The organism is Pseudochelatococcus sp. B33 (genome assembly GCF_053570585.1).
The window spans coordinates 115,343-173,013 of the sequence record NZ_JBSEFH010000002.1 but is presented as its reverse complement, the minus strand read 5'-3'; the positions used below and the strand labels follow the sequence as shown (position 1 = coordinate 173,013).

General features: G+C 68.4%; 46 protein-coding genes and 1 pseudogene (2 of these 47 running past the window's edge). 30 read left to right on the top strand and 17 right to left on the bottom strand.

The window, feature by feature from the left end:
- The 8 genes from rbfA to ACUSIJ_RS02605 all read left to right on the top strand — a co-directional run.
- Positions 1-116: the end of a 30S ribosome-binding factor RbfA gene (rbfA, locus tag ACUSIJ_RS02640; RefSeq protein ID WP_449306808.1), read on the top strand. It extends 325 nt beyond the left edge of the window; the window shows 116 of its 441 coding nt (coding positions 326-441); its start codon lies off the left edge, out of view; the stop codon is at positions 114-116.
- Positions 70-1,170 (top strand): tRNA pseudouridine(55) synthase TruB, encoded by a 1,101-nt coding sequence (gene truB, locus ACUSIJ_RS02635; RefSeq protein WP_449306986.1) that lies wholly within the window; start codon positions 70-72, stop codon positions 1,168-1,170. Before rbfA ends, truB begins: the two co-directional genes overlap by 47 nt.
- A 27-nt stretch (positions 1,171-1,197) precedes the next feature.
- Positions 1,198-1,467 (top strand): 30S ribosomal protein S15, encoded by a 270-nt coding sequence (rpsO, locus tag ACUSIJ_RS02630; RefSeq protein ID WP_449306807.1) that lies wholly within the window; start codon positions 1,198-1,200, stop codon positions 1,465-1,467.
- A 343-nt stretch (positions 1,468-1,810) separates the two neighbouring features.
- Complete coding sequence (gene pnp / locus ACUSIJ_RS02625; RefSeq protein WP_449306806.1) at positions 1,811-3,970, top strand: polyribonucleotide nucleotidyltransferase; 2,160 nt, start codon at positions 1,811-1,813, stop codon at positions 3,968-3,970.
- Between the two features lie 150 nt (positions 3,971-4,120).
- Positions 4,121-4,528: a VOC family protein gene (locus tag ACUSIJ_RS02620; protein ID WP_449306805.1), complete on the top strand. Its 408-nt coding sequence runs from the start codon at positions 4,121-4,123 to the stop codon at positions 4,526-4,528.
- Between the two features lie 93 nt (positions 4,529-4,621).
- Positions 4,622-4,930: a hypothetical protein gene (locus tag ACUSIJ_RS02615; RefSeq protein ID WP_449306804.1), complete on the top strand. Its 309-nt coding sequence runs from the start codon at positions 4,622-4,624 to the stop codon at positions 4,928-4,930.
- Positions 4,927-5,145: a hypothetical protein gene (locus ACUSIJ_RS02610; RefSeq protein WP_449306803.1), complete on the top strand. Its 219-nt coding sequence runs from the start codon at positions 4,927-4,929 to the stop codon at positions 5,143-5,145. Before ACUSIJ_RS02615 ends, ACUSIJ_RS02610 begins: the two co-directional genes overlap by 4 nt.
- Positions 5,146-5,466: 321 nt before the next feature.
- Entirely contained in the window at positions 5,467-6,498 is a 1,032-nt protein-coding gene (locus ACUSIJ_RS02605) for a lysylphosphatidylglycerol synthase domain-containing protein (protein ID WP_449306802.1), read from the top strand.
- 3 nt (positions 6,499-6,501) lie between these two features.
- On the opposite strand, the gene ACUSIJ_RS02600 is transcribed toward ACUSIJ_RS02605, so the two are convergent.
- Positions 6,502-7,476: a quinone oxidoreductase family protein gene (locus ACUSIJ_RS02600; protein ID WP_449306801.1), complete on the bottom strand. Its 975-nt coding sequence runs from the start codon at positions 7,474-7,476 to the stop codon at positions 6,502-6,504.
- Between the two features lie 228 nt (positions 7,477-7,704).
- On the opposite strand from ACUSIJ_RS02600, the gene ACUSIJ_RS02595 reads away from it, so the two are divergent.
- The 6 genes from ACUSIJ_RS02595 to murJ all read left to right on the top strand — a co-directional run bounded on the left by ACUSIJ_RS02595 (position 7,705) and on the right by murJ (position 13,500).
- The gene (locus tag ACUSIJ_RS02595) at positions 7,705-8,997 is read left to right on the top strand and encodes a UbiH/UbiF family hydroxylase (protein WP_449306800.1); all 1,293 of its coding nucleotides are present in this window, start codon (positions 7,705-7,707) and stop codon (positions 8,995-8,997) included.
- Positions 8,994-9,536, top strand: a complete 543-nt coding sequence (hpt, locus tag ACUSIJ_RS02590) for a hypoxanthine phosphoribosyltransferase (RefSeq protein WP_449306799.1) — start codon at positions 8,994-8,996, stop codon at positions 9,534-9,536. The genes ACUSIJ_RS02595 and hpt overlap by 4 nt, the downstream gene beginning before the upstream one ends.
- A 3-nt stretch (positions 9,537-9,539) precedes the next feature.
- Positions 9,540-9,899, top strand: a complete 360-nt coding sequence (locus ACUSIJ_RS02585; RefSeq protein WP_449306798.1) for a response regulator — start codon at positions 9,540-9,542, stop codon at positions 9,897-9,899.
- 262 nt (positions 9,900-10,161) lie between these two features.
- Positions 10,162-10,989 (top strand): hypothetical protein, encoded by an 828-nt coding sequence (locus tag ACUSIJ_RS02580; protein WP_449306797.1) that lies wholly within the window; start codon positions 10,162-10,164, stop codon positions 10,987-10,989.
- A gap of 209 nt (positions 10,990-11,198) precedes the next feature.
- Positions 11,199-11,951, top strand: a complete 753-nt coding sequence (locus ACUSIJ_RS02575; protein WP_449306796.1) for a peptidoglycan-binding domain-containing protein — start codon at positions 11,199-11,201, stop codon at positions 11,949-11,951.
- 7 nt (positions 11,952-11,958) lie between these two features.
- Positions 11,959-13,500, top strand: coding sequence for a murein biosynthesis integral membrane protein MurJ (gene murJ / locus ACUSIJ_RS02570; protein WP_449306795.1), 1,542 nt, complete (start codon positions 11,959-11,961; stop codon positions 13,498-13,500).
- A 148-nt stretch (positions 13,501-13,648) separates the two neighbouring features.
- Here the strand turns inward: murJ and ACUSIJ_RS02565 are convergent, their stop codons facing one another.
- From ACUSIJ_RS02565 to mutS, 4 genes are all read right to left on the bottom strand, one after another.
- Positions 13,649-15,007: an esterase-like activity of phytase family protein gene (locus tag ACUSIJ_RS02565; RefSeq protein ID WP_449306794.1), complete on the bottom strand. Its 1,359-nt coding sequence runs from the start codon at positions 15,005-15,007 to the stop codon at positions 13,649-13,651.
- 114 nt (positions 15,008-15,121) lie between these two features.
- Positions 15,122-16,504, bottom strand: a complete 1,383-nt coding sequence (locus tag ACUSIJ_RS02560) for a dipeptidase (protein WP_449306793.1) — start codon at positions 16,502-16,504, stop codon at positions 15,122-15,124.
- A gap of 41 nt (positions 16,505-16,545) precedes the next feature.
- On the bottom strand, positions 16,546-18,123 hold the full coding sequence (locus ACUSIJ_RS02555; protein WP_449306792.1) for a helicase HerA-like domain-containing protein: 1,578 nt from the start codon (positions 18,121-18,123) through the stop codon (positions 16,546-16,548).
- Positions 18,124-18,150: 27 nt separating this feature from the next.
- The gene (mutS, locus tag ACUSIJ_RS02550) at positions 18,151-20,955 is read right to left on the bottom strand and encodes a DNA mismatch repair protein MutS (RefSeq protein WP_449306791.1); all 2,805 of its coding nucleotides are present in this window, start codon (positions 20,953-20,955) and stop codon (positions 18,151-18,153) included.
- A gap of 172 nt (positions 20,956-21,127) precedes the next feature.
- Between mutS and ACUSIJ_RS02545 the strand changes: the two genes are divergently transcribed.
- Positions 21,128-23,410, top strand: a complete 2,283-nt coding sequence (locus ACUSIJ_RS02545) for an NADP-dependent malic enzyme (RefSeq protein ID WP_449306790.1) — start codon at positions 21,128-21,130, stop codon at positions 23,408-23,410.
- A gap of 128 nt (positions 23,411-23,538) precedes the next feature.
- Here ACUSIJ_RS02545 and ACUSIJ_RS02540 read toward each other — a convergent pair whose 3' ends face one another.
- Positions 23,539-25,041 carry a hypothetical protein gene (locus tag ACUSIJ_RS02540; protein ID WP_449306789.1) on the bottom strand — a complete coding sequence of 501 codons (1,503 nt, stop codon included), beginning with the start codon at positions 25,039-25,041 and terminating at the stop codon, positions 23,539-23,541.
- 558 nt (positions 25,042-25,599) lie between these two features.
- Between ACUSIJ_RS02540 and cckA the strand changes: the two genes are divergently transcribed.
- Positions 25,600-28,224, top strand: coding sequence for a cell cycle histidine kinase CckA (gene cckA, locus ACUSIJ_RS02535; protein WP_449306788.1), 2,625 nt, complete (start codon positions 25,600-25,602; stop codon positions 28,222-28,224).
- A gap of 28 nt (positions 28,225-28,252) precedes the next feature.
- Here cckA and ACUSIJ_RS02530 read toward each other — a convergent pair whose 3' ends face one another.
- The 3 genes and pseudogenes from ACUSIJ_RS02530 to ACUSIJ_RS02520 all read right to left on the bottom strand — a co-directional run bounded on the left by ACUSIJ_RS02530 (position 28,253) and on the right by ACUSIJ_RS02520 (position 30,075).
- On the bottom strand, positions 28,253-28,639 hold the full coding sequence (locus ACUSIJ_RS02530) for a type II toxin-antitoxin system VapC family toxin (protein ID WP_449306787.1): 387 nt from the start codon (positions 28,637-28,639) through the stop codon (positions 28,253-28,255).
- A gap of 22 nt (positions 28,640-28,661) precedes the next feature.
- Positions 28,662-28,880 (bottom strand): annotated as a pseudogene (locus tag ACUSIJ_RS02525) (type II toxin-antitoxin system Phd/YefM family antitoxin); the annotation flags it as partial.
- A gap of 100 nt (positions 28,881-28,980) precedes the next feature.
- Positions 28,981-30,075 (bottom strand): ATP-dependent DNA helicase, encoded by a 1,095-nt coding sequence (locus ACUSIJ_RS02520; protein WP_449306786.1) that lies wholly within the window; start codon positions 30,073-30,075, stop codon positions 28,981-28,983.
- 637 nt (positions 30,076-30,712) lie between these two features.
- Between ACUSIJ_RS02520 and ACUSIJ_RS02515 the strand changes: the two genes are divergently transcribed.
- The 4 genes from ACUSIJ_RS02515 (at position 30,713) to ACUSIJ_RS02500 (ending at position 36,895) form a co-directional block, all read left to right on the top strand.
- Positions 30,713-31,357, top strand: a complete 645-nt coding sequence (locus tag ACUSIJ_RS02515) for a methyltransferase domain-containing protein (RefSeq protein WP_449306785.1) — start codon at positions 30,713-30,715, stop codon at positions 31,355-31,357.
- A gap of 73 nt (positions 31,358-31,430) precedes the next feature.
- Positions 31,431-32,471 carry a GHMP family kinase ATP-binding protein gene (locus ACUSIJ_RS02510; RefSeq protein ID WP_449306784.1) on the top strand — a complete coding sequence of 347 codons (1,041 nt, stop codon included), beginning with the start codon at positions 31,431-31,433 and terminating at the stop codon, positions 32,469-32,471.
- A gap of 28 nt (positions 32,472-32,499) precedes the next feature.
- Positions 32,500-33,720 carry an HAD-IIIA family hydrolase gene (locus tag ACUSIJ_RS02505; RefSeq protein ID WP_449306783.1) on the top strand — a complete coding sequence of 407 codons (1,221 nt, stop codon included), beginning with the start codon at positions 32,500-32,502 and terminating at the stop codon, positions 33,718-33,720.
- 73 nt (positions 33,721-33,793) lie between these two features.
- Complete coding sequence (locus ACUSIJ_RS02500) at positions 33,794-36,895, top strand: AGE family epimerase/isomerase (protein ID WP_449306782.1); 3,102 nt, start codon at positions 33,794-33,796, stop codon at positions 36,893-36,895.
- Between the two features lie 7 nt (positions 36,896-36,902).
- Here ACUSIJ_RS02500 and rfbA read toward each other — a convergent pair whose 3' ends face one another.
- Positions 36,903-37,778, bottom strand: a complete 876-nt coding sequence (gene rfbA / locus ACUSIJ_RS02495; protein WP_449306781.1) for a glucose-1-phosphate thymidylyltransferase RfbA — start codon at positions 37,776-37,778, stop codon at positions 36,903-36,905.
- 439 nt (positions 37,779-38,217) lie between these two features.
- Here rfbA and rfbC point away from each other — a divergent pair, with 439 nt between their 5' ends.
- The 6 genes from rfbC (at position 38,218) to panC (ending at position 43,838) form a co-directional block, all read left to right on the top strand.
- Entirely contained in the window at positions 38,218-38,778 is a 561-nt protein-coding gene (rfbC, locus tag ACUSIJ_RS02490) for a dTDP-4-dehydrorhamnose 3,5-epimerase (protein ID WP_449306985.1), read from the top strand.
- Between the two features lie 40 nt (positions 38,779-38,818).
- A complete protein-coding gene (gene rfbB / locus ACUSIJ_RS02485; RefSeq protein ID WP_449306780.1) occupies positions 38,819-39,916 on the top strand; it encodes a dTDP-glucose 4,6-dehydratase in 1,098 nt (365 codons plus the stop codon).
- Positions 39,916-40,824: a dTDP-4-dehydrorhamnose reductase gene (gene rfbD / locus ACUSIJ_RS02480; RefSeq protein ID WP_449306779.1), complete on the top strand. Its 909-nt coding sequence runs from the start codon at positions 39,916-39,918 to the stop codon at positions 40,822-40,824. Before rfbB ends, rfbD begins: the two co-directional genes overlap by 1 nt.
- Positions 40,825-40,826: 2 nt before the next feature.
- A complete protein-coding gene (locus ACUSIJ_RS02475) occupies positions 40,827-41,876 on the top strand; it encodes a rhamnan synthesis F family protein (protein WP_449306778.1) in 1,050 nt (349 codons plus the stop codon).
- A 217-nt stretch (positions 41,877-42,093) separates the two neighbouring features.
- A complete protein-coding gene (gene panB, locus ACUSIJ_RS02470; protein WP_449306777.1) occupies positions 42,094-42,984 on the top strand; it encodes a 3-methyl-2-oxobutanoate hydroxymethyltransferase in 891 nt (296 codons plus the stop codon).
- Entirely contained in the window at positions 42,981-43,838 is an 858-nt protein-coding gene (gene panC / locus ACUSIJ_RS02465; RefSeq protein WP_449306776.1) for a pantoate--beta-alanine ligase, read from the top strand. Before panB ends, panC begins: the two co-directional genes overlap by 4 nt.
- A gap of 34 nt (positions 43,839-43,872) precedes the next feature.
- Here panC and ACUSIJ_RS02460 read toward each other — a convergent pair whose 3' ends face one another.
- Both ACUSIJ_RS02460 and trhO read right to left on the bottom strand, forming a co-directional pair.
- Positions 43,873-44,481, bottom strand: a complete 609-nt coding sequence (locus ACUSIJ_RS02460; protein WP_449306775.1) for a hypothetical protein — start codon at positions 44,479-44,481, stop codon at positions 43,873-43,875.
- Between the two features lie 288 nt (positions 44,482-44,769).
- Positions 44,770-45,783, bottom strand: coding sequence for an oxygen-dependent tRNA uridine(34) hydroxylase TrhO (gene trhO / locus ACUSIJ_RS02455; protein WP_449306774.1), 1,014 nt, complete (start codon positions 45,781-45,783; stop codon positions 44,770-44,772).
- A 223-nt stretch (positions 45,784-46,006) separates the two neighbouring features.
- On the opposite strand from trhO, the gene ACUSIJ_RS02450 reads away from it, so the two are divergent.
- From ACUSIJ_RS02450 to ACUSIJ_RS02440, 3 genes are all read left to right on the top strand, one after another.
- Complete coding sequence (locus ACUSIJ_RS02450; RefSeq protein WP_449306773.1) at positions 46,007-46,846, top strand: sulfite exporter TauE/SafE family protein; 840 nt, start codon at positions 46,007-46,009, stop codon at positions 46,844-46,846.
- 194 nt (positions 46,847-47,040) lie between these two features.
- The gene (locus ACUSIJ_RS02445) at positions 47,041-47,835 is read left to right on the top strand and encodes a CPBP family intramembrane glutamic endopeptidase (protein WP_449306772.1); all 795 of its coding nucleotides are present in this window, start codon (positions 47,041-47,043) and stop codon (positions 47,833-47,835) included.
- Positions 47,836-47,959: 124 nt separating this feature from the next.
- Complete coding sequence (locus ACUSIJ_RS02440) at positions 47,960-49,837, top strand: Na/Pi cotransporter family protein (protein ID WP_449306771.1); 1,878 nt, start codon at positions 47,960-47,962, stop codon at positions 49,835-49,837.
- A 24-nt stretch (positions 49,838-49,861) separates the two neighbouring features.
- On the opposite strand, the gene ACUSIJ_RS02435 is transcribed toward ACUSIJ_RS02440, so the two are convergent.
- Complete coding sequence (locus ACUSIJ_RS02435; RefSeq protein ID WP_449306770.1) at positions 49,862-50,284, bottom strand: MerR family transcriptional regulator; 423 nt, start codon at positions 50,282-50,284, stop codon at positions 49,862-49,864.
- A gap of 82 nt (positions 50,285-50,366) precedes the next feature.
- On the opposite strand from ACUSIJ_RS02435, the gene ACUSIJ_RS02430 reads away from it, so the two are divergent.
- Complete coding sequence (locus ACUSIJ_RS02430; RefSeq protein ID WP_449306769.1) at positions 50,367-52,562, top strand: heavy metal translocating P-type ATPase; 2,196 nt, start codon at positions 50,367-50,369, stop codon at positions 52,560-52,562.
- A gap of 152 nt (positions 52,563-52,714) precedes the next feature.
- On the opposite strand, the gene proX is transcribed toward ACUSIJ_RS02430, so the two are convergent.
- The 4 genes from proX to ACUSIJ_RS02410 form a co-directional block, all read right to left on the bottom strand.
- Positions 52,715-53,746: a glycine betaine/L-proline ABC transporter substrate-binding protein ProX gene (gene proX / locus ACUSIJ_RS02425; RefSeq protein ID WP_449306768.1), complete on the bottom strand. Its 1,032-nt coding sequence runs from the start codon at positions 53,744-53,746 to the stop codon at positions 52,715-52,717.
- A gap of 212 nt (positions 53,747-53,958) precedes the next feature.
- A complete protein-coding gene (locus ACUSIJ_RS02420) occupies positions 53,959-54,975 on the bottom strand; it encodes an ABC transporter permease (protein ID WP_449306767.1) in 1,017 nt (338 codons plus the stop codon).
- Positions 54,976-55,106: 131 nt separating this feature from the next.
- Positions 55,107-56,429, bottom strand: coding sequence for a quaternary amine ABC transporter ATP-binding protein (locus tag ACUSIJ_RS02415; protein ID WP_449306766.1), 1,323 nt, complete (start codon positions 56,427-56,429; stop codon positions 55,107-55,109).
- A gap of 698 nt (positions 56,430-57,127) precedes the next feature.
- Positions 57,128-57,671 carry the 3' portion of a MucR family transcriptional regulator gene (locus ACUSIJ_RS02410; RefSeq protein ID WP_449306765.1) on the bottom strand. Its footprint extends 146 nt past the window's final position, so only the last 544 of its 690 coding nucleotides appear in the window; the start codon falls outside the window, past its right edge; it ends in the stop codon at positions 57,128-57,130.

Sequence of the window (57,671 nt, the reverse complement as noted above, 5' to 3'; positions counted from 1 at the left end):
CGTTCGACGAGGCGGGCCATATCGACAGCCTGCTGCGCGCCAACCGGGTGAACGCGCATGGGCAGACAGATGAGGACGACGGCGCAGACGATGACGACGGCGATCATGACCGCTGAAAACGACCAGCCGGAACCCCCGGCAAACGACACCGCAACGGCGCCTCAGCCGGATGGGCGCGGTCCGAAAAAACGCCGCCCGCACGAGAACCGGTCGCGCAAGCAGGACATCAACGGGTGGCTCGTCCTCGACAAGCCGGTCGGGATGACATCCACCCACGCGGTCGCCGTCGCCAAGCGCCTGTTCAACGCCCGCAAGGCCGGCCACGCCGGCACGCTGGACCCGCTCGCCTCCGGCATCCTGCCGATCGCGCTCGGCGAGGCGACGAAGACCGTTCCCTACGTGATGGAGGGCCGCAAGGCCTATGCCTTCACCGTGAGCTGGGGCGCGGAGACGGATACCGACGACACCGAGGGCCAGGTGACGGCGCGCACCGGCAAGCACCCCTCGCGCGCGGAGGTGGAAGCGGCCCTGCCGCGCTTCACCGGCGACCTAATGCAGGTGCCGCCGCGCTTTTCCGCCATCAAGATCGACGGCGAGCGCGCCTACGATCTCGCCCGCGAGGGCGAGGAGGTGGAACTGGCGGCCCGGCCCGTGATCATCCACCGGCTGTCGCTCATCGAGCACACCGGCACGACGAGCACGCTCGAGGCCGAATGCGGCAAGGGCACCTATGTGCGCGCCATCGCCCGCGACCTCGGGCGGGCGCTCGGCTGCCTCGGCCACGTCTGCGCCCTGCGGCGCACGCGCGTGGGGCCGTTCCGGCTGGATCGGACGATTTCGCTGGCGACATTGCAGGAATTGAGTCATAAGCCCCAAAGTGGCGAGATCGATAACGATCATCGGGGCGATCAGACGATCGCGCCGGCATTGCTGCCACAAGTGCTTCTGCCCGTTGAGACCGCGCTGGACGACATCCCGGCGCTGGCCGTCAACCGGGCGGATGCGGTCAGGCTCGCGCGGGGCCAGACCGTACTGCTGCGCGGACGGGACGCGCCGATCATCCAGGGCCCGCTTGCCGTGACCTGCCAGGGGCGACTCGTCGCCGTGGCGGATCTGGAAGCGGGGGAGATCGTTGCCCGCCGCGTTTTCAACCTCAGCGGCGCCCACTGACGCGCCCACAACGGAAAGGAAGACCCGATGTCGATTACGCCGGAGCGCAAGCAGGAGCTCGTCAAGGAATACGCCCGCGTGGCCAACGATTCCGGTTCGCCGGAAGTGCAGGTCGCCATCCTGACGGAGCGGATCGTCAACCTGACCGAGCACTTCAAGACCCACGCCAAGGACAACCACTCCCGCCGCGGTCTGCTCAAGCTCGTCTCCCAGCGCCGCAAGCTGCTGGACTACCTGAAAGGCAAGGACGACGAGCGGTATCGCACGCTGATCGGCCGCCTCGGCCTCCGCCGCTGAACCGCGGACCGGAGAAACGCCGTAACGGTCCGGGAGGCGCACGTCGTCCCGGGCGTTTGCATATGATCCGCTGATCCGCCGCGAGGCGGAATCGGCAATCCTCGGACAACGCCCACCTGCCAGAGGGCGTTGCGAGGCTGGCAAGGCCCGCCGTCGCGGGCCGCGCCTTCCGCCGGAAAACGGCCATGGCAGGATCGCAGGGCGCTTTGCCGGTGAAGCGTCGTGCCGTCTTGCTCATGGCTTTCCGAACCAGGGCGCGCAGGGCCTGCAGGGGCCCGCGCCCGGATCCGCGGCCGCCCAGCCTTTAGTTTGCTGATGGCGGCCGAAGCCAAGAGAGAGAAACATGTTCGATATTCAACGCGAGGAAATCAACTGGGGCGGCACCAAGCTCACCCTGGAGACCGGACGCATCGCCCGCCAGGCCGACGGCGCCGTGCTGGCGACGCTCGGCGAGACCACGGTGCTCGCCACCGTGGTCGCCGCCAAGGATGTGAAGCCGGGCATCGACTTCCTGCCGCTTACCGTCAACTATCAGGAAAAAGCCTATGCCGCCGGCCGCATTCCGGGCGGCTACTTCAAGCGTGAGGGCCGTCCGAGCGAGCACGAGACGCTGGTCTCGCGCCTCATCGACCGCCCGATCCGCCCCCTCATCGTCGATGGCTGGCGCAACGACACCCAGATCATCGTCACCGTGCTCTCGCACGACCTGGAGAACGACCCCGACGTGCTGTCGATGGTCGCGGCCTCCGCCGCGCTGACGCTCTCGGGCGTGCCGTTCACCGGGCCGATCGGCGCGGCGCGCGTCGCCTATTCCAACGGCGAATACACCCTCAACCCGACCTCGGCGCAGCGTGAGGACACCGACCTCGACCTCGTGGTCGCGGGCACGAGCGAGGCGGTGCTGATGGTCGAATCGGAAGCCAAGGAGCTGTCCGAGGAGGTCATGCTCGGCGCCGTGGTGTTCGGCCACAAGGCGTTCCAGCCGGTCATCGACGCGATCATCCGCCTGGCCGAAAAGGCCGCCAAGGAGCCGCGCGACATCGCCGCCGAGGACGTTTCCGAGATCGAGAAGGCCGTGCTCGAGGTCGGCGAGGCCGATCTGCGCGCCGCCTATCAGCTCGTCGACAAGCAGCAGCGCTACGGCGCGGTCGACGCGGCGAAGGCGAGGGTGCTCGCGGCGCTGGCCGATCCCGAGAACCCGCGCTTCGACGCCGAGAAGGTCAAGGGCGTGTTCAAGGAAGTGCAGGCCAAGATCGTGCGCTGGAACATTCTCGACACCGGCAAGCGCATCGACGGGCGCGAGGTGAAGACCGTGCGCCCGATCCTCTCGCAGGTCGGCTTCCTGCCGCGCACCCACGGTTCGGCGCTGTTCACGCGCGGCGAGACGCAGGCCATCGTGGTGGCGACGCTCGGCACCGGCGACGACGAGCAGTTCATCGATTCGCTCGAAGGCACCCGCAAGGAGACCTTCCTGCTGCACTACAACTTCCCGCCCTTCTCGGTCGGCGAGACGGGCCGCATCGGCTCGCCGGGCCGGCGCGAGATCGGCCACGGCAAGCTGGCGTGGCGCGCCGTGCATCCGCTGCTGCCTGCGCACCACGAGTTCCCCTACACGATCCGCGCCGTCTCCGAGATCACCGAGTCGAACGGCTCCTCGTCGATGGCGACCGTGTGCGGCACGTCGCTGGCGCTGATGGACGCGGGCGTGCCGCTGCGCCGCCCGGTCGCGGGCATCGCCATGGGCCTCATCCTCGAGGGTGACCGCTACGCCGTTCTCTCCGACATCCTCGGCGACGAGGATCATCTGGGCGACATGGACTTCAAGGTGGCGGGCACGGATTCGGGCATCACCGCGCTGCAGATGGACATCAAGATCGCCGGCATCACCGAGGAGATCATGCGCGTCGCGCTTGATCAGGCGCGCGCCGGCCGCCTGCACATCCTCGGCGAGATGGGCAAGGCGCTCGCCTCCGCCCGCGCGGAGCTGGGCGAATACGCGCCCCGCATCGAGACGCTGAAGATCCCGCAGGACAAGATCCGCGAAGTCATCGGCTCCGGCGGCAAGGTCATCCGCGAGATCGTGGAGAAGACCGGCGCCAAGATCGACATCGGCGACGACGGCACGGTCAAGATCGCCTCGTCCGACACCAAGTCGATCACGGCGGCGATCAACTGGATCCGCTCCATCGCGGCCGAGCCGGAGCTCAATGCCATCTACGAGGGCACGGTGGTCAAGACCGCCGAATTCGGCGCGTTCGTGAACTTCTTCGGCGCGCGCGACGGCCTCGTCCACATCTCGCAGCTCGCGGCAAGCCGCGTCGCCAAGGTCACGGACGTGGTCAAGGAAGGCCAGAAGGTCAAGGTCAAGCTGCTCGGCTTCGACGATCGCGGCAAGGTGCGCCTGTCGATGAAGGCCGTCGATCAGGAGACCGGCGAGGACCTGGAGGCCAAGGATGCGGCTGCTGCGAAGCAGAAGGCCGAGGCTCCCGAGCAGGCCGACTGATCCCGCGTCTCGCGAAAATTCGGACGAACTCGACCCCGGCGGACTTCCGCCGGGGTTTTTGTCGCGGACGCCGTTCCGGATCGCGCCCCGGTCGTGTAGGATCGATTGCGCGCGGGGCCTGGGCATGTTGTCAGTTGCGGGAGGCAGCCCATGCTTGACCACTTCAGCATAAACGTCTCCGATTTCGATCGCAGCAAGCGGTTCTACACCGCCGCCCTGACGCCGCTCGGCTATCGCCTGATCAACGATTTCGGTGACGCCGCCGGCTTCGGCGTGCCGGAGGGGAACGGCAAGTCGCTCGATCCGGCGGGCGATTTCTGGATCGTCCGTAGCAATCCCCAACCGCCGCTGGTGCATTTCGCCTTCAGTGCGGCGTCGAGAGAGGCGGTGGACGCCTTCTACGCGGCGGCGGTGGCTGCGGGCGGCACGGACAACGGCGGGCCCGGCCTGCGGCCGCAATATCATCCCCACTACTACGCCGCCTTCATTCTCGACCCCGACGGCTACAATCTGGAAGCCGTCTGCCATTCGGACCCGGCTGCCGCAAAGGAAGCCTGACACCGGAAACCTGACGCCCCATTGCGGAACGGGCGGCCTTGCCCTATATTATACATGTACTTATACATGTATAAGTTTTCGCCGGAGGTCATCATGAGCGCCGTCGCATCCGAGCGACTGATCGTACCCATCTCTTCCGAGGACAAGCGCCAGGTCGAATCGCGGGCGCGCCGGCTTGGCGTGTCCACGGCGGAATACGTGCGCCGCAGCCTGCAGAGCTTCGACCCCGAGGCGGCGTCGGCGCGCGGCCGGCAGGAGGAAGAGGAACGCGAACTCGCCCTGCTGCTCGCAGCGCTCGAGGCTGCGCGCGCGAAAACACTCGCCCAGCTCGACCGGGCCGATGCGGCGCTCGACGCCGCGCTGGCCCATTTCGCCGCCAAGGAGAAGGGGCGGGCGGCGTGAGCGCCCTGCGCGACGCGATGGAGGCGATTCGCTCCATCATCCTGATCGAGGAGCGGGTCAGGCAGCAGGGCGAGAAGGTGGAGAAGCTCGCCGCGCTCGCGGTCGACATCGACCGCCGGCTGGTGCGCGTGGAAGCGGTGCTCGACCTTGCCCTGCGCCGCGCCCCGGAGCGCGGGCCGCTGCGGATCACGCACGAGGATGAGGGCGGCGCCTGAACGCATGGCACGAAAAACTGCAGGAATCGGAGCGGGTTGTGGAACAGGCTCCGATTCGGCGATCATGCGGGCAGCCCTCTCCCGCGCATGCCACGGCGGACCCGCGGTCATTTCTAATCCCGGCCATCCTGTGATACAGCGGCTGCGACGCGGCGCCCGTTTCACCGAGCCCTCGACGCGCACCTGACCGGCTGACGCGTTGCAGCCGATGAGAGCGGGTTGCGTTCATAGGGAATCGGGATGCGCCATGCAAACCGCTCTCCTTTTTATAGTTTTCCGCAACTTGCATTCAATTTGAATGCAAACTGCTCCGGGATACGCATGCCGACCGAAGACACCGGGTTGCTCTCCGATTCGCAACGCCGTCGCGAACGCTGGCAGGCACTGGTGCGCCGCCGCCGGCGGCTGTCGATGCTGGGTGCGCTGCTCAGCGCCGGCATCTTCCTTGCCGCCCTGGTGGCGCTGTGGCATCTGGCGCACGAAATGGACGCCGCGCAGGTGCGCGCGGCGCTGCGCTCGGCGAGCCCCCGGCAGGAATCGCTCGCCCTGCTGTTCACCGTCGTCAGCTACACGCTGCTCACCGGCTACGACTTTCTCGCCCTGCGCCAGCTCGGCGAGCGCATCGCCTATCACGTGACGGCGCTCGCCTCCTTCACGAGCTATGCGGTGAGTTTCACGCTCGGCTTCCCGGTGGTGACCTCGGGCACGGTGCGCTACTGGATCTACTCGCCGCACGGGCTGAAAACGTGGAAGATCGCCTCTCTGACGGTGATCGCCGGCATCACCTTCTGGCTCGGCATGGGCGGCGTGCTGGCGTGGAGTCTGATGCGCGAGGCCGAGGCGCTGAACCCCATCCTGCGGCTCAACCCGTCGCTGCTGCAGGCGGCGGGCGTCGGCGTGGCGGCGTTGCTGGTGGCCTATTTCGTCTGGGTGTCGCTCAAGCGGCGGGCGGTGGTGGTGCGCGGCTGGCGGCTCGACCTGCCGGGCTTCCGGCTGTCGCTGGGGCAGACCCTGCTCGGCGCGGGCGATGTGTGCGCCGCCGCCGCGGTGCTGTTCGTGCTGCTTCCCGGCGGCCACGGGCTCAGCTTCGAGACGTTCCTCGCCGTCTATGTGCTCGCCTGCATGCTCGGCATCGTCAGCCATTCGCCCGGCGGGCTCGGCGTGTTCGAGGCCACGATGCTGATCGCGCTCTCTCACCTGCCGCGCGAGGGCGTGCTCGGCGCGGTGCTGCTGTTCCGGGTGTTCTACTACCTCATTCCCTTCGTGCTGGCGCTCCTGATGCTGCTCGTGCACGGCGGATGGTGGCGGATACGGGGGAAGGCCGCGCGGCCTTCCCCCGAATCCCGCCCGTAAAGGTTACGGCAGCAGCACGGTCGCGCCGGTCGTCTTGCGGCCCTCCAGCGCGCGGTGGGCGTCCGCCGCCTGGGCGAGCGGATAGCGGGCGTTGATGGCGATGTCCACCGTGCCGTCGCCAATGACGCCGAACAGGTTCTCCGCCTGCTCCAGCAGGATGTCGCGCTGGTTCGCGAACGTGCCGAGCGTCGGGCGGGTGACGAACAGCGAGCCCTTCCGGCTGAGCAGCAGGAGGTCGAAGTTCTCGATCACGCCCGACGCGTTGCCGAAGCTGACGAAGAGCCCCAGCGGCCGCAGCACGTCGAGCGAGGCCGGGTAGGTGGCCTTGCCGACGCCGTCGTAGACGACGTCGACGCCCTTGCCGCCGGTGATCTCGCGCACCCGTTCGACGAAGTTCTCCTTCGTGTAGTCGATGACGTGATCGGCCCCCTTGGCGCGCACCAGCTCCACCTTCTCCGGCGAGCCCGCCGTGGCGATGACGGTCGCGCCGAGGTGCTTGGCCCACTGGGTGAGGATGAGGCCGACGCCGCCCGCCGCCGCATGCACCAGAATGGTGTGCCCCGGCGCCACCTTGAACGTGCGGTGCAGCAGGTATTCGGCGGTGAGCCCTTTCAGGAAGCTCGCGGCGGCGGTCTCGAAACCGATCGCGCCAGGCAGTTTCACCACGTGCGCGGCCGGAATGATCGACTCGCCGGCATAGGCGCCGAGATGGGTCGTATAATAGACAACCCGGTCGCCGGGCGCGAACTCGGATACACCCTCGCCCACGGCCACGATCTCGCCCGCCCCCTCGCTGCCGGGCACGAACGGCAGCGAAGGAGCCTTGTAGACTCCGGAACGGAAATAGGTGTCGACGTAGTTCACCCCGACCGCCCGGTTCGCGATCAGCACCTCGCCGGGACCGGGCAGGCGCGCGGGCACGGTTTCGAAGGTCAGAACCTCAGGGCCGCCATAGGCGTGCACGACAATCGCGTTCATGGAGCGCTCCTCATTCACTATCGACAAAAACGACGGACAAAATGGTGTAGACTTTTGAGGTTACGCTCTCCGGCGGGCGCACGCCAGTTCGTTTACGCATCGCGCAGCTTGCGCACGTCTCAGTTTGCGAACCGGCCCCGGAACCGCTATTGACAAAGGGCGGGCTTGCAGATCGGACTGCCGGATCGGACTTGCAGATCAGATTGTTTGGAGAACCGGGGAACTGCCGTGACGGCAATCGACTTCGACATCATCGTCGCGGGTGCGGGGCCCGCCGGGCTCGCGACCGCGCTGGCGCTCGCCGGCGAAGGGTTCTCCACCGCGCTCGTCGGCGTGCCGGACGCGCCGCACGACGGGCGCACGGTGGCGCTGCTCGACGGTTCTGTGCGCTTCCTCGCCGCGCTCGGCGCGTGGGAGCGGATCGCCCCCGACGCCGCGCCCATGCGGGTGATGCGCCTCATCGACGCAACCGACAGCCTGTTCCGTCCGCCGCCGGTGGAGTTCTCGTCGCGCGAGATCGGCCTCGCTGCCTTCGGCCACAATATCGAGAACGTGACGCTCGTCGCCCATCTCGCGGCGGAAGCGGCGGCGCGCCCGAACCTCACCCCCATTCCGCTCAAGGTCGCCGGCTTCTTCGCCGATTCCGAGGCCGCGATCGTCACGCTCGAGGACGGCCGCCGGCTGAGCGCCCGGCTTGCGGTCGGCGCGGAGGGGCGGGGGTCGAGGCTGCGCCGCGCCGCCGGCATCGGCACCAGGACATGGGCCTATCCGCAGACGGCCGTCACCGCCATCCTGTCGCACGCGCGCGACCACGGCGACACCTCGACCGAGTTCCACACCCGCGCCGGGCCCTTCACGCTGGTGCCGCTGCCGGGCCGGCGCTCCAGCCTCGTCTGGGTGAACGGGTCGGAGGCAGCGGCGCATCTCGCCGGCCTCGACGACGACGCCTTCGCCCGCGCCGTGGAGGAGCGCGCCGCGCACCTTCTCGGCGCGATGCGGGTCGCGGGGCCGCGCGGCGCGGTTCCGCTGTCGGGCATGCTGGCGCACCCGCTCACGGCCCAGCGTCTCGCGCTCGCCGGCGAGGCAGCGCACGTGTTTCCCCCCATCGGCGCGCAGGGGCTCAACCTCGGCCTGCGCGACGCCGCCGCGCTGCGCGATGCGCTCGTCGACGCGCGGGCGGCGGGCCGCGATATCGGCTCGGCGCGCGTTCTCGAACCCTTCGGGCGGGCGCGGGCGGCGGACACGGCATTCCGCACCGGCGCCATCGACCTGCTGAACCGCACCCTGCTCACCGATATCCTGCCGGCCAATCTGCTGCGCGGCGCGGGACTTCTGGCGCTCGGCCTCGTCGCGCCGCTGCGCCGCGCCGTGATGCGCGAGGGCTTGACGCCCGCGCTCAACACGCCGCGCCAGATGCGGCGGGAAAGACGACAAAAAGGCCCGCAGGCGCAGAACGGGGCTGGAGCGGCGGGCGGCGAAGTGCTATCCGGCACGCTTGATCACAAGCGGAATCAGGCATGAACCAGGCCATCAAGATAGTCCCCCTGTTCGACGAGGCGGCGATCGCCGCGCGCAACGAGGCGATCGCGCACGCGGTCGCCGCGGAAAAGCCGCAGAACCTGCTGGTCATCGCGGTGCTGAAGGGCAGCTTCATGTTCGCCGCCGACCTGATCCGCGCCCTGCATCGCGCCGGTCTCGCGCCGCAGGTCGAGTTCGTCCAGCTGTCGAGCTACAAGCAGGCGCTGGTGTCGTCGGGCACCGTCACCATCGTCAAGGACATCGACAGCGACGTGGTCGGGCGCGACGTGCTGCTGCTCGACGACATCCTCGAATCCGGACGCACGCTCGCCTTCGCCAAGGACCTCCTGGTGGCGCGCGGCGCGCGGCGCGTGCTGACCGCCGTGCTGCTGGACAAGCCGGGCAAGCGCGTGTCGCAGATCACGCCCGACTTCGTCGGCTTCGAGTGCCCGGACAAGTTCGTCGTCGGCTACGGCATGGACGCGGCGCATTCCTTCCGGCAACTCCCCTATATCGGCGTCATCGAGCAGGCCGGAGGCTGACAGATGGCGCGGATCCTGCTCGTTGACGATGAAGCCAGCGTGCGCGCCTTCCTGAAGCGCGGCCTCGAACTCGACGGCCACAGGGTGGAAACCGCAGGCGACGGTGCCGAGGGGCTCGATGTCCTCACCGCCGCGGGCGGCGCCTTCGACCTGCTGCTCACCGACGTGCGCATGCCGCTGATGGACGGCATCGCGCTCGCACAGGCCGCGCAGACGCAGTGGCCGGACCTCGCGATCCTGATCATGACCGGCTATTCCGACCAGCACGAGCGCGCGCAATCGCTCACGAGGCTTGCCGGGATATTGCTGAAACCGTTCTCCCTCGGGGAATTGCGGCAGGAAGTCGCCCGCGTTCTGGGCTGAGGAGGCGTTTCCGCCGGACCGGACGAATTCGGCGGCCGGCGAGCGCAGAACTTGCGTCAACTCCGTGAAATGGCTATTATAGCCCCGAAATTTGACAGTCATTCCGTCTATAGACTTGACGGAGAGAGACAACGCTGGAATTTAGGCACTATTGTGTTTCTGTTTTCAACCATACTGATCTGATTTATACAAGCGACATATTGCTTCCTGTATGCATCTCTCTTCTTGAAATGCTATTATGAATATCCGTGGAGTAGTAATAATGAGTGATGTCAACCGCCTTACGCCAAATATCAATGGCTCCCTCCCCCATCAGAACCCGGACGGTACGCCGCACGGGGCGGCTGACGACAAAACGCTGACCGTCACCACATTCATCGGCGACCAGCAACGCAGCGTCACGGTCGGCAAAAATCCGGTGTCCGTCCGCAACAGCAGGACGATCGACAGCTTCGCCAGCGCCTTCGAGGACGCCGCCCGGAAAGTCGCTTCCGACAGCGGCCCCGTTGTTCGGCTGCCCAGCCGCGAGACCAAGGACACGTCCGAGGCCGAGGACATCGGCGAGCTCCAACACATTGCGGGACCGACTTTCGATGGCGACCACGCCGCCGAAACCGCCATCCTGACGCGCCACATCGCGCGACTGGACCTTCCCGAAGCCGCGAAAGGCGCCGCGCTCAACTTCCTGCAGCAAGCCATCGCCATGCAGGCCAATGCCATGCCGGCCAATGCCATTGACATGCAGGCCATCATCGACACGATCAATCGGGTGGAAGCGGGCGCGCTGAAGTCCGGCGAAGCCGGCGCCGAGGTGCTGCGGGCCATTTTCATCGACGGTCCCCTCGATGACAACACGAAAACGATCGTCAAGGCTATCCTCAACAAGGCGTCCGAAACGCACGCCTTGCGGACGGATCAAGACTATCGGGCGCTCCATGACGCGATCAAAGACGGCCAGGTCACCGAAAGAATGGGTTCTCCCGCCTCGAGCAGGAACAGAAGCCAGCGCCTCGTCAATGCGCTCACAAGGCTTGGACACGATATTCCCGACAACCTCCGGGCCGATTTGCTCCGGCACTTCAAGCCATGAGCGGCAAGCCATGATCGGCGCGCGGCCGGCCCGCATGTCGCCCAAGCTTTGGCGACGGTTTTAGCGTTCGCTTAAGCATGCGTGCCTATGATGGCAGCCGTCGGCCAGCTCGCCGCGGAATCGCTTTCCGCGGCAGGCCGGGCAGCGGTTTTTCGTCCGGGCGGGGGCTTTCTCTCGACCGGGCATCCTGACTGAGAGACGACCTACCCGTGCGCGAAGCCCTTGCCCGTTCCGATTTCGATGCCGTGCGGCGCTCGCCCGCGCCCGCGAGGGCGCGCCGGCCCGCGGCCTCGGGGCCGCGTGCGCGGGGCCGGGAGCGCTCCGCCGTCTCGGGCGCGGGGGCGGTCGCCGGCAGGCTCGCCGCCGCCTGCCTCGCGCTGATCGGCGGTCTGCTGCTGGCGCTCGTGCAGCTGGCCTTCCGGGCGCTGGAACGGTGGCCGGTGTCGGTGGTCGGCGGCCTGTTGGCCACGGCACTGTCGGCCGCGATCATCGTCAACGCCGTGTCCCAGGAAGGGCCGCATCCCTCGCCGCTCTTCGGCGGCCAGACGACGGCGGAAAGCCCGGCGACACGGCGCGATCCGCTGCCGCCGCCACGCGAGACCAGCGGCGCGCCGGCCGCGAGGCCCGCCCAGACAGCGCCTTCAGCGCAGGCCCCTGCCGCGCAAGCGCCGGCTGCGCCCGCGGCGAACGATCCGATCGCCCAACTCCTCACCACGGGCACGCCTCCGGCGGCGAAGCCCGCCGCGTCGAACAACGGCGCGCAGAACAACGCTGTCCTCGGCGTGCAGAAGGCGCTGGTAAAGCTCGGCTACGCCATCACGGCGGACGGCCTCATGGGCCCCGCCACCCGGCAGGCGATCTCGGACTTCGAGAAGCTGGAAGGCCTGACTGTCACCGGCGATCCGGCGAATGCCGCCATGCGCAAGGCGCTGTCGGTGGCCGCCGGCGCCGCGCTCGACTGATGCGGCGATGCTGAAAAACTTCATATCCGTCAGCGGCTTCACACTGCTCTCGCGCGTCACCGGGCTCCTGCGCGACCTCATGACGGCGGCGATCCTGGGTGCTGGCCTCATCGCGGATGCGTTCTTCGTGGCGCTGCGGCTCCCCAACCATTTCCGCGCCATTTTCGGCGAGGGCGCGTTCAACGCCGCCTTCGTGCCCGTCTTCACCCGCCTGCACGAGAGCGCGGGCGAGGCCGCCGCCCGGCGCTTCGCCGACAACGTCTGGACGGTCATGGTGATCGTGCAGGCGGCCGTGCTCGCCCTCGCCTTCGCCTTCATGCCGCAGGTGGTGGCACTGCTCGCGCCGGGCTTCACGAGCGACCCCGACAAGTTCGCGCTCGCGGTCAACCTGACGCGCATCACCTTCCCCTATCTCTTCTTCATCACGCTGGTGACGCTGGTGTCCGGCATGCTGAACGGCGTCGGGCGCTTCGCGGCGGCGGCGGCGGCGCCGGTGCTGCTCAACGTGTCGATCGTCGCGGCGCTGCTCCTGGCGTGGTTCTTCCCCTCGGCGGGCCACGCCGCCGCGTGGGGCGTGGCGGCGGCGGGCGTGCTGGAGCTTGCGCTCGTCTATGGCGACGCCGCCCGGTCCGGCATCGCGCCGCGTCTCGCGCGCCCGCGCCTCGATGCCGACATGCGCGCGTTCCTGAAGGCGCTCGGTCCCGCCGTCGTCGGCTCCGCCGGGGTGCAGATCGCGCTTTTCGCCGACACCATCATCGCCTCGATGCTGCCGACGGGCGCGGTGTCGTCGATCTATTACGCCGACCGGCTCTACCAGCTGCCGGTCGGCGTCATCGCCATCGCGGCGGGCACGGTGCTGCTGCCGCAGATGAGCCGCCTCGTCGCGGCGGGCGATGAGGCGGCCGCCCACGGCGCGCAGAACCGCACGCTGGCGCTGTCGCTGGCGCTCGCCGCGCCCTGCATGGTGGCGTTCCTGCTGGTGCCCGAGCGCATCATGGACGCGCTGTTCGGGCGCGGCGCCTTCACCGCAGCCGACGCGCAGGCGGCAGGGACAGTGCTCGCCGCCTACGCGCTGGGGCTGCCGGCGATCGTCGCCATCCCCGCGCTGGTGGCGAGTTTTCGCTCGCGGCTCGATACAGCGACACCCGCCGTTGTCTCGCTCATCGGCATCGGCGTCAACGTGGCGCTCAAGATCGCGCTCGCGGGGGATATCGGCGCGCAATGGGGCGCTCCCGGGCTCGCCTTCGCCACCGCCGTGGGGGCATGGGTGAACTGCGGCCTGCTGTTCGTGCTGGCGAAGCGGTGGCAGTGGACCGCCCCCGACAGGGTGCTGGCGCGCACGCTCGCTGCGATCCTCGCGGCCTCGCTCGCGCTCGCCGCCGCAACGCTGGCGGCCGACGCCGCACTCGCCCCGTGGACGGACACGCTGACGCACGCACGCGCCATCGTCCACATCGGCCTCGTGGCGCTGGGGGGCGGCCTCGCCTATGGGCTCGCGCTCATCGCCGCGCTGAAGCTCGCCCGCGTGCCGCTGCCGAGACGCCGCTGAACGGCAAAAGGCCCCGGCGTCTTCCGCCGGAGCCCTGAACTTCGGTGTCGGGCATCCCGCTCCGAAAAAGGCGGAACGCCGATGCGCGTACACCACATCGAGTCGCAAAAAACGCCGATGCGCGTGCTCAAACGCCAAGTCCAAAAAATTACCTGGCGTTGAGGAAGTCCTTGACTTCGAGGAGGACGAACTCGTTGTCGTCGGCCTTGTTGGGGTCGCGGCTCGCGGAGAAGGGCAGGTTGTTGTCGTTGCCGACGATGATGTGGCCCTCGTCGACGATGTCGACGTTCTCGATGGTGAAGAACGGGAAGTCGAGCGTGCCGTTCTTCTCGCCGCGGATAGCGCGCTTGTCCGGGTCCTGGATCTTCATCAGGTCGATGTAGCCGATCTTGCGCACGTCCTTGCCCGCGTTCTCGTCGGTGAGCCCGATCTTGTAGATGCGCTTGAACGCCGCCGGGGTGGCGAAGCAGTCCGGGCGCTTCTCGCCGGCCGGGCAGGCGCGGCTTGCGGTGCCTTCGGTGTCGTCGCGCTCGATGATGAGGCCGTGGGTGGCGTCGATCAGGTTGAAGTCGCCGATGGAGAGGCCGTTCTGCTCCAGCGGGTATTTCCAGAAGCGGCCGGTCCACTTCTCATTCGCCACGTCGAATTCGAGGATGCGCAGGAATTCCTTGCCGTTGTCCTTCTCGGTCTCGCCGGTCGCCGGGTCCCACAGCGCGCCTTCGAGCAGCGGATAGAGGAACCTGCCGTCGGGCGAGGCGGCCATGCCCTCGAAGCCCTTGGAGCGGCGGACGGTGAACTCGACCGCGCCGCCGGGCGCGGCGGGGGTGCGCACGGCGTAATGATCGGGCGAGCGGATGACCTTACCCTCGACTTCCGTCTCGAACACCGCTTCCACCTTGCCGTCGCGGTCGGTGCGGATGAGATAGGGGCCGAACTCCTCGCCGAACCAGATCCGGCCGCGCACCGGCTGGAAGGATTCGAGGTCGAAGTCGGCGCCGGTGAGGTAGCGCTTCTCGGTGCCTTCCTGGGTGATGTGGAAGGGCACCTTCTTGTCGGGATCGTGCAGGAAGGTGGTCTTGAGGCGCGTCACCGTGCCCTTTTCCCAGTCGATGTCATAGTGATGGAAGAACAGGGCGGAGTCCGGCGAGTTCGCCTTGTTGCCGCTGCCGTTGTCGGTGATGACCCAGAAGGTGCCGTCACGGTCGGCCTTGATGCCGGAATGGCCCTGCACCGGCTGGCCCCGGAAGGGAAACTTGATGCCGGTGGGGCGGCCGTCGTTGATGCCCTCGATGCTCTCGGGCTCGTCGACGCGGGCGGCCTCCCCGGTGGCGTACTTGCCGACGACGCGCAGGTTGTCGGTGGCATCGGCCGGCGGGTCGATGATGGTGAGCGCCGGCAGCGCGGCATGGCCCTTGAGGGTGGCGGTGAACTCCTGTTGCGCAGCGGCCGGCACGGCGACGAGCGCAGAGAACAGCAGCGCGCTGAAAACGGAAGAGGCAAGACGCATCGGAAAACCCCCTGTTGCAGTGGATGACAGGGGTCCTTGATCCGCCTCTTTCATGTCACCGTATTAAAGCTACGGAGACGGAAAAGTGACATTTATTGCGCCGGATAATCCTCGTTATTCGGCAATCGATTGCAGGATTCGCGCCCATGAGCGCGCGCCCTTGTGGAAGTTTCTCAACGAGTACTTCTCATTCGGCGAATGAATTCTGTCATCTTCCAGGCCGAATCCGACCAAGAGCGGATCGGCGCCGAGCCGGTGCTTGAAGGTGGCGACGATCGGGATCGAGCCGCCGCCGCCGATGGTCACCGGCGCCTTGCCCCATTCGTCGCGCAGCGCGCCGGCGGCCTTGGCCAGCAGCGGACTGTCGAGCGGCACCGACACCGCCGGCGCACCGCCGCCGACGCCGAAGGTCACGGACGCGTCGGCGGGGATGATGCGGCGCACGTAGGCGCGGAAGAAGTCGCGCACGTTGACCGGGTTCTGGTCGCCGACGAGGCGGAAGGTGATCTTGGCGCGCGCCTCGGCCGGGATGACGGTCTTGGAGCCCTCGCCGGTATAGCCGCCGATGATGCCGTTGATGTCGAAGGCCGGGCGCGACTGGATCTGCTCGATGACGTCGCGGTCCTTCTCGCCGGCGGGTTCGGAGAGCCCGACCGGGCCGAGGAAGGTCTGCGCATCGAGGCCGAGGCCGCGCCACTCTTCGCGCACGTCCTCCGGGATTTCCGGCACGCCCTCGTAGAAGCCCGGGATGGCGACGCGCCCGTCCTTGTCGCGCAGCGCGGCGATGATGCCGGCGAGCACGTGGATGGCGTTCTGCGCAGCACCCCCGAAGAGGCCGGAGTGCAGATCGCGGTCGGCGGTGCGGACGATGATCTCGTCGTGCACCAGCCCGCGCAGGCCGGTGGTGATGGCGGGCGTGTCGGCGTCCCACTGGTTGGTATCGCACACCAGCACGGCGTCGGCCTTGAGGCGGGCGAGGTTGTCCTCCACGAAGGCCGGCAGATTGACGGAGCCAACCTCCTCCTCGCCCTCGATCAGCACCGTCACGTCGACGGGAAGCCGCCCGGTGACCGCCTTCCAGGCGCGCAGGGCTTCGAGGAAGGTCAGGATCTGCCCCTTGTCGTCGGCAGCGCCGCGGGCGCGGATGACCTTCGAGCCGTCGGACAGTGAATCGATATGCGGCTCGAACGGCGGGCTTTCCCACAGGTCGAGCGGATCGACGGGCTGCACGTCGTAATGGCCGTAGAACAGCACATGGGGCTTGCCCGCCCCCGCCTGATGGCCGAGCACCACCGGGTGGCCCTTCGTCGGATGCACGCCGGCGGCGAAGCCGAGGCCTTCGAGTTCGGCCTTCACATGCTCGGCGGCGCGGCGGCATTCCTCCGCGTGGGCCGGATCGGTCGAGATCGAGGCGATGCGCAGGAAGGCGAACAGGCGCTCCAGCGAGGCATCGAGGTTGGCGTCGATATGGGCCAGAACCGCGTCGAGCTGCGACATTTTTCAACTATCCTTCAGAATGTCTCTTGAGTTCCCGAAAATCACCGCCGCAGGATGCCGCCGAGCGTGCCGCGCACGATGGCGCGGCCGATGGTACCGCCCGTCTTGCCGCCCACCTTGCGGCCGATGTCGGCAGCGATCTGGCCGAGCACGGTATTCGTCACCGTGCGGGTCACGTCGCGGGCGATGACCTGGCCGGTCGAGAGCCGCCCGCCGCGCGGACGGTTGGTGCCGAGGATCGAACCGATGAGATCGCCGATGCCGCCGAGCGCGCCCTCCTCGGCGGGCGGGGCGTTGGCGGCCTCCGTCGCCTCCCCGGCGCGGCTCGTGAGCACCTCGTAGGCGGATTCGCGGTCGATGGCCTTTTCATAGAGGCCGCGCAGCGGGCTGTCCTTGACGAGCGCGGCCCGCTCCTCCGGCGTCAGCGGCCCGACGCGGGCGGAGGGCGGCGCGATCAGCGTGCGGCTGACGACCTCCGGCGCGCCCTTGGCGTCGAGCAGCGACACCAGCGCCTCGCCCACCGCGAGTTCGCCGATGACCTTTTCGGTGTCGAAGGCCGGGTTCTGGCGGAAGGTCTGCGCCGCGGCGCGCACCGCCTTCTGGTCGCGCGGGGTGAAGGCGCGCAGCGCATGCTGCACCCGGTTGCCGAGCTGGCCGAGCACGCTGTCGGGAATATCGAGCGGGTTCTGGGTGACGAAATAGACGCCCACCCCCTTGGAGCGGATGAGCCGCACCACCCGCTCCACCGCCGCCAGCAGCGCCTTGGGCGCATTGTCGAACAGAATGTGCGCCTCGTCGAAGAAGAACACCAGCACCGGCTTGTCGGGATCGCCGATCTCGGGCAGGTGCTCGAACAGCTCCGACAGCAGCCACAGCAGGAAGGTGGCATAGAGGCGCGGATTGTTCATCAACTGGTCGGCGGCGAGGATGTTGATGAAGCCGCGCCCGTCCCGGTCGGTGCGGATCAGGTCGCCGATCTCGAGCGCCGGCTCGCCAAAGAATTTCTCGGCGTTCTGGTTTTCGAGCACCAGCAGGCGGCGCTGGATGGTGCCGACCGACTGCTTGGCGACATTGCCGTACTGGCCGCTCAGTTCCGCCGCGTTGTCGTAGACATAACCGAGGAGCGCGCGCAGGTCCTTGAGGTCGAGGAGCAGCAGGCCCTGCTCGTCAGCGACGCGAAACACAACGTTGAGGACGCCCTCCTGCGTCTCGTTGAGGTCGAGCAGGCGCGACAGCAGCAGCGGCCCCATGTCCGAGATGGTGGCGCGCACGGGATGGCCCTCAACCCCGAACACGTCCCAGAACACCACCGGGAAGCGATCGGACCGGTACTCGACGCCGATCTCATGCGCCCGCTTGACGAAGGGCGGCATGCCCTCGCCCGCTGCCGCAAGCCCCGAGAGGTCGCCCTTGATGTCGGCGGCGAACACCGGCACGCCGGCGTTGGAAAACCCTTCAGCCAGCACCTGCAGCGTCACCGTCTTGCCGGTGCCGGTGGCGCCGGTGATGAGGCCGTGCCGGTTGGCGCGCTTCAGCAGCAGCGTCTGCGCCACCTCGCCGTTGCCCAAGCCGCTTGTGGCAAGGCCGCTTTTGCCGATAAATACGCCTTCATCCGCCATGGCGTCAGAACCTCATGTGGGATCGGATCAAGGCATCTTTCCACCGCCCTCGTCGCTGCGCAAGCCCTTGAGCCTGTAGAGCGCATCGAGCGCCTCGCGCGGCGACAGCTCGTCCGGCACGATGGCGTCGAGCGCCTCGCGTAGCAGGTCGGGCGCGGCGGCGGACGGGCCGGACGTTTCCTGCGGACGGGCGGCGACGGCCGAAAACAGCGGCAGATCGTCGATCAGCGCGCTCACCGGCTTTTCGCGCTCGCTCTTTTCGAGTTCGGTGAGGATGTCGCGCGCCCGCGCGATCACCTTGGGCGGCAGGCCGGCGAGCCGCGCCACCTGGATGCCGTAGGAACGGTCGGCCGCGCCCGGCACCACCTCGTGCAGGAAGACGACGTCGCCGTGCCATTCGGTGACGCGGACGGTGGCGTTCGACACGCGCTTCAGCCGGTCGGCGAGCGCGGTGAGTTCGTGGTAGTGGGTGGCGAACAGCGCCCGGCAGCGGTTCGCCTCGTGCAGGTGCTCGATCGCCGCCCAGGCGATGGACAGGCCGTCGAAGGTCGCGGTGCCACGCCCGATCTCGTCCAGGATGACGAGCGAGCGCTCGCCGGCCTGGTTGAGGATCGCCGCCGTCTCGATCATCTCGACCATGAAGGTGGAGCGCCCGCGCGCGAGGTCGTCCGCCGCGCCCACCCGCGAGAACAGCCGGTCGACGACGCCGATGCGGGCGGATGTCACCGGCACGAAGGCGCCCATCTGGGCGAGCACCACGATGAGCGCGTTCTGGCGCAGGAAGGTCGATTTGCCCGCCATGTTGGGGCCGGTGACGAGCGTGATCCGCCCCCACTTCGCTGCGCCCGGCGGGGAGAGGTCGCAGTCGTTGGCGACGAACGCCACGCCGCCCCGCTTGCACGCCGCCTCGACGACCGGGTGACGGCCGCCCTCGATGTCGAAGGCGAGCGTGCCGTCCACGTGCGGGCGTACCCAGCCGAGATCGGCGGCCAGATCGGCGAGCGCCGCCGACACGTCGATGGCCGCGAGCGCCTCCGCCGCCGCCTTGATGGCCCCGGCATGCGCGCCCATCAGCGCCACCAGCTCGTCGAACACGGCAAGCTCGATGCCGAGCGCCCGGTCGCCGGCGGAGGCGATGCGGCTTTGCAGCTCTGACAGCTCCACCGTGGAGAAACGCATCGTGCCGGCCATGGTCTGGCGGTGCATGAAGGTCTCGTTGAGCGGCGTGCGCACGAACGCCTCGCCGGCGGCCTGCGGCACCTCGACGAAATAGCCGATCAGGTTGTTGTGCTTGATCTTGAGCTGGCGGCAGCCGCTCTCGTTGGCATAGCGCGCCTGCAGCGCCGCGATCACCTTTCGCGAGTCGGCCTGCAGCAGCCGCGCCTCGTCCAGATCGGCGTTGCAGCCCGCGCGCACGAAGCCGCCGTCGCGCTTGAGCAGGGGCAGGTCGTCGGCGAGTGCTGCCGCAAGCGCCTCGCCCCAGGCGGGGTCGAGCTCCTTGAGGCTTTGGCGCGCGCCGTCGAGCTCCGCCGACAGCGCCGGAGCCCCCTCGAGATGGGTGCCGATGGCGCGCGCCGCCGACAGGCCGTCGCGCAATGCGGCGAGATCGCGCGGACCGCCGCGCCCGACGATGAGCCGCGAGAGGGCACGGGCGATGTCGGGCGCGGCGCGCAGCAGGCCGCGCAGACGCTCGCGCAGGGCAATGTCCTCATGCAGCATCGCCACGCTGTCCTGCCGGGCGCGGATCGCCTGCGGGTCGGTGAGCGGGCCGGCCAGGCGCTCGGCCAGGAGCCGGCCGCCGGCCGGTGTCAGCGTCCGGTCGATGGTGGCGAGCAGGCTCCCCGCCCGTTCGCCCGCGAGCGTGCGGGTGAGTTCGAGATTGGCGCGCGTGGCGGCGTCGACGGCAAGGCCCGCTCCCGCGAGCTCCCGCACCGGCGGCGACAGCGGCGGGCGCGAGCCGAGCTGCGTGCGCTCGACATAGGCGATGATCGCGGCCGATGCCGCCAGTTCCGCCGGCGCGAACTGGCCGAAGCCGGCGAGTTCCGACACACCGAAATAATCCTTCAGCCGCCGCTCGCTCGACGCCGGATCAAACCCCTCATGCGCCATGGGCGTGACGGCGGCGCGCTGCTCGGCCCAGAAGGCGCGCAGGGTATCGTCGTCGTGGATGGCGTCGGGCACGATGATCTCGCGCGGCTCAAGCCTTGCGATCTCGGCCATCAGCGCCGTCGCCGACACTTCGGAGACGATGAAGCGGCCGGTCGAGATGTCGGCGGCGGCGACCGCGTAGGTCCACCCGCCTTCTGGCAGCTTCCCCTGCGAGAGCCTGCGCCGCGCCACGGCCGCGAGCCAGTTGGGACGGGCGGGCTCCAGCAGCCGGTCCTCGGTGATGGTGCCCGGCGTCACCAGCCGCACCACCTCGCGGCGCACCACCGACTTGCTGCCGCGCTTGCGCGCCTCGGCGGGGTCCTCGGTCTGCTCGCAGACGGCGACCCGGTGGCCGGCGGCGATGAGGCGCTCCAGATAATCCTCCGCCTTGTCCACCGGCACGCCGCACATGGGGATGTCCTCGCCCTGGTGCCTGCCGCGTTTCGTCAGCACGATGCCGAGCGTGCGCGAGGCGATCTCGGCATCGCCGAAAAACAGCTCGTAGAAATCGCCCATGCGGTAGAACAGCAGGGTATCGGGGTGCGCGACCTTGATCTCGATATATTGCTGCATCATCGGCGACGGCTTGTCGCCGGCCAGGGACGTTCCGGCCAAAGGCGTTCCGGTCAAGGGTGTTCCGGCGTGGGGCGTGTCGGACGGTGTCATCGGCGTGAAACGGGTCATGGGCCAAAGCTATCAGACGGTCCCGGTGCTTTCATCGATTCGCGCAGGCGGGCCATGCACGAAACGGTGGAGAACCCCGCTTGAGGCGGGTGATCCAGTCCGATATTGTTCTCGATACAACCACTTGGGGAAACGCCCATTCGGGGAAACGCCAGAGGCCGATCGCACTCCTATGACAGAACATAAAAAACGCAGCCGCCTGACCTACACGGATCAGGAAGCGCTGACTTATCATTCCCGCAGCCGTCCCGGAAAGCTCGAGGTCGTCGCCACCAAGCCGATGACGACGCAGCGCGAGCTGTCGCTCGCCTATTCGCCCGGCGTCGCCGTGCCCGTGCGCGCCATTCACGAGAACCCCGCCACCGCCTACGACTACACCGCGCGCAGCAACCTCGTCGCAGTCATCTCCAACGGCACGGCCATTCTGGGGCTCGGCAACCTCGGCGCGCTCGCCTCCAAGCCCGTGATGGAGGGCAAGGCGGTGCTGTTCAAGCGATTCGCGGACATCGACGCCTTCGATCTCGAGGTCGACACCGAAGACGTGGATGCCTTCATCAATGCGGTGCGCTATCTCGGTCCCACCTTCGGCGGCATCAACCTCGAGGACATCAAGGCTCCCGAATGCTTCGTCATCGAGGAGCGCCTCAAGGAGCTGATGGACATCCCCGTCTTCCACGACGACCAGCACGGCACGGCCATCATCGCGGCGGCGGGCATCATCAACGCCCTGCACCTGACGGGCCGCGACATCGGCGAGGCGAAGCTCGTCGTCAACGGCGCGGGCGCGGCGGGCATCGCCTCCATCGAGCTCGTCAAGGCGCTCGGGTTCCGGCACGAGAACGTCACCCTGTGCGACACCAAGGGCGTGATCTACAAGGGCCGCACCGAGGGCATGAACCAGTGGAAGTCCGCCCACGCCATTGACACCCGCGCGCGCACCCTTGCCGACGCGGTCCGGGGCGCGGATATCTTCTTCGGCCTCTCCGCCAAGGGCGCGCTGACGCCGGAGATGGTGGCGGGCATGGCGGAAAACCCGATCATCTTCGCCATGGCCAATCCCGACCCGGAAATCACGCCCGAGGAAGTGGCCAAGGTGCGCGACGACGCCATCATGGCCACCGGCCGGTCGGACTATCCCAACCAGGTCAATAATGTACTGGGCTTCCCCTACATCTTCCGGGGAGCGCTCGACGCGCGCGCCACCACCATCAACACCGAGATGAAGATCGCCGCCGTCGAGGCGCTGGCGCAGCTCGCGCGCGCGGACGTGCCCGACGAGGTCGCCGCCGCCTACGAGGGCGCGCGGCCGCGTTTCGGGCGCGACTACATCATCCCCGCCCCCTTCGACCCGCGCCTCATCCAGGTGGTGCCGCCCGCCGTGGCGAGGGCCGCCGCCGAAACCGGCGTGGCCCGCCAGCCGATCGAGAACATCGAGGCCTACAAGACCGAGCTCTCGGCGCGGCGCGACCCGGTCGTCGGGGTGCTCAACACCGTGTTCGAGCGCGTGCGCCGCTTCCCGAAGCGCGTCGTCTTCGCCGAGGGCGAGGAGGAGGCCGTCATCCGCGCCGCGCTCTCCTACGTGCATCAGGGGCTCGGCACGGCGATCCTCGTCGGGCGCGAGGACCGCGTCCGCGAGACGGCGGCGCACGCGGGCGTCGATCTCGAAGGCAGGCCCGGCATCGAGATCCACAACGCCGCCCGCTCGCAGTACAACCCGCTCTACACGCAGTTCCTCTACGAGCGCCTGCAGCGGAAGGGCTTTCTGCTGCGCGACTGCCAGCGGCTCATCAACCAGGACCGCAACCATTTCGGCGCGGCCATGGTCATGCACGGCCATGCCGATGCCCTGGTGACCGGCGTCACCCGCAACTACCACACCGCGCTCAAGGACGTGCTGCGGGTGATCGACGCCCGGCCCGGCCACCGGGTCATCGGCGTCTCCATCGCCATCACGCGCGGGCGCACGGTGCTGATCGCCGATACCGCCATCACGCAGCTGCCCTCGCCCGAGGATCTCGCCGCCATCGCGATGGAGGCGGCGGGCGTGGCGCGGCGTCTCGGCTACGAGCCGCGCGTGGCGCTGCTCGCCTTCGCCAATTTTGGCCAGCCGCGCGGCGAGCGCGCCACTCACGTGCAGGAGGCGGTGCGCGTCCTCGACGAGCAGCGTGCCCGCTTCGAATACGACGGGGAACTCAGCGCCTCCGTCGCGCTCAACCCGGAGGCGCTGTCGCTCTATCCCTTCTGCCGTCTCAAGGGGCCGGCGAACGTGCTCGTCATGCCCGCCCTGCATTCGGCGTCGATCTCGACCCAGATGCTGCAGGAGCTGGGCGCGTCCACGGTGGTGGGGCCGCTGATCGTCGGGCTCAACAAGCCGGTGCAGATCCTGCCGCTGGGCGCGAAGGACACCGACATCGTCAACATGGCGGCGCTCGCCGCCTACAACATCGGCGGCTAGAGCAAAATCAGAGACTTACGGAAAACGGCCCGATTTGGCGAAATCGGGCCGTTTTCTAGAATGGAAGCAGCGCCCTCATCCATCCGTGGGACGGACGCCGCGCCTTGGCGGTCAGATGCGCCTGCGGCTCACTTGTCCTTGCCGGGCGACGTGCGCCCGAGCAGCCGGGCGAATTCCGCCTCGATATTCTCCAGCGACGACAGATCGAACGTCTCCTTGGGCGCCGGCTGGCTCCGGGCGGCCTCGGGCGACGCCTTGAGCGTCTCGGGCACTTTGAGCGTATCCGGCGTGTCCGTTGCCTCTGCCTCTCCCGGGCCGAGGATGCGCGTCCCGCCGGGCGTGTAGCTGGGCGACGCAGGCGGCGGAGAAGCCGGCGTGGGCGAGGCGGGCGTGAGCGAAGCGGGTCCGGGAGGAATCGGTGCGCCGAAGGGCGTCGCCCGCCGCGGGAGGATCTCCGGCGGGAGGATCTCCGCCACGCGTGAGGCCGGCTTGTCGTCCGGCTCGACCTCATCCGCCGACGAAGCCGGGGTGGCGGAAGAACCGGCCGTGTCGGCCCTGCCCGCGGGCGGCGGCGGCGCGGGTGACACGGGAGGCGGGACTGGTGCCTGCGGCTCGAAAACCGGTGCGGGTTCGGACGCGGGCTTCTCCGCAGGCTTCACGTCGGCAGCGGGCGGGGCCTCGGCGCTCGGCCCGGAATCCCTCCGGACGGCCGGAAACGGCGCATCGCCGCTCTTGCCCGCGAAACGTCCCTCCTCGCGCGGGGGAATGGGCAGCGTCGCCTGAACGGGAGGCGCGGGCGGCACCGGCGCGCGCACCTCTTCGGCCGCGGCCTTGGCCTTGTCGCCATCCTCACCGAGGACCGGCTCGACGGGCGGCTTCACAACAGGCGATTTGGCAACAGGCGATTTGGCAGGTGATTGGGCGGGCGATTGGGCGGCGGGGGGCGTGCTCTCGTCGAGATCGATGCCGGTCACCGGCGACGGGCGGACGGCGGCGAAGGGGCGCCTGAGCGCTTCCTCGAGCTGGCGCGCCACGGCGCTGAATGGCCCCTTCGCCGGCTCGCGCGCGGGCGGCGGTTCGGGCGCGTCTTTCTCGCCGGCCGCCGGCGGGGCCGGCAGATCGGCCGCATCGTCCTTCACGTCGTCCGCGGCAGCGGGTTTCGGCGCGACCGGCGTTGCCAGCGGGCGTGACGGCGGTGGGGGGGGAGGCGTCAGCGGCGAGCGGATCGGCGCGGGTTCGGACGGCGAAAGCGAATCGAGACCCGTGCCTGCAGCAACGCCCGCTGCGCCGGCCAGTCCTGCCGCCGCAGCGGCCCCCGCCTGCGGGGGGGCGGGCGGATCGAGCCGCGCCGGTCCGGGGACGAAGTCTTCCACCGGCGCAGGTTGCTGCGCCTGGATCGGCGCGCGGTAGGGCAGCCGGCCGATGCCGCTTTCGACCAGGAGGTCGTTCGGGCCGCCGATCAGCACCAGATGCTCGACATTGTCACGGCGCAGCAGCAGGAGCTGCCGGTGGGCATCGATATCCACAGCGTCGATGACGCCCAGCCGCTGCTGGCGGTGGCGCGCGCTGGAGCTCGCATACCCCAGTCTCGGCCTGTTGCCGGTGATTCGGCGCAGAACCGCAGCAAACACCGCAAGAACACCCAGTATGATGACAAAGGCCAGTAGATACTGAACAATTGCCGGTGTATTGCTACCGAATAATTGCACGGTCGCGCTCCCCCGCCTTTGAAGTAGCCGGCTCGCCGGCATGAGAGCATCCGCAGAAGGCTCGCTTCGACAAATGCTCTACGATTCTCCACCGGACGAATTCTGATCGATCAAGCGATTGCGGTCGATCAGGAAAGCGTCCGGGCCACGGCGATGCGATCCTAACGGATTCACCGCCAACGAATAAATCGCATTTAATGCTGCATATGCAAAGTCTTCATTAGTCTCTTGTGATTTATTATAGGTGTGGAGATCCGGCAACATAGCGGGAACGGGCCGGCGTTCCACCATGACAAGGGATTCGGACAAGGGATTCGGCGGCCCGTTTGCGCCCGCGACCACCGCGCTGACGAGACTGCCGCATGCCCCCCGGCACGGCTTCCCTGCTATAGTCGTCGACCGCGGCTCGGCAGGCGGCGCAAGGGGCAGCGCATCGGGGGCAGCAGTTGAATCCGGATGTCACACGGGATACCAGACGGCATGAGCGAAGCGCGCATGGATAATTCGGTCGACCGGGGCGATCCGCGTTCGGGCCATACCGGCCTCGTCGTGCTGCTGTCGCTCGCCCTCGTCGGCGCGGCGGGCTGGATCTATTTCAGCGAGCAGCGCGTGAGCGAACCGGTGGTGCTCGCCATTCTCGCCGGCTGTGCCGTGGTCGGCGTGGCGCTGAGCTTCGCGTTCGCGCTCGGCATTCTCCAGTTCGCGGGCCGCGGCCGGCACGATCTCGGGCGCACCCTCGTCGATTCCGCCGACGAGGGCCTGATCGTGGTGGAGAACGACGGCCACGTCGCCTATTACAACGATGCCTATCTCGCCCTCGCGGACCGCCTCAGGAGCGACGACCTGCCGGGGCCCCCCACCATCGAGCGCCTGTTCAACGGCGCGCCGGAGATCGCGGAAGCGGTCTACCGGCTGGCGCAGGCGGCGCGCGAGGGGCGCGCCACCGCCGAGGAAATCCGCGTCGTGCCGAAGAAGGCCCCCCGGGAAGCGGCCGACAGGCACGCTGCCGCCAGGAACGATGCGGCCCTGTGGTTCAAGGTCGGCGTGCGGCAGGTAGCGCACCCCGGCCGGCGCCGGGCCACGCTGTGGAGCGTCGCCGACATCACCCGCGACCGCGAGCGGCAGGAGAGCGTGTTCCGCGAGCTGCAGCACGCCATCGACTATCTCGACCGCGCGCCCTCCGGCTTCCTGTCGCTGACGGCGGGCGGCCAGATCGTCTACATGAACGCGACGCTCGCCCGCTGGCTCGACTACGATCTCGCGCAGGTGGGCTCGGGCGGCCTGACGCTGGAGGAGGTCGCGCCGCCCAGCGCCATGGCGCTCATCGGCTCCGTCACCGGCGCGCCGGGCGAGGAGCGCACCGAGACGCTCGACCTCGATTTCCGCAAGCGCGGCGGCCAGACCCTGCCGGTGCGGCTCTTCCACCGCGTCGCCTTCGACGCCGAGGGCAAGCCGCAGCCCTCGCGCACGCTGGTGCTCAACCGCTCGCCGGGCGAGGACGTCGCCGAGGGCCAGCGCGCGGCGGAAGTGCGCTTCTCGCGCTTCTTCAACAACACGCCCGTGGCCATCGCCACCGTCGACCGGCAGGGGCAGATCCTGCGCTCGAACGCTTCCTTCGCGCATCTGTTCGGCATGCGGGCGGGTGCCATCGACAGCAGTGCGCAGCGCTCCATGCTGAGCGTCGTCGCCCCGCGCGACCGCGAGGCCCTCGCCCATGCCATCGACCGGGCCGCGCAGGGGCTCGGCGACATCGCCCCCATCGACGCCGCCGTCGCCGGCAAGCCGGGCGGGGGTTCCGCGACGGCAGGGAACGCGGCGGCGGCAGGCGCGGCGAACGGCCAGCCCGAACGCTCGGCGCGCTTCTATTTCAGCAGCATCGACGACGGCGAGCTCGACGGCGAGGCGGCGATCGTCTACGCGCTCGACATCACCGACCAGCGGGCGCTGGAGGCGCAGTTCGCCCAGGCGCAGAAGATGCAGGCCGTGGGCCAGCTCGCCGGCGGCGTGGCGCACGATTTCAACAACGTCCTGCAGGCGATCATCGGCTACTCCGATCTTCTGCTGTCGAACCACCGGCCGACCGATCCGAGCTTCCAGGACATCATGCAGATCAAGCAGAACGCCAACCGCGCCGCCGCCCTGGTGCGGCAGTTGCTGGCGTTCTCGCGCCGCCAGACACTGCGCCCCAATGTCATCCAGCTCGGCGACGAGCTCTCCGAACTGTCACAGATGCTGCGCCGGCTCTTGGGCGAGCGCATCGAGCTGGAGCTGCGCCGGGGCGCCGACCTGTGGGAGGTGAAGGCCGACACCACCCAGTTCCAGCAGGTGATCCTGAACCTCGCGGTGAATGCCCGCGACGCCATGCGCGACGGCGGCAAGCTCGTCATCTCGACGAGCAACGTCACGGCCGAGGAAAGCGCCCATTTCGGCCACAGCGAGACCTCGCTGCCGCGGGCGGACTATCTCCTGATCGAGGTGTCCGACACCGGCAGCGGCATTCCGCCCGACGTGCTCGACAAGATCTTCGAGCCGTTCTTCACGACGAAGGAAATCGGCAAGGGCACCGGGCTCGGGCTCTCGACCGTCTACGGCATCGTGCAGCAGAGCGGCGGCTTCATCTTCTGCGACAGCGTCGTGGGCGAGGGCACGGTGTTCCGCATCTTCCTGCCGCGCTACGTGCGCCCGGCGGCGGACGAGCCCGCCGGCCGCAAGCAGCAGCGCGAGGCCGTCGACGTCACCGGGCGCGGCACGGTGCTGCTGGTGGAGGACGAGGAAGCCGTGCGCAAGTTCGCCGCCCGTGCCCTGACCGGACGCGGCTACACGGTGATCGAGGCGGCGTCGGGGGCGGACGCGCTCGCCATCGTCGACAAGCTGGAGACGCCGGTCGATCTCGTGGTGTCGGACGTGATGATGCCGGAGATGGACGGGCCGACGCTTTTAGTGCAGCTGCGCCGCCGCTTCCCGGAGCTGAAGGTGATCTTCGTCTCCGGCTATGCCGAGGACGCCTTCGAGAAGAACCTGCCGGAAGGCGAGAACTTCACCTTCCTGCCCAAGCCCTTCGACCTGAAGGAACTGGGCGAGGCGGTGAAGAAGGCGCTGGGGTGAGGGGGCGGACCAGCATTGCCCCGGTTATTCAGAAACACTCGATCGGCGCCGGATAGCGCGCGACGGTCCGGTCGGAAGTCAGCAAGGTTATGCCTTCAGCGATGGCCTGTGCCACGAGGATGCGATCGAACGGGTCCTTGTGGATGGGCGGCAACGTCAGCAACACCAGTGCATGATCGCCCGTCACCGGCAATTCGATGTAACCGTTGTCGAGCAATCCGCGATGCATCACCCGCGGATCGGCCTCGAACTCGTCCCGGCGCAAACCATTCTGGATCGTCATCTCCCGCAGGCTGGTGGCGCTGAAGTAGAGCGTGTTGGCCTTGTCGTCGAGGAGCTTGGCAGCGCGCGCCGACAGCACCCCGGGTGAATGCGCCGCCCAGAGCAGCAGACGAGTGTCTACGAGAAACTTCACTCATCGCCCTCGATATGGCGATGATCTTATCCTGACCCATCTCGTCGAAATCGTCCGGAACGCGGAACTGGCCGGCCAGAAAGCCGAGCCGTTTCTGTTCCTTCGGTTCCGGCGCATCGAGTGGCACCACCTTCACCAGCGGCTTGCCGGCCTTGGCGATGATGAACGGTTCACCCTTCGCGGCCTTGTCCACAAGCCGCGACAAGTGGGTCTTGGCCTCATGTATATTGACGGTTTCAATAGTTTCAGCGGACATCCTCTGTCACCCGCATCAAAGTGAGCCTAGTCCAGGGAACTTAGTCCGCATCGCCCGTATTTTTTAAGTGCACCGGCCCCACCCCTCACGCCACCACGGTCAGCCGCTCCGCCGCGCGGGTGATGCCGGTGTAGAGCCAGCGGGCGCGGTGCTCGCGGAAGGCGCGCGATTCGTCGAACAGCATCACCTCGTCCCATTGCGAGCCCTGCGCCTTGTGCACGGTGAGCGCGTAGCCGTAGGTGAACTCATCCGAATCGCGGCGCAGCGCAAAGGGAATGTCCTCCTCGGCGCCGGTGAAGAACTCGGTCAGCACCGACACGTCGACGCCGCGGCGTGTGTTCTCGTCCTCAGGGATAACCTCCATCTTGATGCAGCCCTTCGCCTCGCCGCGCAGCGCCTTCACCGACCAGGTGCTGCCGTTGAACAGGCCCTTGGTCTTGTTGTTGCGCAGGCACACGAGCTTCTCGCCCGCCGCCGGCAGCGGATCGCGAAATCCCTGCAGTTCGCGGATGCGGCCGTTGTAGAGACGGCGCGTGCGGTTCATGCCGACGAGCACCTGATCGGCGCGCATGACGAGCTCGGCGTCGATCTCGCGCCGGGAGACCACACGCGTGCCCTCCTCCCGGATCGGCGGCAGCTCGCCGCCCTCGCGCACCGCCATGGACAGGCGGATGATGGGATTGTCGCGTGCCTGCCGGTGCACCTCGGTCAGCATCACGTCGGGCTCGGCCTCGGTGAAGAAGCCGCCGCCGCGCACCGGCGGCAACTGCGCCGGATCGCCCAGCACCAGCACCGGCACCTGAAACGACAGCAGGTCGCGCCCCAGAGCCTCGTCCACCATCGAGCATTCGTCGATGACGATGAGCGCCGCCTTGCCCGCCTCCGCCTGCCGGTTGAGCACGAAGGAGGGCGCATCCTCGTCCTCGTTGGTGCGCGAGCGGTAGATAAGGCTGTGGATAGTCGCCGCTCCCTCGCAGCCGCGCGCCCGCAGCACGGAGGCCGCCTTGCCGGTATAGGCCCCGAACACCACCTCGCCGTCCACATCCTCGGCGATGTGGCGCGCCAGCGTCGTCTTGCCCGTGCCGGCATAGCCGAACAGCCGGAACACCTGCGGCGATCCCGTCTTCAACCAGCGCGCCACCGCCTTCAACGCCTCATCCTGCTGCCCGGACCAGTTCATGCGGTTCCCATCCATCATACCGTCGCGGCCCCGGTCTGCGACCGGCAGCGAACGGGCCCGCCCGGACGCCGCGCGGGCCTGATCAAAGGCCGACGAGGCGCACGCATCCGAGTCACGCTCATTTGAGCCGCCCTCATTTGAGTCGCGTTCATGGGCCCTTGGCATAAGATCTTGTTTTGTTCTATACGACAAAAGCGGAAAATCAACCCCGGCGGCGGATCGGCATTGCGCGGGGTGTGAGAACGGCGCTTCCGGCTCCTGAGACCGGAAAATCGCTCCGGCCGAAGCCGAACGCATTTCTTGTCGAATGCACGTCTTGCGATGCCAATGTTGGCATGATACGCCAAAAATTGCACATATCGGGTTGCTCAGGTGCCGTCGTTTAGTGTATCAAGTACCGATCAGAATCGTTCTACTTTCGCTCAATACCAAGTGGTGGATAAGCATTGTAGTTAGAAATGGCCCGAATTCTCGTCCATGCGCCTGGCAGCCACCCGGGCCCCATATCCAGCAAATACGACACATATCCTCACGCCGGACGCACAATACAATGACAAAAATGCGGATAACGAATAGAGCGAACGGTAGCTGTCAAATCCCGCGCCCTGGAAAGCCGCCGGACTTCACTGGCGAAAGGATGACGAGCGCAATCGAAGGCCAGATCGAGTTCGAACATTATCAACGCCATTGCATGGCGCGCGATCTCTGCATCGATCTCGATGTCGCGTCGGGCGAAGGATATCGGTCCGCCCTGCTGGCGCAAGTGGCCCGCAGCGTCACCGGCGTCGAGATACACGCAACCGCCGTCGAACACGCACAGGCCAATTACGCCGCCGACAACCTGATGTTCGTCAAGGCGATGCGTCGGCGCTTCCCCTTGAGGGCGGGACAGGTGCCGTCACTGGTCTCCTACGCCGACGACGCGCGCGTCGTGCTGACGGCGGTGCGCTACGGCGGCGGCGTCAAGGGCAAGCTGGTGAAGGCCCTGCGGATGGGCACCCCCGTCGTCTCCATTCTCCCCGGCACTGAGGGCATCGGCGTGACGAACGGCGTCGACGCGATCGCGGCGAGCGGCGCCGGGATCCGGGGCAGGACGTATTGCCGCTGCTCGAAGACGCCGGCCGCTGCGCCGCGCTTTCGCAAGCGGAGGCGGAGCTCATTCGTCGGCGTTTCTCCCGCTCGGCGGCCAGGGACGTTTTCGAGCGCATTGTCCCCCGTGGTGATCATGGCGCGCCCCGACCTCCCCTCCCGCCCGATGAGTACTCAAGCGACACACTTTTGATCGATCCGGTTGTGTTCGGGATCGACCCGTTTCAGGAGATGGCCCCGGATTCCGCGGGGCAGGAGGTATAGAGGTGGTTATCCAGACTTTTCGCCGCACACGCGCTCGCGCACCGCTTCGTCTGGGACTGGCCGGGGGCGGCACCGACCTCTCGCCCTATTGCGACGAGTACGGCGGCGCCGTGCTCAATGCCACCGTGGACCGCTTTGCCTTCGCCTCCTTCCTGCCCCACGGCGGGAGCCGGATCGTCTTCGAGGCGGACGATATGGGCGTCAGTGAATCCTTCTCGCCCGACGAGCCCCTGGAGGGAACGAAGCTGCCGCTCCACCGCGGCGTGTACGAGCGCATGATCCGCGAGTTCAACGGCGGCGTGCGCGTCCCGCTGACCATCAAGACGACGGTCGACGCCCCGGCCGGTTCGGGCCTCGGCTCGTCGTCGGCCTTGGTCGTGGCGCTGGTGGATGGCATGCGCGCCATTCTGGGCGCACCGCTCGGCGACTACGACGTGGCCCATATCGCCTTCGAGATCGAGCGCATCGATCTTGGTCTCTCGGGCGGGCGCCAGGACCAGTACGCCGCCGCGTTCGGGGGTGTGAACTTCATCGAATTCCTGGCCAACGACCGGGTCATCGTCAACCCGCTGCGCGTGCGCCACGATATCCACAACGAGCTCGAATCGTCCCTGATCGTCTGCTTCTCGGGCCGCTCGCGCCGCTCGGCCGAGATCATCAACCGGCAGACCGAGGGCATCCGCGCCGCGAGCGGACGCACCCTCGACGCGCTGCACCAGCTCAAGTCCGACGCCGCCGACATGAAGCAGGCGCTCCTGGTGGGCGACATCCGCAGGATGGCGGACATTCTCAACGCCTCCTGGCAGGCCAAGCAGCAGACGGCCGAGGGCATTTCCACCTCCGCCATCGATCGTCTGGTGCAGCTTGCGATGGACAATGGCGCGATGGCGGGCAAGGTATCCGGCGCCGGCGGCGGCGGTTTCATGTTCTTCCTGGTCGATCCGGAAAACCGCTTCCGCCTGATGGAGGTCCTCAATTCGGCCGGGGCGGCCTCCTCGCCCGTCAAGTTCACCGCGCAGGGGTGTGAAACGTGGCAGTTCTGACGGCAGGGACCAACGGCGGGAGGATATCGTGAGGGTACGTCAGGCGGCGATCCTGTGCGGAGGGCTTGGAACGCGTCTCGGCGCGCTGACCGAACGGTGCCCGAAACCGCTGCTGCCGGTGGCCGGGCGGCCGTTTCTCGACATCCTGATCGAGCAGGCCGCGCGGCAGGGCGTGGACCGCTTCCTGCTGCTGGCGTCCTTCGAATCCGGCCAGGTGCGCAGTTTCGCCGCCGATCTGCCGGCCCGTCTCAGCCTCGATATCGAGGTCGAGGTCAGCATCGAGCCCGACCGGGCCGGCACCGGCGGCGCGCTGTGGCATGCCCGGCACCTGCTTGATGAGGTGTTCTATCTCTTCAACGGCGATTCGTTGTTCGACGTGGCGCTGGGCGACCTCGCGCTGGCGCTGCGCGCCGACGCGCACGCCCATGGCGTTCTCAGCCTGCGCGCGCTGGAGGACACCGGCCGTTATGGGGTCGTCGAAGCGCGGGAGGGGCGCATTTCGGCGTTCCTGCCGCGCCCGGACGTCGCCGGCCCGGGTCTCGTGAACGGCGGCGTCTACCTGTTCCGGCGCGCTATCCTCGACGGCGTCGCCCCCTCCTGCTCGCTGGAGCAGGACGTGCTGCCGCATGCGGCCGGCACCGGCCTGCTCCTCGGCGTGCCTGCGGCCGGCTACTTCATCGATATCGGCATTCCGCAGGATTACGCCCGCGCCCAGACCGAAATCCCCGACTGGCAGCGCCGGCCGGCCGTCTTTCTCGACCGGGACGGCGTGATCAACGTCGACCACGGCCACGTCGGATCGCGGGAGCGTTTCGAGTGGGTCGAGGGGGCGCCGGCCGCGATCCGGCGGCTGAACCGCGCGGGCCACTACGTTTTCGTCGTCACCAACCAGGCGGGCATTGCCAAGGGCTTCTACGGCGAGGACGACTACCGCGCGTTGCGGGCCCATATCCGCGACGCGCTGGCCGAGATCGGGGCGCACATCGACGACGAACGCTTCTGCCCCTACCACCCGGATGCCGCCGTCGACGCCTACCGCCGCGCGAGCGACTGGCGCAAGCCCGCGCCGGGCATGCTGCTCAGCCTGCTCGACCGCTGGCCCGTGGAGCGGCCGGCGAGTTTCCTGATCGGCGACAAGGAAACCGACATCGAGGCGGCCGAGATGGCCGGCATTCGCGGCCATCTCTTCACCGGCGGCAATCTGGACGACTACGTCGCTGCCCTCCTCTCCCGCCATGGGCGTGGATAGATGCCCACCATCCACCATTCCATGCGATAACGCGGGGCGCCGTGCAGCGGCCGCCCCCAGAGTTGAGAAGACGATGCGCGAACAGGAACTCTTGCTGCAATGGCTCTTCGACAAGGCGCTCCCGCTATGGTCCGGCACGGGCGTCGACCGGCAGGCAGGGGGTTTCTTCGAAAAACTGACGCCAGCGGGGCAGCCGACGGACGAGCCGCGCCGCGCGCGCGTCGTGGGCCGCCAGGTGTTCTCCTTTGCCAACGCCGCGCATCTGGGCTGGAGCGGCGATGCCCGCGGCCTTGTCCGCCACGGCCTGAACGCTCTGTTTCAGCAGCATCTGTCGGGAACCGACGGAATCGTCGTTCCCCTGGTCGCTCCGGGCGGCGCGGTGCTGGGGACGGCGTTCGATCTCTACGACCATGCCTTCGTGCTGTTCGGCCTCGCCGCCGCCCACGCCATCGGGGAGGAGCCCGAGCGGCTGGAGGCGCAGGCGACCGCCCTGCTCCGGCGCATGCGGGACGGCTGGCGTCACCCCATGGCGGGCTTCGAGGAGGCGCAACCGCGGCAATTGCCCCTCAAGGCCAATCCGCACATGCACATTCTCGAAGCGAGTCTGGCGTGGCGCGAAACGGGCGGCGACCCGGTCTGGGATGCGCTCGCGGACGAGATTGCCGAACTGTGCCTGTCGCGCTTCATCGAGCCCGAAAGCGGCGCGCTGCGCGAGTATTATGACGGCGACTGGCGGCAATTGCAGGGGCATGAGGAGGCCGTCGTCGAGCCGGGCCATCAGTACGAATGGGCCTGGCTGCTGATCCGCTGGGGCCTGCTGCGCGGTCGCCCCGATGCGCTGGCCATCGCGCGCCGGCTGATCGACCTTGCCGAGAATCACGGTGTCGATCCGGCCCGCGGCATGGCGGTGAACGAACTCAATGCCGATCTGACCGTGCGCGACGGCCGCGCCCGGCTGTGGCCGCAGACCGAGCGCATCAAGGCTCACGTGGCATTGGCCGGCATCGAGACCGACCCCCGCCTGCGGGGGCAGGCGCTCGAACGCGCGGCGCAGACGTGCCGCGGCCTGCTGCGTTTCTTCGAGCACCCGATCCCGGGTTCGTGGTGGGAGCACATCGACGCCCAGGGCCACCCCGTATCCGAGCCTGCCCGCACGAGCAGCCTCTATCATATCACCTGCGCCATCCGGGTGCTCGTGGACGGTGATCGCCCCTCCGTTCCCGGCGCGGACACGGGAGATGCCGCGGCGGAGAGCGGCACGGGGAGGCGCGTTCCCGGCCCTTTTGACGCGGCCGGACGGGTGATCTCCATCGCCCGCCGGCGCCTCTCGTCGCCGTCCGACCTGCCCCGCCTGGCGCGGCGGGCGCTGGCGCTCTACCGCGAGGGCGGCTGGTCGCTGCTACGCGGCGTCGTTGCCCGCGAAACGGCCAAGCAAGAGGAAGAGCTCGCCGGGCGCGGCTACGACCAGTGGATCGAGCGCTACGACACGCTGACCCCCGACGACATCGCCGCGCTGCGTCGGCAGGTCGCCGCCCTGCCGGCGACGCCGCTGATCTCGGTGATCATGCCGGTCTACAACACGCCGCAGCCCTATCTCGAGGCCGCGATAGACAGCGTCCTGGCCCAGGTCTACCCCCATTGGGAGCTGTGCATCGCCGACGACGCATCGACCGCCGCCCATGTGCGCGAGACGCTGGAACGCTACCGCGCCGGCGACCCGCGCATCCAGGTCGTCTACCGGGACAAGAACGGGCACATAGCGCACGCGTCGAATTCGGCCCTGGAACTGGCGAACGGCGAGTGGATCGCGCCGCTCGACCACGACGACGTGTTGCGGCCCCATGCGCTCTACGAGGTTGCCGCCGAGATCGGCCGCTTCCCGCAGGCGACCGTCATCTACAGCGACGAAGACAAGATCGACGCCAACGGACGCCGGTTCGATCACTTCTTCAAGCCGGATTTCGGTCCGGAAACGCTGCTGGCGATGAATTATTTCAACCATCTGACCGTTCATCGGACAGCGCTCGTCCGCCAGGCGGGCGGCTGGCGGACGGGGTTCGAGGGCAGCCAGGACTACGACCTCAACCTGCGCGTGGTCGAACGCGTCGAACCGCACACCGTGCGCCACATTCCCAAAGTCCTGTATCACTGGCGGGCGGCGGCCCACTCGACGGCCACGTCCACGACGGAAAAGCCCTACGCCTGGGTTGCCGGACAGCGCGCCCTTGCGGAGCATCTCGCCCGCACGGGGATGGATGCGGTCGTCGAAGGCGTGGCGGGGACGCCGTTTTACCGCGTCAGGCCGGCGATTGCCCGCCCCGAACCGCTCGTGAGCCTCATCATCCCGACCCGCGACGGCGTCGACTACCTGCGCGGCTGCATCGAGTCGATCCGGGAAAAAACCACCTATCGCAACTACGACATCATCGTCGTGGACAACGGCTCGACGGACCCGCGGACGCTCGCCTATCTCGACGGCATCGCCGGGCAGGACGATGTCGCCGTGCTGCGCTACGACGCGCCGTTCAATTACTCGGCCATCAACAACTTGGCGGTGCGGCATGCCGGAGGCTCCCTCGTCGGGCTGATCAACAACGACATCGAGGTGATTTCGCCCGACTGGCTGTCGGAGATGGTCTCCTGGGCCGCGCAACCGCAGATCGGCTGCGTCGGCGCCAAGCTCGTCTACGGCAACGATACGCTGCAGCATGGCGGGGTCATCCTGGGGCTTGGCGGCGTCGCCGGCCACTCCCACAAGCACGCCGACCGCTACTCGCCCGGCTACGCCTATCGGCTGCGCGTGCTGCAGAACCTCTCCGCCGTCACCGCCGCCTGCCTCGTCGTGCGCAAGCCAGTGTACGAGGCCGTGGGCGGACTGGACGAGACCCATCTCAAGGTGGCCTTCAACGATGTCGACTTCTGCCTCAGGGTGCGCGAGGCGGGGTATCGCAACGTCTGGACGCCGTTTGCCGAACTCTACCACCTCGAAAGCGTGTCGCGCGGGGCCGAGGACGATCCCGCCAAGCAAGCGCGTTTTCGCAGCGAAATCAGGACGATGCAGCGGCGGTGGGGGGAGCGGCTGCTCAACGACCCCTTCTACTCACCCAACCTCACGGCCGACCGCGAGGACTTCACGCTCGCCTTCCCGCCGCGTCTGCGGGCGTTCGGAGGTTAGAACCCCGTCAGCGGAGTTTCTGCGTGGCGAGGCGTTGCAGGTAGATGCCGTACCGGCTCTTGCCCAGCGCGCGGCCGAGCGCCAGCAGCTGGGCGGCGTCGATCAGGCCGAGCCTGTAGGCGATCTCCTCGGGGCAGGAGATCTTGACGCCCTGGCGCGTCTCCAGCGTGCGCACGAAGCCCGCCGCCTCCAGCAGCGAGTCGGGCGTGCCGGTATCGAGCCAGGCGAAGCCGCGCCCCATGCAGGAGACGTTGAGCGTCCCCTCCTCCAGGTAGAGGCGGTTGAGATCGGTGATTTCGAGCTCGCCGCGGGCGGAGGGCTTCAGCGTGCGCGCCAGCGCGGGTGCGCGGCCGTCGTAGAAGTAGAGCCCCGTCACCGCCCAGTTGGACTGCGGCTGCGCCGGCTTCTCCTCGATCGAGACCGCCCGCCCCTCGTCGTCGAAGGAGACGACGCCATACCGCTCCGGATCGTTGACCTGATAGGCGAAGACCGCCGCGCCGCCGAGGCCGCCCGATGCGGCGCGCAGCAGCTCGGGCAGGCCGTGGCCGTAGAACAGGTTGTCGCCGAGAATGAGCGCCGACGGCTCCCCCGCGACGAACTCCTCGCCGATGATATAGGCCTGCGCCAGACCGTCCGGGCTCGGCTGCTCGGCGTAGGACAGCGACAGCCCCCACTGCTCGCCGTCGCCCAGCAGGGCCTGAAAGCGCGGCAGATCGTGCGGCGTCGAAATGACGAGAATGTCGCGGATGCCCGCCAGCATCAGCGTCGACAGCGGATAGTAGATCATCGGCTTGTCGTAGATCGGCAAAAGCTGTTTGGACGCCGTCAAGGTAATCGGATGCAGACGCGTGCCACTCCCTCCCGCCAGAATGATGCCCTTCATCTAATCCTCAGTCGCCGTTCCTTGCCGATGATTGCGCGTTCATATCCCGTCTCCTCTTCCCGTGCAAGGACACAATGCGGCAATCACTGGAACCGCACAGCGCTTTCCTGCAGCGATACGACTCTCTATTCATCGCCGGCCGGCAGCTTATTTCGATGAGAAGCAATTATATTTATTTTATGGCGGATTCAGGCAGACAGGAGACAAATATATTCTGAACGATCCAGCGTAGAATTAAGTTTATCATTCGTCTCCATGGTTGCAGATGGCGCCGGCGCGATCGTCTGCCGAAACGCGCCGCCGGGCCGGGCCCGCCTTCCTGCGGATTGTGATTGCAAAGCTTCCGGGAATGGCGCAAAAACAGCAGCGCCCCGCGATGCATGCAAGCCACTTGCATGGCCCCTGTTCGGGCGGCGCGCCGACTTCACGAGGGAACTTTATGCCCACCATCCGCCCGTTGGACATCCCGGATGTTCTTGAAATCAAACCAAGAATATTCAAAGATGAGCGCGGCTTTTTCTCGGAAGTATTTCATGCCGACAAATTTCGCGAGAAGGGCGTCGCTCTCGACTGGGTTCAGGACAACCAATCGTTGTCGCGCGAGAAACACACCTTGCGCGGCCTGCACTATCAGGATCCGCCCTTCGCGCAGGACAAGCTGGTGCGGGTGTTGCGCGGCCGCATCTTCGATGTCGCCGTCGATATCCGCAGGGGATCGCCGACCTTCGGGCGCTGGGTGGCGCTCGAGCTCTCGGCCGAGGCATTCAACCAGATTCTCGTGCCCGTCGGCTTCGCGCACGGCTTTCTGACGCTTGAACCCGATACGGAGGTGCTTTACAAGGTCTCGGCTCCTTATTCCGGTGCGCATGACCGCGCCATCCGTTTCGATGATCCGCAGATCGCCGTGGCCTGGCCGCTCGACGGCAACGCTCCGGTGCTGTCGGCCAAGGACGCCGCGGCGCCTGCTCTGGGCGAAATCGAAACCCCGTTTTCCTGTTGATTCGGCGGGCGCAGGCGTACCGCGGCCCGGAGAGGTCCATATGAAGATACTCGTCACCGGAGGGGCAGGCTTCATCGGCTCCGCGGTCTGCCGCCACCTGATCGAGAACACAGGCCATTCGGTCGTCAACCTGGACAAACTGACGTATGCGGCGTCGCTGTCGTCGCTCGACTCCATTCAGGGATCGCCGCGCTACCGCTTCGTCAAGGGCGATATCCTCGACCGCGACCTGCTGCGGGACCTGCTGCAGTCGGCCGAGATCGACGCCATCATGCATCTGGCGGCGGAGAGCCACGTCGACCGCTCCATCGACGGGCCGGGCGATTTCATCAGCACCAACATCGTCGGCACCTACACCCTGCTGGAAGCGGCGCGCGCCTATTGGAGCGGACTGCCGGCCATGCGACGCGAGGCCTTCCGCTTCCACCACATCTCCACCGACGAGGTCTACGGCGACCTGCCGCTCGGCGATTCGCTGTTCACCGAGGACACGCCCTACGCCCCCTCCTCGCCCTATTCGGCGTCAAAGGCCTCGTCCGACCATCTGGCGCGGGCGTGGTATCACACCTATGGCCTGCCGGTGGTGCTGTCGAACTGCTCCAACAACTACGGGCCGTTCCACTTTCCGGAAAAGCTCATTCCGCTCGTCATCCTCAACGGGCTGGAGGGCAGGCGGCTGCCGGTCTACGGCCGGGGCGAGAACGTGCGCGACTGGCTTTACGTCGAGGACCACGCCCGGGCGCTCGAATGCGTGGTGACCCGGGGAGAGCCCGGCCGCTCCTATAACATCGGCGGCCGCAACGAGCGCTCGAATCTGGCCGTGGTCGAGGCGATCTGCGACGAGCTTGACCGGCTGTCGCCGCTGGCGGACGGGCGTTCGCGCCGCACCCTGATCGATTTCGTCACTGATCGCCCCGGCCACGACCTGCGCTACGCCATCGACGCCTCGCGCATCGAGCGCGAGCTGGGCTGGCGGGCGCAGGAGACGTTCGAGACCGGGCTCGGCCGTACGGTCCGGTGGTATCTCGACAACGAAGCGTGGTGGCGGCCGATCCGCCAGCGCTATGCCGGCGAGCGCCTCGGCGTGCGCCGGCCCGGCGTCAAGGCCGGCTCCGAGGCGGCGAAAGGCGCGGCGTGATGAAGCTCCTCGTCACCGGCCGCGACGGACAGCTCGCCCGCTCGCTTCAGGCTCTCCCGGGAGATCCGTCTCTCTCGGGAGAGGAAGCCGGCCGGGGCGTGACGGTGGTGGCGCTCGGCCGGCCGGATCTCGACATCACCGACGCCGCGTCACTCGCGCGCGCGATTGCGGCCCATGCGCCCGACATCGTCGTCAACGCCGCCGCCTATACGGCCGTCGACCGGGCCGAGAGCGAGGCGGAGCAGGCGTTCCGGGTCAACCGCGACGGCGCCGGGAACGTGGCGCGCGCGGCGGCCTCGGCCGGCCTGCCCGTGGTGCACGTCTCAACGGACTATGTCTTCTCCGGCCGCGAGGCGGGCGCGCGGCGCGAGAGCGACCCGACCGATCCGCAGAACGTCTACGGCGCATCGAAGCTCGCCGGCGAGGAGGCCGTCGCGGCGGCCAATCCGGCCCATGCGATCCTGCGCACGGCCTGGGTCTACAGCCCCTATGGCAACAATTTCCTCAAGACCATGCTGCGGCTCGCGGGCGAGCGCGAGCGCGTCGGCGTCGTCGCCGACCAGTTCGGCGCGCCGACCTATGCGCCGGACATCGCCGAGGCGATCCTGGTGGCGGCGCGCGCCATCGTCGCCGCGCCCGGCGGCGGCGACTGGCGCGGCGTGTTCCATTTCACCGCCCGGGGCGAGGCGAGCTGGGCGGATTTCGCGCGCGAGATCTTCCGGCAATCGGCCGCGCGCGGCGGTCCCTCGGTCATCGTCGACGACATCACCACCGCCGACTATCCGACGCCCGCCCGGCGCCCGGCCAATTCGCGCCTCGACAGCGGCCGTTTCGCCGCGACCTTCCGCCACCGGCTGCCGGACTGGCGGGACGGCGTCGCCCGCTGCCTCGCCAAGCTCGGGGCCTGACGATGACCGCCGCCGCGTCCGCGCCTCCGCCGCTGATCTTCGTGCATGTGCACTATCCCGATATCTGGGAGGAGATGGCGCGCGAGATCGCGCAGGCGTTCGGCCGGCCCTTCGGCCTGGTGGTGACCCACAACGGCCAAGCGCCGCAGGCGCGCCTGCAGACGCCCCACCTCGCCCATTATCAGGAAATCGTGGTCGAGAACCGCGGTCGCGACGTGCTGCCGTTCCTGACTGCGCTGCGCGCCGATCTGCCACCCTATGAGATCGGCCTGAAGCTGCACACCAAGCGCTCGCCCCACCGAGACGATGGCGCGGAGTGGCGGCGGTTCGTCACCGGTTCGCTGCTGGCGTGCGATCCCGGCCCCGCCGCCGACGGAAAGGGGCCGGACACCGACGGCCCGAGCATTAATGGCTCCAGCATCGATGGCCCAGGCTTCGATGGCTCGAGCGTCGATGGTCCAAGCGCCTGGACCCTGCTGTGCGATGAACCCGCTCTCGGCCTGATCGCGCCGGAGGGGCATCTGCTGCCGCTGCTGGGGCGGCTGGCGCTCAACGAACGGCCGATGAAGACCATGCTGACGACGCTCGGCCTCGATACGCCGATCGCGGCGCTGGAGGAGGGTCGCTTCGCCGCCAGCACCATGTTCTGGTTCCGCGCCGAGGCACTGGCGCCCTTCCGCTCGCCGGCGCTCGACGGGTTGTTCGAGGCCGAGAGCTCCCAGCTCGACGGCACGGCGGCCCACGCCGCCGAGCGGCTGTTCGCTCATGTCTGCGAGCGGCAGGGCTTCGTGGCAAGCGCCATGGAGGCTGTTCCCCTCATCCGCGCCGCCGCTGCCGGGCGAGACGGCGCGCCGCTCGACGCCGACGCGTTGCGTGCCCTGTCGAAAGCGGCTTTCGGCCAGGCGAGCAATCCCTTCTCGATACCGATGGCGGCCTTCTGGTCGCAGCACAGGCAATTGCTGCATCTGGCGCATCTGACCTACCGCCACATCCCGCCGCCGCTGTGGCGGGCGGCGCGGCGGCTGATCCGGCGCTATTCGTCGCGCGAATGAGCCGCCCTGCTCCCGCGCCCGCAGGCGCCCCCGGCAGGCGGCTTGCGTATTCCCTTGCGCGCCGCCGTGGCGGGGGCTATCTCCTTGCGGGAGAGGGATTGCAGCCAGCAAAACAGGGCCTGCGCAAAAATCCCGGCGAGAAAAAAGTCCTGGTGAGGAAAGTCCTGGTGAGGAAAGTCCTGGCAAGGAAAAGCCTCTTGGGGAGGAGCACCGCGCGATGAGCGTCGAAAGACCATCCGAAACCACACCGGCCGGCACGGCACGGTCGAAACCCCTGACACCCCCCGACATCGCCGCCCGCAAGGGGGCGGAGCCGATCGTCTGCCTGACGGCCTATACCACGCCGGTGGCGCGCATGGTCGACGCCCATTGCGACGTCGTGCTGGTCGGCGACAGCGTCGGCATGGTGCTGCACGGCCTGCCCTCGACGCTCGGCGTCACCCTCGACATGATGATCATGCACGCCAGGGCGGTGCGGCGCGGGGTGGCCCGGGCGCTCGTCGTGGTCGACATGCCGTTCGGCTCCTATGAGGAAAGCTCCGAGCAGGCCTTTCGCAATGCCGCCCGCCTCATGGCGGAGACGGATTGCGCCGCCGTGAAGCTTGAGGGCGGCATCGCCATGGCCGACACGATCCGCTTCCTGACCCGGCGCGGCGTTCCGGTGATGGCCCATGTCGGGCTCACGCCGCAGGCGGTCAACGCCTTCGGCGGCTATGTGGTGCAGGGCCGGGGCGAGGATGCCGGGCGCGTTCTCGCCGATGCGCAGGCGGCGGCGGAAGCCGGCGCGTTCGCCGTGGTGCTTGAGAAGATCACCGCGCCGCTGGCCGAAAAGATCACGCGGGCGATACCGATTCCCACCATCGGCATCGGCGCTTCGCCGGCCTGCGACGGGCAGATCCTCGTCGTCGACGACGTGCTCGGCCTGTTCACCGACTTCAAGCCGCGCTTCGTCAGACGCTACGCCGAACTCGGGCGCGACGCCGATGCGGCCATCGCCGCCTATGCCGCCGATGTGCGCGCGCGCCGCTTCCCGGCAACGGAGCACCTCTTCGGCGCCACGCCGCAGACCCTCGGCGCCCCCTCCCGGCGGGCCGGAGGGGCGGCATGAGCATCGCCATCGTCCGCGCGCCGTCGACGCTGCGCTCGGTGGTTTCCCGCTGGAAGCGCGCGGGCGAGCGGATCGCCGTGGTGCCGACCATGGGGGCGCTGCACGAGGGGCATCTCGCGCTGGTGCGCGCGGCGCGCGGGCTCGCCGGGCGGCTGGTGGTGACGCTGTTCGTCAACCCGAAGCAGTTCAACAACGCCGGCGATCTCGCCGATTATCCGCGCACCGAGAAGGACGACGCGGCGAAGCTCGCACCGCTCGGCGTCGACGTGCTCTATGCGCCGGACGTCGGGGCGATGTATCCGCCGGGCTTCGCCACCACGGTGTCGGTCGCGGGCGTCAGCGAGGGGCTGTGCGGGGCGCATCGGCCGGGCCATTTCGACGGCGTCGCCACCGTCGTCACCAAGCTGCTGCTGCAGACGGGAGCGGACGTGGCGCTGTTCGGCGAGAAGGATTTCCAGCAGTTGCAGGTCATCCGGCGGCTCGTCCGCGATCTCGACATGCCGGTTGAGGTGCACGCCCATCCCACCGTGCGCGAGGCCGACGGGCTGGCGATGTCGTCGCGCAACCGCCGCCTCACCCCCGCCCAGCGGGAGACGGCGGCGGGCCTCGCCCGCGCGCTCGCCGCTGCCGCCGGCCGGCTCTCGGCGGGAGAGGACGCGCAAACCGTGACGGCGGAGGCGCGCGAGGCGCTCGTCGCGGCCGGTTTCGCATCGGTGGAATACCTGGAGCTGCGGCGCGAGGACGACCTCAGCCCCCTGCCGCGCGCCGATGCGCCCGCGCGCCTGCTGGCCGCCGCCTGGCTCGGCGACGTGCGCCTCATCGACAACGTGCCCGTCGAACCGCGCCCCGACTGACGGCGTTGCCTATCCTCGCCGATGGTTTGATGCTCTAGCCGCGCGCGGCATAGGAGCGAAGGCGGCGCTTCCAGAAGTCCTCGCGGCGATGTCGGCCGGTGGGGCGGGCGTCGACCTCGGCCGCGGGGCCGCGCTCGCCGGCGGCAGGCGCGACCGGCCCCTCCCCCGCCGCGGACCGGCGGCGCAGGTGCTCCTCGACAACTGCCCGTATCTGCCCGGCATCGAAGGTGCCGGGGGCGGCGGAACGCGCATCCTCCCGCGGCGCGGGTGCATCATCGGCGGCGGGCGGGCGCAGCAGCTCCGTCGGCGGCGCGCCCGTCTGGCGCGGGCCCGGCTTGGGCAGCCGCGAACGGGGGGATGAGCGCGAATCGGCGGCGCCGGAATCGACACTCAACTTGCGTTCGGACAGCGGGATCGCAAGCGGCAGCAGCGACGGCAGGACGCGAGACCGGGATGTCCCGGCCTCCTGTGACACTTCCCGCGGACCGGCTGCGCCGGCCTCGGACGGGGCCGGACCCTTCGCCCCCGACGCGTCATCCACACCGGGCCAGAACCCGATGGGCGGCTGATCCGCCTTGGCGGTGACTTCCTCCGAGACACGGCTGATCAGGTCTCCCCACGACAGCGGCGCGGACACCGCCACGGAGGGCCTCTCAGCGTATTTTTCCTTGGTATCTGCTTTGGAAGCCTCGCCTGCGCGCGAACGTGAACGCTTGACCTCGACAGTAAACGACCGAGACGGACGTCTCATAAACTGGCTTCTCCTGACCCTCCGGGCGACTTGGCGAGGCGCGCCGGTCATTGCCATACAAATAACCATAACAATAGACCAAAATGAATCGTGGGTGAATCGCGCTTTCGTAGGATGGCGCAGGGCGGGAGTAAAATTCACAAAAATCAGCCGGCCGCCCGCCCCTACTGCCGCCCCCCGTCAATCCTTGAGCCGGGAAGCGCGCGACCGCTCCGCCCGCCGCCGTTTGCGCGCCTTGCCGATCTCGGCGGCATAGGCCGCCCCGTCGCCGAGGTGGGCGAGGCCCTGCCTGCGGGCGAGTTCCACCTGCCGCTGACGCTCCGCCGCCCCTTCCCTGCGGTCCTCGCCGGCGCACCAGGCGCATGAAACGCCTTCGCGATAGGCCGGGTGGGCGCGATCGGCGGCGGTGAGCGGCCGGCGGCAGGCGCGGCAAAGCGTCGCTTCGCCCCTGGCGAGCCCGTGGCCGACCGACACCCGCTCGTCGAACACGAAGCATTCGCCCTCGAAACGGCTGTCGGCCGCCGGCACCTGTTCGAGATAGGCCAGGATACCGCCCTTGAGGTGGTAGACCTCCTCGAAGCCCTGCGCCAGCAGATAGGCCGACGCTTTCTCGCAGCGGATGCCGCCGGTGCAGAACATCGCCACCTTGCGGTCGCGCCGGGGATCGAGCCTTGCCGCCACGAAATCCTTGAATTCGGTGAAGGTGCCCGTCTGCGGATCGATGGCGCGGTGGAACGTGCCGAGCCCGACCTCGTAGTCGTTGCGGGTGTCGACGAGCACCACATCGTCGCGGGCGATGAGCCGGTTCCAGTCCGGCGGCTCGACATAGGCGCCGACGGCCCTCGCCGGGTTGGCCTCGGGCGCACGCAGCGTCACGATCTCGGATTTCAGCCGCACCTTCATGCGCAGGAACGGCATCTCCCGCGCCCACGCGTACTTGATCTCGGCGCCGTCGAGCCGCGCCCCGAACGGTCCCTCGGCCAGCAGGAAGCGCGCCAGCGCATCGATGGCCGCGGGCGTGCCGGCGACGGTGCCGTTGACGCCCTCCGCAGCGAGAATGAGCGTTCCGCGGATGCCGCGGGCGCAACAGAAACGCGCCAGCGGCGTCCTGAGCGCCGCCGCGTCCGGCAGATCGGCGAATTTGTAAACGGCCATCACCTTGAAGGGAGCGACGGCCTCGGCGCATGCAGTCATGACCAGTTCGGTTCCGATGCCACAGATCCGGCGGCGGACCGCCGCCCGGACCGCGCTCTTCTGGGCCAAGGACCGGGCCGGGTCAAGGGCCGGGAACGGGCGAGAGCCGCCGGGCGCGGTCCGTATCCGTTTTGCGCAACCGTGGCAGGCGGAGATGGCATTGCCCCGCCTCCGGCGCCGATCGTATCAATGGGGCCGTATTTCTTTCACGGGGGTGGCGGCGATGCTGCTTGAGTCTTTGGGGGGCGACTGGTCGCAATACCTGTTCTGGATCGCGGCCATCACCTTCGCCGGGCTGCTGGGCGGCCTGATGGCAGGCCTGCTCGGCGTCGGCGGCGGCATCGTCATCGTGCCGGTGCTCTATCATATCCTCTCGGCCGTCGACGTGGCGGAGACGCTGCGCATGAAGATCGCGGTCGCGACCTCGCTCGCCACCATCGTCGCCACCTCCGCCGTGTCGGTCAGGAGCCACTACGTCAGGGGCGCGATTGACGTCGGGCTGCTGAAAAGCTGGAGCATCCCCATCGCCATCGGCGTGGTGGCCGGGGCGGCGATCGGCGGCCGTGTGGACGGGCGCGTGCTCAGCTTCGTCTTCGCCACGGTGGCGCTGTTCATGGCGCTGCGGATGACCTTCAGCGGGCAGGGCACGCGCGTCTGGGACGACTTTCCCAGCCGCGCCTTCAAATGGGGCTCGGGCATGCTCATCGGCCTCGTCTCGGCGCTGATGGGCATCGGCGGCGGCAGCCTCAGCGTGCCGATCATGACGACTGTCGGCTACGACATCCGCCGCGCCGTGGGCACGGCCGCGGCCATCGGCTTCATCATCGCCATTCCCGGCGCGCTGACCTATGTCGTCTCGGGATTGGGCGTGCCCGGCCTGCCGCCGTTCTCGCTCGGCTACCTCAACTGGCTCAGCGTGCTGGTGCTGGTGCCACTCACCATGGCGATGGCGCCGGTGGGCGCGCGCCTTGCCCACACCGTCCCCCGCCGGACGCTGCAGACATCGTTCGCCGTCTTCCTCGCCGTCTCGTCGGTGCGCATGTTCTACGACCTGCTGGGCTAACGCCCGCCCGGTCCGCTCCGGCGGTCATGGACAAAGCCGGCAATCTCGTATACGCGCCTGAAGGCGGAGCAACGGGCCGGGGCGAAACATTCAGCGCTCCGGATGCCAATGCGCGTCAATGCAAGATATTGAATATTATGATCATATTACAGTGGGTTGCAATCTTTCTCGCGGCGCCGGCCGCATGGTTTTCCATGTCGCGATGGCTGAGTGTCGGCTTGCTGGCCGTCGGCTACGGCGCGGCAGCGGTGAACGGCCAGCTCGGATCTGCGGCGGCGGTGCCGCTGCTGCTGCTTCTCGCCGCCGCCTGGGCCGTCGGGCAGGATCGCAGCGCCCGTCTGCGGCATGCGGGGCACGCGCTGTTCGTCGCGCTCGCCGTTCTTCTCAGCCTGCACTGGCTGCCCGGCTTTCACAATCCCCGCGTGATCGGGCCGGAGCGCTTCACCCCGGATGCCGTGCCGTTCACGATGTATCTCAACCTCGACAAGCCTCTGGTCGGCTTCTGGCTGCTGCTCGTCCTGCCGTGGATACGCCCCCGGCACACGCCGCGGGCGTCGCTGGCGACGGGCCTCGGCGGCATGCTGATCGCCGTCGCGGCCTGCCTCGCCGCAGCCGTCCTGCTGGGGATCGTCGCATGGGCGCCCAAGTGGCCGTCCGCCGCCTGGCTCTGGCTGCTGAACAACCTGCTCCTCGTGACGGTCACGGAGGAAGCCTTCATGCGCGGCTATCTGCAGGGCGGGCTGAGCCGCGCGCTGAGGCAGCGCCCGCATGGCGATACGGTGGCCCTGCTGGTTGCCGCGGCGGCGTTCGGCCTGATGCACGCCGCAGGCGGATGGCCATGGATCGTCCTCGGGAGTCTCGCGGGCCTCGGATACGGCGTGGCGTACCGCTACGGCGGCCTTCAGGCTTCCGTGCTGGCCCATTTCGGCCTGAATGCGGCGCACTTCTGCCTGTTCACCTATCCCATGCTTCAGCCGGCGGCACCCTGACGGACGGAGCCGTTGCAGCCCCTCTCGCCGTCGGACGACGTCCTCCTGCTTTATCGATAGCCAGCGTTTCTGATACCCGGTAGCTTGACCATAAGAACGCTGTCCGCCGGGAGGAAGAGCCAAAATGACTGAAGCCATCGGCAGGGGGGAAAGCCTGCGCCGCTACGCGGCGAATGTCGTCGTCGTGTTGCTGGCGCTGGCGCTGGCATGGAGTTTCTGGTCGAACGCGCACTGGATGCAGCTTTGCGCCGGCCTCGCCTTCTTCCTCTTCGGCATGCAGTGCCTCGAGGAGGGCCTGCGCGACCTTGCCGGCGACCGGCTGGAGGCGACGCTGGCGCGCTCCACCTCCACGCCCTGGCGCAGCCTCGGCATCGGCATCGTCGGCACCACCGTGCTGCAGTCGAGCACGCTGGTGTCGCTGATGACGATCGCGTTCATCTCCACCGGCCTCATCGGCCTCGCGGCGGGCATCGCCATCATCTTCGGCGCCAATCTCGGCGCCACCACCGGCATCTGGCTCCTGGCGCTCGCCGGGCAGAACTTCAGCCTGAGCCCGCTCGCGCTGCCGCTCGTCATCTTCGGCGTGCTGGCGAGCTTTCGCGGGCCGCAGGCCAAGGCGGCGGGGCGCATCCTGCTCGGCATCGCCTTCATCTTCCTCGGCATCGACGAGATCCGGGGCGGCTTCTCCACCGTCACCGAAAACCTCGACCTCACGCAATATCAGGTGCCGGGCGTGCTCGGGCACCTGCTGTTCGCCGGCGTCGGGCTGGTGCTGACGCTGGTGCTGCAGTCGACCCACGCCACGCTGATGCTGACGCTCACCGCGCTCTCCCTCGGGCAGGTGGACCTGACGCAGGCGGCGGACATCGCCATCGGCGCCAATGTCGGCAGTTCCGTCACCACGGGCCTTGCCGGGGCGCTCGGCGGCAACCGCAGCGGCCAGCGGCTGGCGCTCGCCCATGTACTGTTCAACGTCGTCACCGCGGCGCTGGCGCTGCTGCTCATCGCGCCCCTCGTCTGGCTGACGCACACGATCGCGGGCGTCATCGGCTTCGGCGGCAACGACCTCATGATGCTGGCGATTTTCCACACGCTGTTCAACACGCTGGGCGTGCTGGTGTTCTGGCCCCTGCGCGGCCAGCTCGCCGACTGGCTGACGCGCCTGCTGCCCGACATCCCCGAGCCGCACGTGCTCATCACCGAACTCGAAGCCGCCGCGCCCCCCGTGGCGATCGAGCGCACGCACGCCCGCTATCTCAACCGGCAGGCGCTGCGTTCCTTCGACACGGCGGCGAGCGCCGTCGTACGCGAGCTGCAGCATCTGGGGCGGCTGTCGATCGAGGTGGTCTGCCACGCACTCTACCTGCCGGTGGAGGAGCTCGACAAGGTCACCCACGACACCGCCCTGCTCAATGCCCGGCCCGACGACGGCTACCTCGACGCCGACACGCTCTACCAGCGCCATATCAAGGGCGTCTACAGCGACCTGCTGGCCTTCATGGGCCGCGCCGAGCAGCCCGACAACGACAGCGAGCGCGCGTTCTGGGTCGCCTGCCAGGTGGTGGCGCTGCAGCTTGTCGAGACGGTGAAGGACGTCAAGCACCTGCAGAAGAACCTTGGCCAGTACCTGCGCGGCCCCGACACCCCGGCGCGCGACGCCTATGTCGAACTGCGCCGCCATCTCATCTGCCTGCTGCACGACGTACGCGAACTCGGCCGCCGCGGGCCGCAGGATCCGGGCTGGGAGGCCGGGCTCGCGGAAATCGACCGCCAGCAGCAGGCGTTCGAAACCCGCTTCCGCAGCCACGTCTTCGCCGCCGTCCGCGACGACCGGCTGGACGGCCTGCAGCTCAGCTCGCTCATCAACGATCTCGGCTATGTCGGACGCATCGCGCACGGCCTCAGGGCGCTGCTGCAGACCCGCGCCGACGAGGACGGCAGCCCGCTGTTCCGCAACCTCGATCTGACGACCGGGCAGACGCCGCTGATCGCCGCAACCTGAGCGCGAAACCGGCGCCCGCGCGGGTCAGGGCCGATGCTCGCCCGCGCACAGCGCGTGATTGGCCAGCACCTCGATGACCCGGCAGTCGCAGACGCGGCCGTGGCCGCATTCCTCGACCATGCGCGTCAGCTCCCCCCTGAGCGCCGTGAGCCTGGCGATGCGCCGCTCCACGTCCTCCAGGTGCTTGCGCGCGATGCTGTCGGCCGCATGGCATGACGCCTGCGGGCTTTGCGTCATGGCGACGAGTTCGCGGATGTCGTCGATCTCGAACCCGAGTTCGCGCGCGTGCCTGATGAAGTTGAGCCGCTGCACGGCCGCGGTGTCATAGCGGCGCTGCCCGCCCTCGCTTCGCGGCGGCGCGGCGAGGAGCCCGATCTCCTCATAATAGCGGATCGTCGGCACCTTGACGCCGGTGCGCCGCGACAATTCGCCGATCGCGATATCCATCTGCTCTCTCCGAAAGTGCTTGATCCTCCAGTCGCTGGAGGTTGCATCCTCGCCGATATGGTACTGGAACGGAGAAACGACAATGGCCGTGGGGCTGGGTGAACGGGTGCGCTATCGCGTCGGCGGCATGGACTGCGCCGCCTGCGCCGCCAAGGTGGAGCGGGCGGTGGCGCGCGTGCCCGGCGTCGTCGAGGTCGACGTGTCGGCGGTGACCGGCGCTCTCACCGTGCGCGGCGGCGACCGGGACGTCATCGGCCGGCAGGTCGAGGCGCTGGGCTACACTTTCGACGCCGGCGACACCGGAACCCATGGCTATGACCATGCCCATGACGGGCACGCGCACGGCGATCACGATCATGCGGAACCGCTCGATCACGCCTACGCCCACACGCATGCCCTGCCGGAGGACGTTCCCTGGTGGCGGACGGCGAAGGCGCGGCTCGTCTTCCTGTGCGCGCTCGCGCTCGTCGCGGCGTTCGGGGCGGAACTGCTCGCGCCAGGGCTCGGACAATGGCCGTGGCTCGTGCCGCTCGCGGTCGGCCTCGTGCCCATTGCCCGCCACGCATGGGCGGGCGCGCGGGCCGGTTCGCCCTTCTCCATCGAGACGCTGATGAGCATCTCGGCCGCCGGCGCGGTCATCATCGGCGCCACCGAGGAGGCGGCCATGGTGGTGCTGCTGTTCATGATCGGCGAGCTGCTGGAGGGCTTCGCCGCCGGTCGCGCGCGGGCCGGCATCACGGGGCTCACCCGCCTCGTGCCCGACACCGCCCTGAAGGAGAGCGCCGGTGCCTTGCGCGAGACGCCGGCCGGCGCGCTTCTCCCCGGCGACGTCATCGCCGCCCGTCCCGGCGACCGCATCGCCGCCGACGGCGTCATCCTCGCGGGCGAAAGCGCCATCGACGAGGCCCCCGTGACCGGCGAGAGCGTGCCTGTCGCCAAGGGGCCGGGCGAGCGCGTGTTCGCCGGCACCATCAATACCGATGCGCTGCTGCGCATCGAGGTCACGGCGCGCGCCGGCGACAACACCATCGCCCGCATCGTGCGGCTCGTCGAGGAGGCGCAAGAGGCCAAAGCGCCGACCGAGCGCTTCATCGACCGCTTCGCCGCGCGCTACACGCCGGCCGTACTGGTGCTGGGCGCGCTCGTTGCCACCCTGCCGCCGCTTCTGGCGGGCGCGGACTGGGTGACGTGGATCTATCGCGGCCTCGCCGTGCTGCTGATCGGCTGCCCCTGCGCGCTGGTGATCTCGACGCCCGCGGCCATCGCCGCCGGCCTGTCGGCGGGCGCGCGCCGGGGCCTGCTCATCAAGGGCGGTGGCGTGCTGGAGGGCCTGCGCCGCGTGACCGCCGTCGCCTTCGACAAGACCGGCACGCTGACGCGCGGCCGCCCCGTGGTCACCGACGTCATCGCGGCGGGGACGGACGCCGACACGGTACTCGCCTATGCGGCGGCGCTGGAGCGCGGGTCGAGCCATCCGCTGGCGCAGGCCGTTCTGGCGCGTGCCGAGGGTCTGCCGGAATGGCGGGCCGCATCGGTGAAGGCGCTGGCGGGCAGGGGCATTGCCGGCCTCGTCGCCGGCCGCGAGACGGCGCTGCTCGCGCCGCGCGGACTGGGCCAGGGGGCGTTCGACAACGTGCACCTCGGCGACGAACAGGCCGCTACCGTCGATGCGCTGAACGGCGAGGGCAAGACGGTGTCGGTTCTGGTGCTGGACGGACGCGTGGCGGGTCTGATCGCGCTGCGCGACGAACTGCGTCCCGACGCGCGCCGGGCGCTCGACGCGCTCAAGGCGCAGGGGGTCAAGGCGGTCATGCTGACCGGCGACAACACCGCCACGGCGCATGCGATCGCGGCGGAACTCGGCATCGCCGCCCGCGCCGAACTGCTGCCCGAGGACAAGAGCCGAGTGGTGCGCGAATTGCAGGCCGGGGGCGAGGTGGTGGCGAAGGTGGGCGACGGCATCAACGACGCGCCGGCGCTGGCGCTCGCCGATATCGGCATAGCCATGGGCGGCGGTGCCGACGTGGCGCTGGAGACGGCGGACGCGGCGGCGCTGCATGCGCGCATGCGCGACATCCCGGCCATGCTGGCGCTCTCGAACGCGACGATGGCCAACATCTGGCAGAACATCGCGCTGGCGCTCGGGCTCAAGGCGGTATTCCTGGTGACGACGATCGCCGGCATCACCGGCCTGTGGCCGGCGATCCTCGCCGACACCGGCGCCACGGTGCTCGTCACGGCGAACGCGCTGCGCCTGCTCGGCTGGCGGGCGCCGTGACCGCAGGGGCGCCCTCACCTATACGATGACCCCGGCGGAACTTGCCGCCGGGGTCCGTCATTCTTCGTGTTATGCTCGAAGATCCGAATTGAGCCGGCCGCGCCGGCCTTGCCGTTGCTTGTCTGATCGCACCGGCTACCGGAACCGTGACGTCACTGCTGCGCCGCCGCCTGCGTGGCCTCGGCGATCCAGCCGTCGAACGTCTCCTTGTTGTTGGCGATCCATTCATCCGCGTGGCGGGCGATGTCGGCGTCGGTGTTCTCGCCCTCGTGCATGCGGGCGTTCTGGGCGTGGATGTCGTCGATCGGGATCGAGGCGACCTCGAGCAGCTTCCGCACGGCCGGATTCTCCTCCAGGAACGCGTTATTGGCCACCGGCCGGATGTCGCCGACCTCCCAGCCGAGGCGACACGGATCGGCGACGCAGCCGGCCACGCCGGCGACGGCGGGCGTCTTCTCCGGCGCGCTCGGCAATTCCGGCGTCTCGATCCAGACCACGTCCTCGCCGGGCTTCAGCGTGCCGACGGTCCAGTTCGGCGTCCAGGTGTAGAAGATGATCGGCTGGCCGTTGCTGAAACGCCCGACCACGTCCGCCATGGACGCCGCATAGGCGGCCTTGACGGGCGTGACCGTGTCGCGCAGCCCGAAGGCATCGAGGCGCTCCTCGATGTCCTGCTCGCACTGCCAGCCGGGCGGACAGGCGACGAGATCGGCCTTGCCGTCGCCATCGGTGTCGAACAGCTTGGCGATCTCCGGATTTTTCAGGTCGGCAATGTTCTTGATGTTGTGCTCTTCCGCCGTCTTCTTGTCGACGAGGAACCCCTGCAGGGCGCCGTTGGCGGCGACGGTGCCGACGATGCTCAGATCGGCCTGGAGCTGGTCGATGTAGTGCTGATACATCGGAAACCAGCCGCTGGTCCACATATCGACGTCGCGTTGGCTCACCGCCTGGAAGAAGGTCGGCACGTCGAGCGTCGTCGGGCCGCTGATGGTATAGCCGAGCGCCGTCAGCGCCCGGGCGTAGACCTGGGTGGGGAACCAGTCGGTGTCCCAGCTGGGCTGGGCGAGCTTCACGGTCTTGCCCTGGCCGGGCAGGTCCTGGGCGTTTGCGGGCGCGAGCGCGGCCGCGGCGAGTGCGATGCCCGCAGCCAACCCGAACAGGGAGGAGCGAAGGGAATATGTCATCCGGTGTTCCTTATCGTTTGCATGCGCCGGCAAAGTTCTGCGCGCAAGCCGGCATGCGGTTGTGACGACCGGTCGGCCGCCGGATGGAGGCAGGAGGCGGAGGCGCGGGAGCCAGCGCGGCGGACGGAATCTGCGTTGGCGCCGCCGCGCTATCTCTTTGTCGACGCATCAAATTCATCCAAAGAACGGTGCCTGTTTCCTGGTTTGATGCGTTATGCCCGCGACGACGCGGCCTGCCCGGAGTGCGGCGCTAAGAGGCGCTGCAAATAGCCTCGCAATGTCCAGCCCCCCTTGCGGCGCGTCTTGGGAACGGCGAGCGCCTGGGTGAACCTGTCGAGGATGATGGCGATGAGCACGATGCCGATGCCGCCGACCGTCGCCGCGCCGACGTCGAGCCGCCCGAGGCCGGTATAGACGGTGAGCCCCAGGCCGCCGGCGCCGATCATCGCCGCGATGACCACCATGGAGAGCGCCATCATCAGCGTCTGGTTCACCCCCGCCATGATGGTGGGGATCGCCTGCGGCAACTGCACCTCGGTCAAGACCTGCAGGCGCGTCGAGCCGAAGGCGTAGCCGGCCTCCACCATCTCCTTGTCGACCTGCCGGATGCCGAGATTGGTCAGCCGCGTCACCGGCGGCAGGGCGAAGACGATGGTGGCGATGACGCCGGGAACCAGCCCGACGCCGAACAGCATGACGATCGGCACCAGATAGACGAAGGACGGGATGGTCTGCATCACGTCGAGCACGGGGCGCAGGATGGCCGAGAACCGGTCGCTGCCCGCCGCCAGTATCCCGAGCGGGATGCCGATCACGGCGCTGAACAGCACGGCGGTCAGCACCATGGCGAGCGTCGTCATGGTCGGTGCCCAGATGTTGAGCCACACGATCAGCAGCAGCGACAGCGCGGTGAAGATCGCCATGCCGCGCCCCACCACCCGCCACACGGCAATGGCGCAGACGAGCACGAAGACCGGATAGGGAATGGCCTGCAAGCCGGCCTCGAACCCCTCCAGCACCCGCGCCACCGGCCATTGCATGGCGCGGAACGTCGGCCGGAAATAGGGCACGAGCCACTCGCGCACGAAGAGGTTGACCCACTGCGCCAGCGGCAGCGTGCCGTCCGGGCCGAGCCCGAGCGCCTGGGGCAGGGAAAGGAGCGTTTCGCGCAGGCCGTCGAACGCCGACCCCGCGGCGGTCTGGGCGCTGGTCTGGTCTGGTGTAGCCATGGCATGGCCTCCTGTACTGTCCGGCCCCGCGAATATCCGGCTTCCCGCAGGGACAACCGGCCGCGAAGGCGGCGGCGCTGCGGCGGGGACATGTTATGTGTGCGGACGAGCGTCCGGGCGGACGGCCGCGCTCAGGCGCTCAGCCGCGCGATGCGGTCGCCGGCATCCCCGCCGGGGCGTTCCGGGACGGAGCGATCCGGCTCGGGCTCCGCCAACGCATCGGGGCCGGCATCGTCCTCCTCCGGGGCGGGCGGGCCGGACTGGGCCGATTCGCCGGATACGCCGTTCTTGCCGAGCACGGCGAACACCTGCAGCGGATCCACCACGCCCCTGTAACGTCCGCTGGCGCTGACCACGGGGATCGTGTCGCCGGCGGCGCAGGGCTCGAAAACCTCGACGATGGGCGCATCCGCCTGCACCGCGTGCGCATCCAGCTTCATCGCGGCCGCCACGTCGGAACGCGGCTGGGCGTCGGAAAGGCTCTGCGCGTCGACGATGCCGATCAGATGGTTGGCGCCGTCGACCACCGGCAGGCTGTTGTGCGGCACTTCCTCCAGCCGCTCGCGCGCCGCCGCCACCCGGTCGTGGCCGGCGATCAGCGGTTCGAGCGCCGTCACCACGGTGGCGGCGGGCAGCACGCGGCTGCGGTCGACATCGCGCGTGAAGGCGGCGACGTACTCGTCCGCGGGGTTGGTGACGATGTCATGGGCCGTGCCGACCTGCACGAAACGCCCGTCCTTCATGATGGCGATGCGGTCGCCGAGCGACAAGGCCTCGTTGAGGTCGTGGCTGATGAAGACGATGGCGCAGTTGTAGCGCTCGCGCAGCCGCAGCAGCTCCTGCTGCATCTCGGCGCGGATCAGCGGGTCGAGCGCGCCGAAGGGCTCGTCCATCAGCAGCACCTCCGGGTTGACGGCGAGCGCGCGGGCGATGCCCACCCGCTGGCGCATGCCGCCCGAAAGGGCTTCGGGCATGCTGTCCGCCCAGTCGGTGAGGCCGACGGCGTCGAGCGCACTGAGCGCGCGCTCGCGCCGCTCCGCCGGGCTGCACCCTTGCATCTTCAGGCCGTATTCGGCGTTCTCGAGGACGGTCTTGTGCGGGAAAAGGGCGAAGTGCTGGAACACCATCGAGATCTTGCGCAGCCGTATCTGGCGCAACGCCTCGCGGTCGATGTCGACGATCTCGACGCCGTCGACCCTGATCGAGCCGCGCGTGGGATCGATCAGGCGGTTGAGACACCGCACCAGCGTGGACTTGCCGCTGCCGGACAGCCCCATCACCACGAAGATCTCGCCGGCCGCGAGGTCGAACGAAACGTCGTTCACCGCCACGACCGAGCGGGTTTCCTTGAAAACCGCATCCTTACCGACTCCCCGGCCGGCCAGCTTGATCGCCTTGCCGGGTCGCGAACCGAAAACTTTGTACAGGTTCCGGACTGAAAATTTGGGAGGCACGAGCCGCCGTTCTCCTTCTGCTGGTTGGACCCGATAACGGGACGCGGGAGCGCCCACAGGCAGGACCGGGCATAGCGCGCAACGATCCAGTAACGATGCGGGCGGCGGAAAGATCCACCACTCCCGATCGAGTATCGGAAATCCAAGTTTCAATCTTCTGAGACAATCATGCACACACATCCAATCATGTCAACCTTGCATATGACAAGAATTAATGAATAACATCTTTTTATTTTATCTTTTATGGCAGATATATTTTTGTATTTTAACTTTATTCTGTCGCCCGAGAAAAGAATTGCCTGCCTCTACGTCATGTAATGAATTTTTTGCGATCGGGCGCATTTTTTCCATCAAAAAGGCTAAAATTCGCCTCATGAGTCGGAGCTGTCGCAGACGACGGGCCCGCTGGGGCCGCTGACGCGCGGGCATTCCCGCGTGTCGTCCGGTCGTCTTCAAGGCGTTGATGGAACGTGCTTTTCGGGACGGAAAGCGCGCCCTTTGCGTTTGTCGGAAAGGCCATGGCGCGGCCGCGGATTTCCCCCTGTCCCGGCGGCGCGGGAAGGCACGCCCTCGCCACCCTCACGCGGCGGGCGGGGCGGCGGCGAACCCGTCGCCGGGCGCCGCCGCTGCACAGGTATTGAGCAAGTATAGTGCCGCGACGGCCCGGAATCCCGGCAGAATCGCCGGGGCAGGCGGGCTCATCGGCTGCGGTTGCGCGTCTTGCCCAGCCCCTGCTCGCGGGCGTATTTCGAGCGCGAGGTGCTGAAGGCGTGGGTGACCAGCGGATAGTGGTCCGACAGGCCCCACTTGCGCCGGTAGGCGTCGGGCGTGAGGCCGAATTCCGTGTCGAGATGGCGCTTGAGCACCTTGAGCGCCTTGCCGTTCTCCAGGCATATGATGCTATCGGCCTTGACGGTCTTTTCCACCGGCACGATGGGCTTCTGGTCGACGTAGATATCCGGGTCGATCCAGGCGGGGTCGAAGACGTAGCCTTCCTCGTCGGGCACCAGTTCCTCGAAATCGAGCGGCTGCAGCGCGCCCGTCCTGGGATCGAGGGCGTTGGGCGGATTGCGCAGCTGCGCCTTGCGGAACAGTTCCTCGTCGACCTGGCGCGTCGGCAGCGGCTTTTCCGGCACTTCCTCGGCCGCCTCGGCCGGCGGGGCGGACGGGCTCGAAGCCGGCGCGGCATCCGCGGCGGCTGCGGGCGCAGGCGCGGTTTCGGCTTCCTCGCCGCGCTGGAGC

Coding starts and splice junctions, on each gene's coding strand:
- truB (WP_449306986.1), top strand. CDS start 70: ATGAGGACGACGGCGCAGACGATGACGACGGCGATCATGACCGCTGAA.
- rpsO (WP_449306807.1), top strand. CDS start 1,198: ATGTCGATTACGCCGGAGCGCAAGCAGGAGCTCGTCAAGGAATACGCC.
- pnp (WP_449306806.1), top strand. CDS start 1,811: ATGTTCGATATTCAACGCGAGGAAATCAACTGGGGCGGCACCAAGCTC.
- ACUSIJ_RS02620 (WP_449306805.1), top strand. CDS start 4,121: ATGCTTGACCACTTCAGCATAAACGTCTCCGATTTCGATCGCAGCAAG.
- ACUSIJ_RS02615 (WP_449306804.1), top strand. CDS start 4,622: ATGAGCGCCGTCGCATCCGAGCGACTGATCGTACCCATCTCTTCCGAG.
- ACUSIJ_RS02605 (WP_449306802.1), top strand. CDS start 5,467: ATGCCGACCGAAGACACCGGGTTGCTCTCCGATTCGCAACGCCGTCGC.
- ACUSIJ_RS02600 (WP_449306801.1), bottom strand. CDS start 7,476: ATGAACGCGATTGTCGTGCACGCCTATGGCGGCCCTGAGGTTCTGACC.
- hpt (WP_449306799.1), top strand. CDS start 8,994: ATGAACCAGGCCATCAAGATAGTCCCCCTGTTCGACGAGGCGGCGATC.
- ACUSIJ_RS02585 (WP_449306798.1), top strand. CDS start 9,540: ATGGCGCGGATCCTGCTCGTTGACGATGAAGCCAGCGTGCGCGCCTTC.
- ACUSIJ_RS02580 (WP_449306797.1), top strand. CDS start 10,162: ATGAGTGATGTCAACCGCCTTACGCCAAATATCAATGGCTCCCTCCCC.
- murJ (WP_449306795.1), top strand. CDS start 11,959: ATGCTGAAAAACTTCATATCCGTCAGCGGCTTCACACTGCTCTCGCGC.
- ACUSIJ_RS02565 (WP_449306794.1), bottom strand. CDS start 15,007: ATGCGTCTTGCCTCTTCCGTTTTCAGCGCGCTGCTGTTCTCTGCGCTC.
- ACUSIJ_RS02560 (WP_449306793.1), bottom strand. CDS start 16,504: ATGTCGCAGCTCGACGCGGTTCTGGCCCATATCGACGCCAACCTCGAT.
- ACUSIJ_RS02555 (WP_449306792.1), bottom strand. CDS start 18,123: ATGGCGGATGAAGGCGTATTTATCGGCAAAAGCGGCCTTGCCACAAGC.
- mutS (WP_449306791.1), bottom strand. CDS start 20,955: ATGACCCGTTTCACGCCGATGACACCGTCCGACACGCCCCACGCCGGA.
- ACUSIJ_RS02545 (WP_449306790.1), top strand. CDS start 21,128: ATGACAGAACATAAAAAACGCAGCCGCCTGACCTACACGGATCAGGAA.
- cckA (WP_449306788.1), top strand. CDS start 25,600: ATGAGCGAAGCGCGCATGGATAATTCGGTCGACCGGGGCGATCCGCGT.
- ACUSIJ_RS02520 (WP_449306786.1), bottom strand. CDS start 30,075: ATGAACTGGTCCGGGCAGCAGGATGAGGCGTTGAAGGCGGTGGCGCGC.
- ACUSIJ_RS02515 (WP_449306785.1), top strand. CDS start 30,713: ATGACGAGCGCAATCGAAGGCCAGATCGAGTTCGAACATTATCAACGC.
- ACUSIJ_RS02500 (WP_449306782.1), top strand. CDS start 33,794: ATGCGCGAACAGGAACTCTTGCTGCAATGGCTCTTCGACAAGGCGCTC.
- rfbA (WP_449306781.1), bottom strand. CDS start 37,778: ATGAAGGGCATCATTCTGGCGGGAGGGAGTGGCACGCGTCTGCATCCG.
- rfbC (WP_449306985.1), top strand. CDS start 38,218: ATGCCCACCATCCGCCCGTTGGACATCCCGGATGTTCTTGAAATCAAA.
- rfbB (WP_449306780.1), top strand. CDS start 38,819: ATGAAGATACTCGTCACCGGAGGGGCAGGCTTCATCGGCTCCGCGGTC.
- rfbD (WP_449306779.1), top strand. CDS start 39,916: ATGAAGCTCCTCGTCACCGGCCGCGACGGACAGCTCGCCCGCTCGCTT.
- ACUSIJ_RS02475 (WP_449306778.1), top strand. CDS start 40,827: ATGACCGCCGCCGCGTCCGCGCCTCCGCCGCTGATCTTCGTGCATGTG.
- panB (WP_449306777.1), top strand. CDS start 42,094: ATGAGCGTCGAAAGACCATCCGAAACCACACCGGCCGGCACGGCACGG.
- panC (WP_449306776.1), top strand. CDS start 42,981: ATGAGCATCGCCATCGTCCGCGCGCCGTCGACGCTGCGCTCGGTGGTT.
- trhO (WP_449306774.1), bottom strand. CDS start 45,783: ATGACTGCATGCGCCGAGGCCGTCGCTCCCTTCAAGGTGATGGCCGTT.
- ACUSIJ_RS02450 (WP_449306773.1), top strand. CDS start 46,007: ATGCTGCTTGAGTCTTTGGGGGGCGACTGGTCGCAATACCTGTTCTGG.
- ACUSIJ_RS02445 (WP_449306772.1), top strand. CDS start 47,041: ATGTCGCGATGGCTGAGTGTCGGCTTGCTGGCCGTCGGCTACGGCGCG.
- ACUSIJ_RS02440 (WP_449306771.1), top strand. CDS start 47,960: ATGACTGAAGCCATCGGCAGGGGGGAAAGCCTGCGCCGCTACGCGGCG.
- ACUSIJ_RS02435 (WP_449306770.1), bottom strand. CDS start 50,284: ATGGATATCGCGATCGGCGAATTGTCGCGGCGCACCGGCGTCAAGGTG.
- ACUSIJ_RS02430 (WP_449306769.1), top strand. CDS start 50,367: ATGGCCGTGGGGCTGGGTGAACGGGTGCGCTATCGCGTCGGCGGCATG.
- proX (WP_449306768.1), bottom strand. CDS start 53,746: ATGACATATTCCCTTCGCTCCTCCCTGTTCGGGTTGGCTGCGGGCATC.
- ACUSIJ_RS02420 (WP_449306767.1), bottom strand. CDS start 54,975: ATGGCTACACCAGACCAGACCAGCGCCCAGACCGCCGCGGGGTCGGCG.